The sequence below is a fragment of the Pseudoalteromonas sp. HF66 genome (assembly GCF_011806445.1).
Taxonomy (GTDB): Bacteria; Pseudomonadota; Gammaproteobacteria; order Enterobacterales; family Alteromonadaceae; genus Pseudoalteromonas; species Pseudoalteromonas apostichopi.
Map to the genome: position 1 here is coordinate 115343 of NZ_JAATOU010000003.1, position 57671 is coordinate 173013.

The following is a 57671-nucleotide window of genomic DNA, read 5'->3' on the forward strand; positions in this document are numbered from 1 at the left end:
GTTTTGCAGCTTCAGACAGTGGAGGGTACTCTATTGGCTTTTCGTAGCTTGCATAATAGAGTGCTGCACTTAACAGCATGCTGGCAAGGGCCGCATAAATTGGCAGTGGGGACTTTTTGGTTTTTTTAACATTGCTTTGGCGATGTTTACGCTCAATAGATTTTGCCCATTGGGCGTGCTTTAATGACTCTGACATGGTTCCATTCCACAGTAGTTTATAGTGCTATTTAAGCAATAAAATGTGGTGGAAAAATGGAGAGGCTTATTTATTACCTAAAGGCAGTAAGATTCTAATACATAAGCCACCTGACTTACCCGGTAATGCGTTAATAGTACCTGACATCAATTCGACAAAACTCTGACAAATTGATAACCCTAAACCTGAGCCTCCTGATGCGCGGCTACGAGACTCTTCAACACGATATAAACGGTCAAAGAGCTTGCCTATATGAGCTTTACCTACACCCGGAGAAGTATCATCGACTTGTATAAACAGCTCTTGTTTATTCGCTCTCACCTTTAGGCGAACATGGCCTGGGGTGTCTGTATATAGACACGCATTAGTAAAAATATTGTTGAGGATTTGGTCGAGTTTTTGTTTATCTACCGTGATCTCAACATCATTAGCAATAACAATGTCAGCCAAAAAAGTTAGCTGATGGCTGCAAACATAACGGCGCATGTCTTGCTCGTATTCAGCAAAAATTTGTGCGGCATTATATTGTTGAAGGTTCAATGTAAGGGTTTTATTTTCAGCTTGCGATAACTGATATACATCTGAAATTAAGTTATTAAGTTGTGCTATCTTGCCATTAATTTTGCTGTAGGCGAGATCGCGGTTTTCTTGTATGTCGAGCTCGAGTGCTTCTATATGCAGTTTCAATACGCTCAATGGGGTGCGTAATTCATGAGAGATATCAGCGAGCATTTTGTCTTTTTCAATTAAGTTATATTGATAAAGCTTGGCTTTAAATAACGCTTTTCTATGCTTGAAGTAATAGAGTACTAACGCAAGGATACTAAACAACAAAACAATACCAGCAGACAACAACCAAATCTGTTTTTCTAGTCGCTGGTTATTCATTTGTGCAGTTGCGAGTTTGTTTTTTTGTATTTCATCATCAATTCGTTGCTGTTGTTCGATTGCTGTTAATTGCTTTTTATTCTTTTCGACAGCTTGATTTAGATGTTCTTCAAACAAAGACTCGGCCAGTTCATTTTCAAGCTTTAGCTGCTCAGCTGCTAGCTTGTAATCACCTATCAATTCAGCATAAATTGCGGTATAGCCGTGCTGCTTTTGATTCAATAATCGGTTATTGATACCTAGTAACAACTCTTTTGTTCGACTTAAATAAAGACCAATTAGCTCAGGGTTTTTAAGGACTAAATGCAATTCAATTAAATTAAAGTAAGAGTAGATCTTACTTAACGCCGAGCCAGATTTAAGTGCTGCATTGAGCCCAGACTCAGCACTACTGAGAGCCATATGCTGGTTGCCTATTTTCAAATACAATTGCATTAACGTATGCTTCGCCGTCGCCATATTTTCATAGGCTTTGACGTCGGCTAAACGGGTAAAGGCGTTATTTAATAAGGGAAGAGCCTGCTCTAAATCGCCTCGTTTATACACCAGCTTGGCAAGTTGTAAACTGGTATCAGCAATATTCATTTGGTTTTTGGTTTTAATATCAAACTCGAGTGCTTTTTTATAGAAGTACTCAGATTGCGTGAGGTCATCAAGCCTGTGAGCAAGGTTTGCTAAGTTATAAAAGTTAGTGGCAACAAGTTCATAATTATCGCTGTTTTCTAATAACGCTTGTGCTTTTACCTGATGATGCATTGATTGTTCAAGATCATTTAGTGTGTCGTATAGTGAACCCAAATTGCTATGGCTTTGTGCTTGTAGGTTTTTGTCTTCAAGCTCGTTTGCAAGCGCTAAGGCTGCCATATAGTGTTTTTTTGCTTCTATTGTTTTTAATTGGCGACGATAGTTGATCCCCAACTCTTTTTGGATGTGGTATTGGTCCTTTTTGCTTAAACTAGCAAGCTTTTGTAATGGCGATAATAGTTCAATCGCTTTATTGTAATGACCTTGTTTACGTAACAGAGGCGCTTGTGCCATCACAATTACAGGGCTCGATGTAGCGCTATTTTTATCTTTGTATTGCTCTAGAATAGTGAGCGCTTCAATGAGCTTGCCTTGGTTCTCAAGGTCAGTGACTTGATTTAATAGAGAGCTTGGTAGTGAGGTTGCTACACAGGAAAAAGACAGTAAACATGTAGCGATAAGTAAAGAGTATTTCATTTGCAGTTAGAATAAGCTTAAAGTGTGCTTATACTAACCAGCAAATGTGTGCAAATTATGGAGTTATTAGTTAGCGTTTATCACAACAAAACTTCAATTAATGATAAAGTTTTATCCTTAATTCAGTAACACCTGAGATGTTATGGTTTTTCATCTTTTTGTCTCAGTATCAAAAATTTCTGATTGTATTCAACCTACGGAATCCTAAAATCTAGATTTGGATAATTTATGCTCCATTAAATTAATAGTAAATAATTTATTTGCTATTTCTGTTAATGATAAAGTTTTAGTTAATTCTTCAGGTGAAATACAATGAAAAAATCTATCCTGTCAATATTGATGGTATGCGGAGCCGTGGCTGCAGATGCTTCGGCAAATAGCTGCACAGGCGAGCTGTATGGTATTAACTCTGGTCGAGGCCATTTAGGTTTCGTTTTTTCTATTGATGAACATACGCAAAGTGCAGCGATTCATTCAAAAGCTGCTTTCTCGTCAGCAGCTATAGCATTTGATAGTACAAGAAACCGACTTTATTACGTTTCAGCTCCACGACCGCTTTCGTATAAGCTTGATGTAACTGAATTTAATCTAGCAAGTCATGAACTAGCTGACCTGCCAATTAAAAGTGAAAAGTATAAGTATACTCGTCTCGCTTACGTTGATATGGATACAAATGAGCACACAGTGTTTAGTCGCTCTAATTCGATGACTCGATTAGCTTATGATCCAAATCGTGATGTTATCTACGGCTCTAAAGGCAGTAAGTTTTATATTATTTCCCCAGATTCTGGTGAAACCCAGTTTGTAGGTAATATGACTGGCTATGGGAATAGTTCAGATATTCTTCGTGGTGATATGGTTGTTAAAAACGGAGAAGTTTATTTAGTTTCTGCAACAAGCATTTTCTCTTTGAACCTTTCTACACTTGAGTTAACGAAAAAATCTGAACATGGTTTAACGACAGTGACCGGTGCTGCGCTTGATCAAAATGGTGAGCTGATTATTGCTCGAGAAGTTATTAACGATCAAGGTAATTACAATATAACTAAGCTGTATAAAGCATCAATTGAAACGGGTAAAACATGTGCAATGGGTACGTATCCTATGCGTATTAATGATTTAGCGTTAAACACACTTAAACCAGTTGCTTGTTATACCAAACCAACCTGTAGTACCGGTGCAGAGTCAGTTGTTATCACGAGTATTGATAAGCAACGAAAAGCGACTTGGCAAAATTACACATTGAATGCTTATTTATTTGATAAACCTGTCGCAAAACTTAAGAGTGCAGCAAATTTTGGTGAAGGTGGAATTGTAAATAAAACACTTACAATTAATCATGACTTTGCCGCTGCAAACTCTATTACAGAAGCTGCAATCGATTCTTATGGCACAGATATCTTTTTTGTGGGGAGTTTTCATGATACAGATTTCACAGATGCTGAAGTTTCAGAGCTATACAATTGGTCAAAGAAACCAGGTAACGTAACTATTATTGCAGCTGACTCTGACTTGCCGAATGAAAAAGTGTATGCGAAGTGGGGCTATACTGTCACGCGTGATGGTTATGTCGACGGCCCAAATACGCAAAACCCTGATGGTGTGGGTACTCATGCTCAGCAGGCTATTTTTGCTGGCCCATTTGGTGGTGTAACGAGTTTTTATCAAGCGGGTGGTGCGAAAGGTTATTTCTCTGAAATGCCAGCAGGTAGTCAAGTATTAGCAGTTAATCAAGATGGTCTGCCTACAATTGTTATGGACTCAGAAACTGGCGATATTCTATTATCTGATAATGGTATTGTTAACACTCAAGATAAAGTTGAGAACTACACTCCAGGTACAGGTGTAACTAGCATGGCCGAACGGCTATTCTTAAACTTAATTAACTATGCAAGTGATATAGATTAATTATCCTTATTTAAACTATCGTGAAGTCATTTACTTCACGATGGTAATTTATATAAATCGTCTCCCATCATAAATTCATTCTAATAAATAATAGTAGTGTTTAGTTTTCTTTTTAATCTGATTTAAATTTAAATTGATGTGTACGCATATTTTATGATTTATTTACAGCGCTGCCTTGATTTTAAAGTCTTGCTTTCGAATGGTTCTTTTTTGTTACTTTATTTTTGTTTTATCATTTTTAATTATTGATTATTATGGATTGTTGTTAAAATCAAAATTTTCCTATTGTTTTGTTGTGATTTAAAAGTAAGTATTTACCTTGTGCTATATATATAAATTAATATTTGCTAACTTTTTATTTTTAATTGTTAGTAAATAAGTTTGATTTTATCTTTTTAGGTGAATATAAAATGAAAATCTCTATGTTATCGATAATGACACTTTGCACTGTACTTTCGTCGGGTGTCTATGCAAATACGTGTACCGGTGAGCTATATGGAATTAATTCTGGGCGAGGTGACTTAGGGATTGTCTTTTCCTTGAATGAACAAGATCAAAGTGCTGCGATTCATTCGAAAGCTAAGTTTTCCTCAGCAGCTATGGCGTTTGATAGTACTCGTAACCGTTTATATTATGTATCAGCCCCTAGACCACTAACATATCAGTTAGATCCTGGCTCTTTAAATTTGACCGATGAAGAACTAAAAGGGTTACCGATTAAAGGTAATAAATTTAAATATACCAAACTTGCATATGTGGATATGGCAACTGGTGAGCACGTAGAAGTTGGTCGTAGCAGCCCAATGACAAGACTTGCTTATGATCCTGAGCGAGATGTTATGTATGGCTCAAAGGGTAGCAAGTTTTACATTATCTACCCTGATTCAGGAGAGACTCAGTACGTAGGTGAAATGACGGGTTATGGTAGCAGCTCTGATATCCTTCGGGGCGACATAGTTATAAAAGATTCAAAGATTTATTTGATCTCTTCTAAAAGTATCTTCTCACTTGATTTATCAACATTACAATTAACTCGAATATCAAATCATGGGTTAGTAACTGTAACAGGCGCTGCGGTAGATCAAAACGGTGAATTATTGATTTCTCGTGAAGTAATTAATGATCAAGGACACTTCAATCTTACCAAACTTTATAAGGCATCTATCGAAACTGGTAATACTTGTGAAGTAGGTTCATTCCCAGTGCGTGTCAATGATTTAGCTATGGATACGATAAAACCAGTTGCTTGCTATAATAAAAAGTATACATGTAGCACTGAGCCAGAATCGATAGTCATCACTAGCATTGACCAAAACAGACAAGCCACTTGGCAAGGGTATACGCTTAACGGCTTGCTAATGCTTTGGGCCCTAGAAAAGTTAACTAGTACAGACAATTTCAGTGAAAATGGTGTTGTTCGTAAACCTCTATCAATAAATCATGATTTTGCAGCGGCAAATTCAATTACAGAGGAAGCGTTAAATAATTACAACACCGATATCTTTTTTATTGGTAGTTTCAGGTTAAGTAATTTTACAGATGCAGAGCTCGATGAAGCCTATAATTGGTCATTAAAGAAAGGTAATGTTGCCATTATTGCTGGTGATGCTGATTACCCAGAGGAAAAAATATACACAAGATGGGGTTATAAAGTAACAGCAGAAGGTTACATTGATGGACCAAGTATGCCTAATCCAGCAGGAGAGAGTACCAAAGCACAGCAAAGAATGTTCGCAGGACCATTTGGAGAGGTAATTGAGTTTTATCAATCAGGTACAGCAAGAGGTTATTTTTCAGAGATGCCTGCGGGGGCCCAAGTCTTAGCTGTAAACCAACAAGGCTTGCCAACTATCGTAAAAGACCCTGCTACAGGCGATATTATCTTGGCTGATAGTGGAATGCTAACAATTCAATATAAATTAGAAAATATTACACAAGGCCCAAAAGTGACAAGTATGGCGGATCGTTTATTAATGAACTTGTTTAACTATGCCAGTGAGATAGATTAATTATTGCCAAGTTATGTAAAAATCGCGAAGTGTTAAAAGCTTCGCGATTTTTTATAAAACTAACGTTGATTCTATTACCAGCAGCCTGTAAGGGTATTTTTTACTTTATTAGAATGCTGTCTAAGAAATAAATAATTAATACCAACAAGTAATGTATGACTGATTGCTAAAAAAATTAACCATGACGATAAGCCTTGTGTTAACTGAGTAACTGTTACCATGCTAAGTAGCATTAAAATCAAAGATGAATTTAACACGGCTTGTAGCAACTGTTTAAAACGCAAATGTTTCCAGCGACTCCAAACAACCAACAAAAAAGCGGTTGTAGGGAGTGCAACTAATATACATTCAAATAAAATAATGAATAATTGCGTACTTTGATAAGCTGAATTTGTAGTAGCACCCTGAGTATGGCTTGAACTTAGCGTAATCAATCCAAGTATCACAACAGTAAATATATTTTTAATATTCATTTATAAACTCTAAACTCTAAACAGACTTAACTACCAATTTATGCATGTGCGCTAATAAGCTCTTTGGCATTAGCTCTTGCCATTTTACTAATGTTATCGCCTGCGAGTAGTCGTGCAATTTCATCAATACGACCATCTTTTGAAAGTTTATTCATTTGCGTAAAGGTTTCGCCATTTGCAATTTCTTTTGCTACAAAAAATTGTTGATGCCCAGAGCTAGCAACTTGCGGAAGGTGAGTCACACAAATAACTTGAGTTGATTTACCTAGTTGGCGTAAAAGCTTGCCGACAGCAGAGGCGGTTGGGCCTGAAATCCCCACATCTACTTCATCGAAAATCAGTGTAGGCGTAGTAACACGTTGAGCAATAATAACCTGAATAGCTAAACTAATACGTGATAACTCACCCCCAGAGGCTACCTTAGAGAGGGCTTGCATTGGTTGACCTGGGTTCGTCGACACCAAAAACGAAACCGTATCAAAGCCCATTGCACTTGGTGCTTTATCGGTAGTTTGTTGAATATCAATCGCAAATTTGCCGTTTTCCATAGATAAATTCGCCATACTATCGCTGATTAGCTGATTAAGTGTCTCAGCGTAACTATGACGGCTTTCACTCAATAGTTGAGCTGCTTGTTTGTATTGCTTAAGGGCAGAACTAATTTCGCTTTCAAGAGCAACAAGGCGGTCACTGTTATAGCTGATTGATGCTAATTCTTCTGCAATCGACTGATGAAATTTAACAAGCTCTTCAGGTTTTATGTGATGTTTACGGGCAAGGTCCATAGCACCTGCTAAGCGGGTTTCTACTTCATCTAAACGGGCAGGATCTAAGTCAGTAACATCAACATAGCTGCGAATTTCACGACTTGCTTCTTCAACTTGCACTGCAGCTTCACTTAGTAGTGATGCAATACTTGATAAGCTTTCATCGTAGTTCGCAAGCTCAGCAAATTGCTGTGCGCTGTGTTGCAATAACGAACAAGCACTTTGTTCATCACTTTCGTATAAGTGTTGTAGCTCACGTTGGCATGACTCTAAGATGGTTTGACTATGGCTTAACTTGTGATGCTCAGCTTCAATCTCTTCAAACTCGCCAGGTTGCAGGGCAAATTCATCTAGCTCAGCTACTTGATATTCAAGTAATTGCTTTTGAGCGGCTTGTTGCTGTTGTTGTTGCTCAAGCTGGTTAAACTCTTTGAGTAATGCTTGGTAGGCTTTATAGCGTTCTTTAACATCAGCTAATAATTGATTGTGGCCAGCATAGGCATCAAGCAGATGTAATTGATGTTCAGCTTTTAATAAATGCTGATGGGCATGTTGTCCGTGAATAGAAATTAAATACTGACCTAACTCTTTTAACTGTGCAGCTGTAACTGAGCTGCCATTAATATAGCTCTTGCTGCGGCCATTTTTGCAAATAACACGGCGTAGTAAACATTCGCCTTCACTGTTTGAAAGTAAATGTTGCTCTAAAAAGTGTTGGGCAAGAGGGAGTTGGCTAATATCAAATTGTGCACAAATTTCTGCACGATCAGTACCTGGGCGAACAGCACCAGCATCAGCGCGTTCGCCTAAACATAAAGAGAGGGCATCAATTGCAATTGATTTCCCCGCACCTGTTTCACCTGTAATGGCTGTCATACCATTGTGCCACTCAGTACTTAAATTACTTACAATGGCAAAGTTTTTAATTTCTAACCCGATTAACATACTGTTTATCCATCCAGCTAATTAACTGTTAATTTATACAGTGTTTTCGGGTTTTGCAAATTAAATTTTTAAGCTTTGCTTAATTCTGACAGTTGATTTTGTGGTGTGGAATCATCTGGCGCTTGTGTGCTCTGGGCTGGCAGCTGATCGTCTTGTAAATCCACTGGAGGCTGATATTTAATTACTTCAATCAGTGATGGTAGGGCTTCTTGGTAAAACGATTTGTTATATTCAATGCCATTGTAAGGTAATTCAGCCATAAAATATTGTAGTCTGTCTGCAAGCTGATCAATCTGCTCAGGGCTTTGTGCTTTGCTGGCTTCCATAATGATAGTGTTGAGCAGTAAATCGCTAATGTACTCAAGGTAGGTCAGGTTTTCTTCATTATGAGCTTGAACAACAAAATAATTGCTGGTGATCATACTTAAGCGTTGAATATTCTTCGGACGAATTATCTTACTTTCGCTAAAATCAATTAATTTATCCTTAAAATCATTGTTGATTTTTTTTACTCGCTGATTAAAGTGTTTTTTTTCAGCTTCAATAGCTTTACGACGGTTGCTCTCAACCATCCAGTAGCAACCTAGTAAGGTGATCAGTAATAATAGAGCAAGAAAAACGATATAGCTCATTTTGCCTTATAATCCTTAAAAAAATACAGCATTAAGTTTGATTATTTTGCGCTAATCACTGCGCCTTGGCAATCATTTAAGATAAAAAAGCCGCTTAAAATAAGCGGCTTCCCCAGTTTAACTTTTTTCTCAGTACGTTGTAGTAAGAGTACTCTTTTGGATGTATTAAACGCAGTCTTTTATCTGCTTTTTTTATCACCACTTCATCACCAGGTAACACAGCTAAAACTACATGACTGTCGCAGCTGACTTGTAAGCTATCGGTATTTTCAAGACTAAGTTTTAAGCGCACTTCATTATCCGCATCAACCACAAGGGGACGGCTTGATAGAGTGTGCGGGAACATCGGAACAAGTGAAATTGCGTTCAGCTCTGGAGTTAAAATAGGACCGCCACCAGAAAGTGAATAAGCTGTTGAACCCGTTGGCGTTGATACAATTAATCCATCAGAGCGCTGTGAGAACACAAAATCGTTGTTTATAAAGGCTTCAAACTCAATCATATGAGCGACTTTATCGGCGTGTAATACAGCTTCATTAACCGCCAAATTCGCACTTTTTAGTTCAGCATGACGATATACTTCAACTTCAAGCAAAAAGCGCTTTTCTTCGAGGAATTGGCCACTTAGCACTTGTTCAAGGCTGGCTTCGAAACCTTCAGGGTTTAAATCGGTTAAAAAGCCTAAATTGCCACGGTTTACACCTATTACGGCTACATCAAAACGTGCTAAAACTCTTGCTGCACCAAGCATATTGCCATCGCCGCCCACTACTATGGCTAAGTCTGCACGTTCACCTAAATCTACCAATTTAACTAGGTTTTCAGCAGGTACGTCTTCAAGCTGGCGGCCAGTGCGTTGTTCTACTAGTACTTCAAATCCTAACGCACGCAAGAATGTGTGCAAGCGACCAAGTGTGGCAGCCGCGGCACTGTGATTAGGTTTGCCAATTAGACCTATGGTTTTAAACGGTGAATCCATGTTATTTGCACTTAAACTTTCATATCGCTAGATTACATTAAAAATTAATGCTTTGAAAATAACTTGAAATAAACTTGATGCGCCCAAATATCCACTGGCAAGAAGCTAAATGAATAAATTATGAAATTAAATCCGCGTGACCAACAAATTTTTTCAGCTGTAATGAGCCTTTACTGTAATGGAGAAGGTCAGCCTGTTGCCTCAACTCGTATTGCCAAACAAAAAGGTATGGCAGTATGTTCAGCTACAGTGCGTAATGCAATGGCACGGCTTGAAAAAGTGGGCTTATTATATTCGCCCCATACTTCAGCAGGCCGTGTGCCTACCAATGCTGGGTTTGATTATTGGCTCACAGAGTTTTTTGCTCTGCCTGAAATCGCAACATATTGGCAGCCTGAACAAGCACAATTAGTTGAGCTTGCCCATGGTTTAAGTCAACGCTATAAAGTGTGTTGCTGTGTGGGATTACCTCAAGTCAGCTCACAGCTGGTTTTCCGAGTAGAGGTGCTAGATTTTGATGGTAGTAATTGGCTTATTCTACTCATCGATAGAGCAGGGCAGAGCCATAATATTTGTATTACCAAACCTGAAGACTCATCTGATGCCGTTCGCTATCAGTTTGCCACTTGGCTCAATACTGTATTTAGCCAGCAAACCTTAATGGAAGGTTTATATCGTATGCAGGCAATGGCAGGCACTGCACCACATAATTGCCATGACTCACTGACACAATGGACTCGGCAATTAAGTCAAAAGCTTGGTTCAGACAATAGCATTGTAGTGGGTGAAAACTACCTTTACCGCCAAGTTGATTGCCAGACCAGTTTAAATATAGGTGTATCATTTTTAAATTTTGTTGAAGATAAACTCGCATTTAAAAATGGTTTATCGGTTTTAAATACAGAACAATTACCATTTACAGATTGTAATGAGCTGATGGTGATCAGCGTTCCATATTTTAATAACCATGAATACCAGAGTCGATTTTGTGTAATTTGTCCAAAATCAGCGCAAATAGAAGCAATCATCCAAGAATTTAAGTTAATCGGCTCATCAGCCTCTTGAATCTTTTAATTCAATCCCCATAATTACCGCAGTTGTAAAGAATTGGAGCATGTAAGCTATGTCTGAGCAGACAAAATCACCAGAGCAAGAAGTTGAACTAAACGAAGAATTTGAGCAAATGCAAGCTGAAGTAGAAGCTGCAGAAAAAGCAGCTGAGCAAGTTGATGGCGAAGAAATGAGCCCTGAAGCTGAAATTGCATTACTACACAGCGAACTAGAGGCAGCTAAACAAACGATTAACGACCAAAAAGACAGTGTTGTTCGTGCTGCAGCAGATGTTGAGAACATGCGTCGCCGTGCCGCTCAAGATGTAGAAAAAGCACATAAGTTTGCACTTGAAAAGTTTGCTAACGAATTACTACCAGTTATCGATAACCTAGAGCGTGCTATTGAGTTTTCTGATAAAGAAAATGAGCAGCTTAAGCCTGTCCTTGAAGGTATCGAGATGACAGTTAAAAGCTTTAATGATGCAGTATCAAAATTCGGTGTTGAAATTGTTAACCCTCAAGGTGAGCAATTTAATCCTGAATTCCATCAAGCAATGTCAATTCAGCCAAGCAATGATGTAGCACCTAATACTGTTCTTGCAGTAATGCAGAAAGGTTATACATTAAATGGCCGTTTATTACGTCCAGCAATGGTTATGGTATCGAAAGAAGCTGAATAAGCTTTAAAGAGATATAAAAAATGCCTGTTAATTACAGGCATTTTTTTTGATAGCAATCGTGTTAAGTTACCGACCATTTAGCTCGCTAGGATGGTTAAATATTTAAGTCGATTGGTATCGTTTTCGATGCCAAAGCTGCACTAGTAAGATAAGTATCAGTGCGCTGAACATCATCGCAGAAAATGGAATGGCACTTTGAGGGTGAACAAAGGCAAGGATAGGGCCAACTAAAGCGCCACTGCCGAATCTTAATGTACCAATAACGGCTGTTGCAGTACCTGACTTTTCCTCAAACTGCATTAGTATCAATGAGTCTGCATTACTCGCTACAATACCTAAGCTCATCATCAGTGGTGCGATGCTTGCAACGATAAAATACAATGATAAATGCATCACACTGAATAACAGTAATGCCCCACCAGAAACGAAGCCAATGGCAAGGCCAATAAATAAAAGCTTACGAGAACCCAAGCGCGGCACTAAACGTGTATTCATAAAGTTACCGAACATTAAAGCCAACACGTTAAAGGCGAATAACACCCCGAACAATTGCTCATCTACTTTAAAAAAATCGAGATATACATAAGGTACCGATGTTAAAAAGCAAAAGAATGCAAATGAGGCAAACATTGAGCTGGCAATATCGGCAAGGGCGCTACGACGGGAAAATACCGTTTTATAACTATTAAAGAACAGTGCCAAGCCACGTTGCTGACTCTTAAAGATTGGAATATCGATTAAATGAATTTGCACTAAAGCTAAAATTGCAAAGCTATAGACAGCTAAGGTAATAAAAATGACCTGCCAGGTTGAAATACCCATGATCAATGAGCCAAGAGTAGGAGCAATGAGCGGGGCAACCATCATGATCATTGATACGTAAGACATACCCTTGGCGGTGTTTTCTCGATAAATGTGGCGAATAATACCCGGCACAACGACCGTTGCAGCGGCGCCAGTGAATGCTTGTACCGCCCTGAGAGATAAAAATAATTCGATATTAGAACAAAACGCCAGTGCTAATGAGCTTATACCAAATAGTGCTAAGCCAACCTTAGCGAGTAATCGCCTGCCAAGTTCATCGGCTATCGGGCCAAAAAACAGCATACCAAGGGCATAACCCGCTAAATAAATACTGAGTGATATTTGCACATTTGGCATGGTTGTTTGTAGGTCGTTAGCGATTACCAACATTGCCGGTAAATATAAATCAATTGCCAAAGGCGTAATCGCGACAATACTTGCCAGTAAAGGCAATAAAATGCGTTTATTTAAAGTCTCAGGGGAAGGCATTGTTTACTCATTCATCAAACATTAGGTCACTATTGTAGCAGTGTGAATCACTGTGGTGAACTTAGTTTGCCTGCTAAGTAAAAGAATTAACTAAATAATAACAACTGAGTGGGTGATTGTTCATTTTCATATAAAATTAAGCAATGCTTTGCTATATTGATCAAAATTACACTAAGTATTTGAAGGACTAGTATGAAAAAGTTAATCATGGCAGTGTTAGCCACCGCTGTTTTAGCTGGCTGTAAAACCTCTCCAACAGGGCGCACACAAATCGCGCTATATTCAGACCAACAGATGAGTCAAATGGGTCAAGCAAGTTTTGCTGAAATGAAAAAAACGCAACCTGTTAATACTGATCCAAGTGTCAATGCTTATGTGAAGTGTATTGCTGATGATGTTATTGCAGTTTTACCTAACGAGTATGCAAAGCAGTCTTGGGAAGTCGTTGTGTTTGAAGAAGATTCAGCGAATGCATTTGCATTACCAGGTGGTTATATTGGCGTTCATACAGGTTTATTAAAAGTTGCTGTAAACCAAGACCAACTTGCAACAGTACTAGGTCACGAAGTAGCACACGTTATTGCTGAGCACTCTAATGAACGTGTATCACAAAATGCACTGTTACAAACAGGCCTGCAAGTTGGTGGTGCAGCACTTGATATGGGTAATGTGCAATATCGCGGCGAAATTATGCAAGCTTTGGGGTTAGGTGCCCAATTTGGTGTAGTGCTGCCGTTTAGCCGCTCACATGAATCAGAAGCAGATATTGTCGGCCTAGATTTAATGGCAAAAGCAGGGTTTAACCCAGAGCAATCAGTATCGCTTTGGCAAAATATGAGTGCAGCAGGCAGTAGCGGCACCCCAGAGTTTATGTCGACTCACCCAGCACCGGGTAACCGAATTAAAGAGCTACAAAAGCATATGTCGGATGCATTAAAAGCCCAAAAAGCAGCTAAAGCAAAAGGCAAAAACCCACAGTGTAAACTGTAATTAAATCTTCCCAGAGCTGCTTACGCAGCTCTTTTTGTTTCATTTTTCATCGATGTCTATTATCATAAAATAACTATCTGATTTAATAATAAAAACAATTAAATGGAATTAATATGAAGTATTCTATCCCTACTTTTTTGCTATGTACTTTAGTGTCTTTAACCGCCTGTAAAAGCACCAAACAGCAGCAAAGTCAAGCAATTGCCTTAAAGCCTACACCTCCTATAGCGTTAAATGCAGTGCATTTTGCCCTTGGAGTTGAAGCAGATAAAGTTCAACGTGATTGTGTCATGCTTGATAAGTTAGCTAATTCGATTACTGATTCAGCAAAAAATTATTTAGTAACATTAGTTGAACAACAAGAAAAATCCAAAGCAGAGTATGTCGTTGAAGCGAAATATATTGAAATTAACTCGCATAGATGGGTTTTTCCATCGGTGAGACCAAGCTCATCAGCAACATTACATGTGCAACTTAAAAAAGGTGATGAGATTATAGCTAAAACAACGAAGGAAATTGGTTCAGGAGTTGCTTTTGGTGCCTGCGACCGTTTAGAGAAAATAGCTGTTGCAGGTGGTCGCTATGTGTCTAAATGGACTTCTAATCAATTTAATTAAAACAAAGCCTGTATTCTAGCTGACTACAGGCTTTAATTCTTATAACTCGTAACTCGTAACTCGTAACTCGTTAGAACGTCCACTCAACGTGAAGTTGTGGTACTGATTCAGTTGTGTCTGTACCTAGTTTGTTGTGCCAGTATTGCCACTCAAGGCCTAGCAGTAAGGTGTTTTCCTTCATGCTCATTGCGTGACCTAAATCCCACGTGATGATTGGCTGCGCTAAAATCCACGCTTTAACATCTTCGCCAAATTCGTTTTCACGCTCAGCAATGTATTCAACATGGCCCGTTACGTTGAACTTTTGTGAGCCGATAGTGAATGGGTAGCCCCATGCAACATCAATCATCCAGCTATTTGTTTCAGTGGGGGCACCACCGCGTGCTACGCCTTCACTGTCATCGATATAAGCGGTAAATAAAGTAGATAAAAAGCTAAAGCCAGGTGCCTGCCAGCTAAGTTTTACACCTGGTAAATACTTAAGAACTTTAGAATCGCCTGCAGCATTAAAACCTGCAGTTAAACCTACATCAGCAATTGCGCCGTATGAGAAGTCACTGTCAGAGATTTTTGATAAGCTGAATGTTGAGTACCACTCGCCGTAAAAGTCTTTATCTTGATAGCCATCCTGACGGTCGTCATTGCTGTAATCAATAAAAAAGAAGTTATCGCCATAGTCGTAACCAGAAGCGTGTTGCAATGAAACAACCGTGGTATTTGACTTAGTTAATGAAAACGGATTTTTGTGTTCACCGTTATTAACGTGTAATTGCGTAGAGCTCCAATTAGCGGCATAGCCTGAAGTACTTACTGCACATAGCGCAGCAACAGAAAAGATCTTTTTCAAGTTCATATCTCAATATTGATGGTGTAAAGGGGATACAAAGGGAGGATTATAGCAGATACGCCCTAAATTGGGCGTATCTTGGCAAAAATTATTTAACTTAAGCTTTATTCCGACGTAAGCAAATTACAGCCACAGCTGTAAAGGCAAGAATAAAGCAATAGTAAGATGAAGTAGACACCTGCCAAGGGCTAATTTTGAAAGTCGCACCGAGAAGTAACGCTTGTGCGCCATAAGGTAGTGAGCCTTGTGTTACACAAGCAAAAATATCAAGTAAGCTTGCTGAACGCTTACCAGTAATTTCGCCATCATCCGCTAATTTTTTAGCAATTGGGCCAGCAACAATGATTGATACCGTATTATTAGCAATACATAAGTTACTGGTCATCACCAGTGCCGCAATACCTAATTGATCCGCGACCTTACGGTGCCATTTTGCAATGATTTTCGTAATTGCTTGAATTTTGTTAGCAATATAATCAAGTCCACCATTAATACGGATAAACTCTGAAAGGCCACCAATAAACATCGATAGCAAGAAAATTTCCTGCATATCAGTAAAACCTTTATAGACATCCTTAACAAAACTGGCACCTTCATAGCTGCCAGTAAAGCCCATTAGTGCAGCGAAGATAATACCGCTAAACAGCACCACAAAGACGTTAAAGCCCATTACTGCGAGTACTAAGATAAAGGCATAAGGTAACACTAATAAAATATCGAAATCTTGTGTTTCTACAGCTTCAGCTGCAGGCGTTAAGAAGAATAACAAACCGATAGTTAATGCTGCAGCGGGTAAGGCAATTTTTAAGTTCTCACGGAATTTATCTTTCATTTCACAGCCTTGCGTACGGGTTGCAGCAATAGTTGTGTCAGAAATGATTGATAAGTTATCACCAAACATTGCACCCGATACAATCGTGCCTGCCATCAATGATGGATCAATGCCTGTTTTTTGGGCGACTGCATAAGCAATCGGGCCAATAGCACCGATAGTCCCCATTGAAGTACCCATTGCAGTCGACACAACCGCAGCGATTAAAAATAATCCAGGTAGTAATAAAGCTGGCGGAATGAGTGATAAACCCGCATTAACAACGGCATCGACACCACCCGTTGCACCTGCAACGGCAGAAAACGCACCGGCAAGCAGATAAATCAAACACATAGTGATGATGTTGCTATGGCCCGCACCTTTAATAAAGGTTTCAACACTGTGGTTGATGGTATTTCTATTTAAGATAAAAGCCAGCATGATGGCAGGTAAAATTGCCACAGGGGCAGGCAATTGATAGAAGGCGTAATCGACACCTTGAGACTGTAAGTATAAGCCAGCGCCTAAAAATAAGCCGACAAACACCAAAAGCGGCAGCAAAGAAAGTTTTGCTTTTGTTTTATTAAATGATGGCTGCATCATATTCCTCGTTAGATAACCAATAACACAGCCAAATACTTCTTTTAGCTGTATTTAGTTGCCTGCATTCTCAAAAGACAATGCTGTTGCAACAGCGCCCGCAAGCCAAAGACCAAATCGGCGCAAAGGAAGAAGTTTAAATGTATAGATGGCTAAATGCAAAGACTATCTGTTATTATTGTTGTTCTATTAATAAATCTAAAATTAGCTCTGTATTTTTTATAAGCTAACCTGACTATTACATGAGTTTTCGATAAAATCCAGCCAGCTAAGAAGAATAGATAAGGTAACTATATGAACCGCATAGGTGTATTTGGCGCAAACGGCCGCATGGGACTTGCACTTTTAGAAGCAGTCTCAAAAAAAAATGACGCAACATTAACGGGCGCGTACGTGCGTGATAACTCGCCACTTTTAGATATAGCGGTTAATCAATTAAACAGTGCTGCATCAGCGGATGTATCATTTAGTAAAGAAACAGAAGTAAAAGATGCTGATGTATTAATTGATTTCACCTTACCGGCAGGAATGCGCAACCACTTGCAAACAGCGGTCGAAAAAAATATCGCAATGGTAATTGGTACCACGGGCCTCAACCAAGATGATATTGATGCCCTCAATGAAGCAGCGAAACACATTCCGATTGTTTTTGCTCGCAACTATAGCGTAGGTGTGAATTTACTGCTTAACTTAGTGCAGACTGCGGCTGTGAAGTTTGGTGATGACATGGACATTGAAATATTTGAAGCCCATCATCGTCATAAAATTGATGCGCCATCAGGGACTGCATTGGCAATTGGTGAAGCTATTGCCGAGGCAAAAGGCTGGCAGCATGATGAAGTCGCGCGTTTTGATAGAAGCAATGACGAACACGCAAAATCGCAAAATGAAATCGGTTATTCGGTCATGAGAGGCGGAGATATAGTAGGTGAACACACCGCATATTTCGCAACTTCTGGCGAAAGGCTAGAATTAACTCATAAAGCAAGTTCAAGAATGACCTTCGCGTTAGGTGCTGTAAGAGCTGCGGGCTGGTTGAAAAACAAACCAGCTGGACTTTATGACATGCAAGATGTGCTTGACTTGAAGTAGTTTAGTTTCTTTTTTGGCAGTTTCAGTGAATTTTTAGTTAATAACGCTTATTTTTACTATTTTATTAATTAAGATTAGATCTGAAAGCTAATTTACTGTAGAATAGTGCCAATTTGCCAAAAATTCATAAATGCGTGTTTCCAATCGCTTTAAACGGGCAGTAGAGCAAATGACTTTACTCCCGTTTTTTACTGTTAGGAGGTTAACTTGACTAAATCCGCTCTGTTAGTCCTAGAAGACGGCACAGTGTTTCGCGGTACTGCAATCGGCGCTGACGGCATGTCAGTCGGTGAAGTAGTATTCAATACGTCTATGACTGGTTATCAAGAAATTTTGACTGACCCTTCATACGCGGAACAAATCGTAACTTTGACGTACCCACATATCGGTAATACGGGTACTAACAGCGAAGACGAAGAAGCGGGTCAAATCTGGGCTAAAGGCCTAGTGATCCGTGATTTGCCACTGCTAGCAAGTAATTTCCGTAACGAGCAATCGTTAAGTGATTACTTAAAAGAACGCAATATCTTAGGTATTGCAGACATCGACACTCGTAAATTAACACGTATCTTACGTGATAAAGGCGCTCAAAATGGTTGTATCATTGCAGGCGACGAGTTAGATGAGAATAAAGCGCTTGAAGCTGCGCAAGCCTTCCCAGGCTTAAAAGGCATGGATTTAGCAAAAGTTGTCTCAACCAAGGAAAATTTTGAGTGGCGCGAATCAAGCTGGACTTTAGGTTCAGGCTTTAAAACGCTAGAAGCAGCAGACGAGAAGTTCCACGTTGTTGCTTATGACTTCGGTGTTAAACGTAATATCTTACGTATGTTAGTTGACCGCGGTTGTAAATTAACTGTCGTTCCTGCACAAACATCTGCAGAAGATGTACTGGCATTAAACCCAGACGGTATCTTCTTATCAAATGGCCCTGGTGATCCTGAGCCGTGTACTTACGCGATTGAAGCCATTAAAACTTTCCTAGAAACAGACACGCCAATTTTTGGTATCTGTTTAGGTCACCAATTACTTGCACTTGCTTCAGGTGCACAAACGGTGAAAATGAAGTTTGGTCACCACGGTGGTAACCACCCAGTTAAAGACCTTGACCGAAATGTTGTAATGATCACAGCGCAAAACCACGGTTTCGCAGCTGACGAAGCAACATTACCAGCGAATTTACGTGCAACTCACGTTTCATTATTCGATGGCACCCTACAAGGTATTCACCGCACAGATAAGCCTGCATTTAGCTTCCAAGGTCACCCAGAAGCAAGCCCAGGTCCACATGATGCGGCGCCATTATTTGACCACTTCATCGACTTGATGCAAGCACGTTCTAACTAATTTAACCGGAGTAACAATGCCAAAACGTACCGACATAAAAAGCATTCTTATCTTAGGCGCAGGCCCGATCGTAATCGGTCAAGCTTGTGAATTTGACTACTCTGGTGCACAAGCGTGTAAAGCACTACGAGAAGAAGGCTTTCGAGTAATTCTTGTAAACTCGAACCCTGCAACTATCATGACTGACCCTGAAATGGCGGATGCGACGTACATCGAACCAATTCACTGGGAAGTGGTAGAGAAAATCATTGAAAAAGAAAAGCCAGATGCAGTACTACCTACTATGGGTGGTCAAACAGCATTAAACTGTGCGCTTGACTTAGATAAGCACGGCGTACTGGCAAAACACGGTGTTGAGCTAATCGGTGCAACTGCTGATGCAATCGATAAAGCTGAAAACCGTGAGCGTTTTGACGTAGCAATGAAGAACATTGGCCTTGAGTGTCCGCGTGCAGAAATCGCTCACTCAATGGAAGAAGCACACGATGTTCTTAGTCGCATCGGTTTCCCATGTATCATTCGTCCATCATTCACGATGGGTGGTACTGGTGGTGGTGTTGCATACAACCAAGAAGAATTTGATGAAATTTGTGAGCGTGGTTTAGATTTATCACCAACAAATGAACTTTTAATCGATGAATCATTAATCGGTTGGAAAGAGTACGAAATGGAAGTTGTTCGTGACAAAAACGACAACTGTATCATCGTATGTTCTATCGAAAACTTTGACCCTATGGGTGTTCACACTGGTGACTCAATCACGGTTGCTCCAGCGCAAACACTGACTGATAAAGAATACCAAATCATGCGTAATGCATCGATGGCGGTACTTCGTGAAATCGGTGTTGAAACAGGTGGTTCAAACGTACAGTTTGGTGTGAATCCAGTTGATGGCCGTATGGTTATCATCGAGATGAATCCACGTGTATCGCGTTCGTCTGCACTAGCATCAAAAGCAACAGGTTTCCCAATTGCAAAAATCGCAGCGAAACTAGCTGTTGGTTACACGCTTGATGAGCTACAAAATGACATCACTGGCGGTAAAACACCAGCGTCTTTCGAGCCGTCGATCGACTACGTTGTTACTAAGATCCCACGTTTTAACTTCGAAAAATTCGCAGGTTCAAACGACCGTTTAACAACACAGATGAAATCTGTGGGTGAAGTTATGGCGATTGGTCGTAATCAACAAGAGTCACTGCATAAAGCATTACGTGGCCTAGAAGTAGGCGCAACAGGCTTCAACCCAGTTGTAGCCCTGGATGATCCGAAAGCGAAAGAAAAAATCATCCGTGAATTACGCGAGCCAGGTGCTGAGCGTATTTGGTACGTAGCAGATGCAATGCGTCACGGTATGAGCGTTGAAGAAGTTTTCGAACTAACTAAGATTGACCCTTGGTACCTAGTGCAAATCGAAGACATCTTAAAAGACGAAGCAACAATCAGCGAAGTAGGTATGGCTGGTTTAAATGCTGAGTTCTTACGTAAGCTTAAGCGTAAAGGCTTTGCTGATGCGCGTATCGCTGAAATTGCAGGTGTTTCTGAAGCAGAAATTCGCAAGAAGCGTCACCAGTTAGATATCGTGCCTGTATATAAGCGCGTTGATACCTGTGCTGCAGAGTTCAGTTCTGACACAGCTTATATGTACTCATCTTATGATGAAGAGTGTGAAGCGAATCCATCTGACAAAGATAAAATCATGGTAATCGGTGGTGGCCCTAACCGTATCGGTCAAGGTATCGAATTCGATTACTGTTGTGTTCACGCTGCATTAGCTTTACGTGAAGATGGTTACGAAACAATTATGGTTAACTGTAACCCTGAAACTGTTTCAACTGACTACGATACATCTGATCGTCTATTCTTCGAGCCAATCACGCTAGAAGATGTATTAGAAATCGTACGTGTTGAAAAGCCAAAAGGTGTTATCGTTCAGTACGGTGGTCAAACTCCACTGAAACTTGCTCGTGAACTTGAAGCGAATGGTGTGCCAGTAATTGGTACTTCACCAGATGCAATCGACCGTGCAGAAGACCGTGAGCGTTTCCAACAGCTTGTTGAGCGTCTAAACCTTCTTCAACCAGAGAATGCAACGGTTACTTCTTTAGAAGAAGCGATTGTTAAGTCTGCTGAAATTGGCTTCCCACTCGTAGTACGTCCTTCGTACGTACTAGGTGGTCGTGCGATGGAAGTAGTTTATGATGAAGACGATTTACGTCGTTACATGACTGAAGCGGTATCTGCATCAAATGAAGCGCCAGTACTACTTGACCATTTCTTAGATAACGCAATCGAAGTTGACGTTGACGCTATCTGTGACGGTGAGCAAGTAATCATCGGTGGTATCATGGAGCATATCGAGCAAGCAGGTGTTCACTCAGGTGACTCAGCGTGTTCATTACCAGCTCACTCATTAACAGCCGAAGTGCAAGACGTGATGCGTAAGCAAGTGACTGATATGGCTCTAGAGCTTGGCGTAGTAGGTCTAATGAATACTCAGTTTGCTGTGAAAGACGGTAAAGTTTACTTAATCGAAGTAAACCCACGTGCTGCGCGTACAGTACCGTTTGTTTCAAAAGCGACAGGTGTTGCACTTGCTAAAGTAGCGGCACGTTGTATGGCAGGTCAGTCGCTGGCAAGTCAAGGTATTACAAAAGAAGTAATCCCACCTTACTACAGCGTAAAAGAAGTGGTACTGCCATTTGCTAAGTTCCAAGGTGTTGACCCAATCCGTGGCCCTGAAATGCGCTCAACGGGTGAGGTAATGGGTGTTGGTGAAACTTTCGCCGAAGCATTCGCTAAAGCACAATTAGGTGCAAGCAACACTTTACCACGCGGTGGTCGCGCGTTACTATCGGTACGCAACAGTGACAAACCACGTATTGTTGAACTAGCTAAAACCATGACTGAACTTGGTTTCGAGCTAGATGCGACAGGTGGCACTGCAAAAGCACTTGAAGAAGCAGGCATTGCAGTTCGTCGCGTGAACAAGGTATACGAAGGTCGTCCTCATATTCTTGATAGAATTAAAAATGGTGAATACAGCTACATTGTAAACACTACTGAAGGCCGCCAAGCGATTGAAGATTCGAAGGTGTTACGTCGTGGTGCGTTACAGCATAAGACTAACTACACAACGACTCTGAACGCGGCATTTGCTAACTGTACTGCAAACCAAGCAGACGACCGTAGCAAGGTGACGTCAGTTCAGGAACTACACCAGCGAATGAACTAAGGAAATGTGCCAAGGGCGAGGCAATCGCCCTTGGGATTAAGTGAGAATAATATGCAATCAATTCCGATGACAGTTCGTGGTGCAGCATTACTGCGCGAAGAACTTAACGAATTAAAAACAGTTACCCGTCCAAAAATCGTTGCTGATATTGCTGAAGCACGTGAGCACGGTGATTTGAAAGAAAACGCTGAATACCATGCTGCTCGTGAGCAACAAGGTTTCTGCGAAGGCCGTATTCAAGAAATTGAAGCGAAGCTTTCAAATGTGCAAATCATTGATGTAACTAAAATGCCTAACACAGGTAAAGTTATTTTTGGCACAACGGTCACTATCGTTAATGTTGAAACCGATGCTGAAGTAAAATACCAAATCGTAGGCGATGACGAAGCAGATATCAAAAACAACCTGATTTCTGTTAACTCACCAATCGCGCGTGGTTTAATTGGTAAAGAGGTAGATGATGCCGTTATCATTAAAACGCCAAACGGTGAAGTAGAGTACGAAATCATTGAAGTTGAGTATATTTAGTAGCTTAACCAAGCATTGATAAAAACCGCAGTTATATACTGCGGTTTTTTTATACCTGTTTACATGCGTGGATTTATTCGGTACGTTGACTACAAGACAGTCGTAATGAAGGAGTAATAATGGCGAAAATTCAGTATCCTAAACCGCTTGTTCAAGGCGATAAAATAGCCATATGTGCTTTTTCATCAGGTGTAGATACAGCGTTTCATACGCGTTTAGACTTAGTACTTAATGGCTTAACAGCCAAAGGTTTTACTGTCATTGAGGGTGCCTGCTTGCGTCAGTCACACAATAGTGCAAAGCAACGTGCTGATGAGCTAATGGAGTATTTAACTGATGATTCAATAGCAGCCATCATGCCACCTTGGGGGGGCGATCTCACCATGGAGATTTTACCGCTTCTCGACTTTAATGCGATAAGTAAAGCAAGGCCTAAATGGTTGGTTGGCTTTTCAGATATAAGCACTTTTGCATGTGCATTAACAACTCGTTGTGGCTGGGCAACCTTGCACGCTGCGAATTTAATGCAAATTCACCCTGACGATTCAGATGTTTATTTAGCAAATATATTCAGTGCAATGTCACTTGAAGAAAAACAGCAACTGCACCAAGTAGCGTCTCCTTATTATCAGCAAAAACCAATTGATTATAAAGCCGATCCGCAAGCTCAATTTGACTATACAGCCCCGAGCCAATGGCGTTGTATTAACTATAAAGATAAACGCCAGATTGAAGTTTCAGGGCGTTTAATCGGCGGTTGCTTAGATACTCTTGGCTTGTTGCTACCCTCAAATTACTATGCATTGCATGAATTTAAAAAGCAGTATGCACCAGAGGGCTTAATTTTATATTTAGAAAATGCAGAGCTCAGCCCGATGGCATTAGCACGTTGTTTGTTATCGTTAAAGTTGAATGATGTATTCACCGATGTAAATGCGGTGGTATTTGGTCGCAGTCCAGCAATTAATAACGACTGCTATTTTGATGAATACCAAGCAATCGAACTCGCATTTAAAGGTAATTTGTTCCCAGTTATTGTTGATGCGGACATTGGTCACGTTGCCCCTAATTTAGCATTAATAAATGGAGCAGTTGCCACAATAACTGCAGACTTATGTGAAGGTATGGCGAGTAATATCATTGTAAAGACAGACTTAAAATAACAATTATGCAGGCAAAGCCTGCATAATTTATAGGTTTTATACTACAGTAATTACCGCGTCTTTATCTAAACGAGATTTTGGTAATGTAGCATTATAATCTTGCTCTGGTTCGTGATAACCAATAGCGAGTGCCACTTCACATACATAACCATCTAACTCATCAGCAAATAGTTCACCGAGTAAGTCTTTATCGACGCCTTCCATCGGTGTTGAATCTAAACCTAAACGAGCCACAGTATGCATAGTATTACCTAATGCAATGTAGGTTTGAGATTTAGTCCAAGCAGCGTTATCGCCATGGTCATCAGTATTTAAATCAACAAATGCGAACGCACCAAACGCCTGCTCTTTGTTTTCAGCTTTTGTGCGACCATTAGCAATATCTGCATCGATGACTTTTTCATAGTCATCACGTTTATAACTTGGGTTATAAGCAAATAAAATAGTATGTGATGCAGTTTTTGCATGTACCTGATTAAACTGAAACTTATTTGCAAAACTATCGTGGAAACGTTGTTTTGCTTGCTCTGATTCGATGACTATAAACTTCCATGGTTGAGAATTAATAGACGATGGCGATAAGCGTAAAGCTTCTAAAATTACAGCTAAGTCTGCTTGGTTAATTTGCTTTGATGCGTCGTAGCGCTTACTTGTGTATCGCCGTTGTAAGTCAGAAATAATAGGGTGTGTCATGATTTGCTCCCGCATGTATAACAATTAGGCGCAGTTTACGCTTTGCATACTTTACGATAAAGCGCATAATCGAATAAACATTATCAAAAATTTTTAGTTAATATGCTGGTTGAAGATCTCAAATTAATCCTCAAGGTTGCAGAGTTTCGCAGTATTACAACCGCTGCGGCAAAATTAGACATGCGTGCTGCAACCGCTAGTGCAGCAATTAAGCGCGTTGAAGCAGCTCTTGGTACTGAATTGTTTGTTCGTACTACTCGCCATTTACGTTTATCGGCGTCAGGGGAGCGTTTTTTACCTCAGTGTCAGCAAGCGGTGCTCATGCTAGAGCAAGCGACACTTGCCTTAAAAGGCGAGCATGATGAAATAGAAGGTGAACTAAGAGTTGCATTATCTTCAGATTTAGGCCGCAACATTATTATTCCTTGGTTAGATGAGTTACTTGATGAATATCCAAAGCTGAGTATGCGTCCTCATATTAGCGATAGTAATGTCGACTTTTACCGAGACTCTGTTGATTTTGCGCTCAGATATGGCTCGCCATCAGACTCAAACTTATATGGCTTTAAAATTTGTAATGTTCCTCGGTTGTTATGTGCAACCCCAGAGTACCTTGCCGAATATGGAGCGCCGACACATCCTGATGAATTAAACCAGCATCAAGGTTTATTTTATCAACTTCAAGATATCATCAACAATGTCTGGGAATTTACCGATGGAACAGAGCGTTTTAAAGTGAAAATGCAAGGCCGCCGAGCGTCTAATGATGGAGATTTAGTAAGACGTTGGTGTGTGGCTGGTAAAGGTCTAGCTGTTAAATCATGCATTGATATCAGTGATGATTTACTTAAAGGTCGGGTCGTGCCGGTTATGCAAAATTACCCTCACTTATGTGCCGAGCTTTGGTTAATCTGTCCAAGTCGACAATCCATAACACCTGCGGTTCGTTTAGTTCGTGATATATGTCGAGCAAAAACCAAGGCGATTCTCACTCAACTGATTGAAAAAGACATTTTAGATAAGCGGGTACTCGATAACTAATTATTTTAGGTATTGAGTTACAAGGCTTATTTATTGTAATTTCTCAATTGCTTGTTTAGCGCTTTCACTGTCAGGATTCAAGTTAAGAGCATTTTTGTAACTTGCCAATGCTTTTTGTTTATCGCCGACTGCTAAATATGCTTCACCTAAACTGTCATAAGTGTTTGCTGATTCTGGATAAGATTGATTGTTGAGTTCAAATACAGTAACTGCGGCATCTAGTTCTTTCATCTGCATTAATTCATAACCCAAGTAGTTTAACGACCTTTCTCTTGGCGTATTCCCATCATTCACCATTTGCTTATAGGTTTTCTTGAGCCCTTTAATACCTTCACTTTTAAATGCTTTATAAAGCTTGCTATCTACATGTTCTGTCGCTTTTTCATAAGGTTTGTCATAGTAGATTGCCAAGAGACCGTTAGTCATGGGGGTGAGAGGTGCACCACCCGTGTTATTTAGAATGACAATAAGTAATTTGTCTTCGATAATTCTACTTATAAACGCATTGAAACCATTGATACCACCGCCATGTTGAATACGTGTTAGGGGTTTTCCGTAAATGTTTTTATCGAGCTTTGTTACTTCCCAACCAAGCGCATAATTTCTTTGCCCAGAAACTTGATACATCTGCTTTTTATATGCGTCGTTTAATAACTTATCTGAGTAAAGGGCCTGATCCCATTTTAGTAAATCCCGCGCTGTTGAATACATTGACCCAGCTGCATACGGGATAGACATATCTAAATAATCGGTGTTGCTATAACCAGCTAGCCCGTTGTCGTATCCAGAGGCGCGAAATTTAATGATTTTATTGTGGGAATCATAGCCTGTATCCTTCATTTTAAGTGGGTCTAAAATATTCTGCTGTAATACCTCTTTATATTTTTGGCCAGTTACCTTTTCAATTACCGCACCCAAAATAAAATAGCCAGAATTGCTATAACGAAATTCAGTGCCAGGTTCGAACACTAGATCATCACTACATAGCAAGCGAATAAATTCATCAACACTGTAGGGGTTTCGGCTGTACTCATCACGAAACGATTTTGCTTGGGTATAATTACCAAGACCAGAGGTATGATTAAGTATTTGGCGAAGAGTAATTTTATTGGCAATATCTTGTCTGTATTCAGGAAGGTATGTTGCAAGATGATCATCGAGTTTAAGCTTATTATTTTGTGCCAATTGCAGGATTAACATGGCGGTAAACTGTTTGGTTATTGAGCCAATTCTAAACTTACTTTTATCACTATGCTTTATATCCCACTCAAAGTTGGCATAGCCAAAGCTTTTTTCAAACAGTACTTTTCCATCCTTTGCAACTAATACATTGCCGTTAAACTGCTTGTATTCATGAAAGCCTTGAATAAAGTCGGCCATCTCTGTTTGCATATTTTGGCTATGGGCAAGGCTTGAAATTGCGAGTAAATAAAAAACTACAAGCAACCTTAATTTCTTAAAGTGTATGTTCATTGCTATCCTTGTTATTTGTTGGTTACATTAATCTATGTAAAACCTCATTGCGCATGGCTTGATTGATAAGGCTTACCATTCTTGTGTGGTCTAAATCACTGTAATGCACAACAGAGACGCTCTCATTTTGAAGTGCTTGCCAATAATCAGCGGGGCTTATTAGATCACCGTTACTGACATAGAGAGTTGTACTAACTGATGGTTGTCTGTCATTGAGTAGAGCGATTAAATCAAGTTGTGTTTCATCAATACCACTGTTTTGAATTACATTTTTTTGCTGCGATTTTCCCTTGTTCACAATAACTTAGCAATCAAGCAAAAATAATGCAATCGGATGATCTTTAAACAAGGATTATATGAAGGTTGTATTACCACCTCGCGGTAAATCCTCGGTTATCTATATGTACAAAACCACCGTGATGGGAGGCGGGTCTATAGCGCCCTATACCACCATTATAACGGCTTTGTTTTTGAAATTTTTCGAACACTTTATAAAGTACATCTACATCAGCAACTGTCAGTTTGCCGTCGCCATTTAAATCGTCCATTCGGCCATTACTATCTTCGTCTATGTATAAATCGAAAGCATCGCCATATTGGTGTCGACTATGTTTGCCATTACCAATTGAGCGATTGTAGTGGGGTGTTCTATAGCCGCTGATAAAGGCAAACTTGTTGACTTTAATCCCTTCACTTTGTACAAACTTGAGTAGTTCTTCGAGCATCATCAAGCCACCGTTGTTGACATAAAGATATTTTGGAAAGCCACTCACTTGCTTACAAATTATATTTTTAACTTGCACATGAGGAGTCAGCTGGCGTGATAAGTCTTTCTCAAAAATTTCAATAAACCCGTTTGGAGCACTGTATTGTGTGTAGCCTTTATAGGGCGTAGGGTAGAGGCCTATTTGGTAATTATTTAACTGTTTATTGTTTGCATTGAATGGTTTTTTAACAATCACAAGTAGGTGTTTACTGGTTTCATCGTTACTCAATACTAGGTTATAAAACCCTGCATTTTCTGGGGCGTAAATTGCAATGCTATTTGGCCCTAATCGCTCAGTCTCAACGTCTGATACTGCAGTTGGAGCAAAATCAGCCGTGTTATCAAGTGTTAGAACCTGTTTTGCATCAAGAACAATGCTGTGCAGCGAGTCGCTTAATTCAATGGCAGCAACAGAGCATGTAGTTAACGCTAAGAACACACTTAAAATAATACGGCTGAAATACATAGTGACCTCTAAATTGTATTGTTTGCTAATGGCGTGGTGAGTGCTTTTAATAACGCGCCATCGCGATTATAGACATCGGTATAAAATTGTAAGCTCTCGTCGTCACCTGCGACTGTCCAGTACATTAAAAGTACATCTAGCGGTTTTGATAAGCTGATTTTTGTAGTCTCTTTTGCAGCAATGGCGTCATCAATGTCGCTACGACTCCAATTATCTGACGTTTCTAATATTTTCTCAGCTAAGGTGAATGGGTCATCAACTCTTACACAGCCGTGGCTAAATGCACGTTGGTCTTGCTGGAATAATGTTTTTGCAGGGGTGTCGTGCAAATAAATTGAGTATTTATTAGGAAACATAAATTTAATTTGTCCCAATGAATTATTCTCTGAAGGTTGTTGTACAAACCAGTACGGAAAGTTCTTACGACTAGCATTTGCCCAATCAATACTCTTGCTATCCACTGGGTTACGGCGACTATCAACCACAACAAAATCTTTCTCGTTTAAGTAGTTTGGGTTTTCTTTCATTTTTTTGATAATGCCACCTGAAATACTCCGCGGTACTGTCCATGTTGGATTCATCACGATATAGCTCATTTGCCCTTTAAATATTGGGGTTTTGGTGTAGTTTCTGCCAACGACCACATTGGTTTGCCATTTTAATTTGTTGTCTTCAAATAAAAATAGTTTAAAACCAGCGATATTTACCACTAAGAAGCGCTCTGTGAGAGTATTATCAACCCAACGAATACGCTCTAGGTTTACTAAAATATCATCAATGTATTCACTGTAATCTTTGTTGAGTAATTTTAACGTTGCGTTACCAATCACACCGTCGTCAGTAACTTGATGAGCACTCTGAAAATTCTTAACTGCTGCAACTAGCTCGTTGTCATAATCAGTATCATCATTACCACTGCCTTGAAAATAATTTAAGCGCTTTAACTTTTGTCTTAACAGCGGTACTGCTGCGTCTGATTGACCCGGTTTTAATATATTGTTTTGCAATGTGATGGCAGGTAACTCGCCAGTTGCATCAAGTTCTCGGTAAAACACTAAAGCATCTTTTAAGCGTTTGTAATGAGGTAATACGGGCTTAAGGTTTTCAAGGCCTTTATCAAGGCTTTTAGACTTAACGTGTTTAAGTAAAGAGGCAGCTGCAGCATCCGGACTGACGTCAAACTGTCCATAATTCCATGTTGCAGTAAGTTGTTTTGGGTTTATTTTCCCGCGTATTAAGTGTTTTGCATACGTCATGACAGCATCTGTCATAAGTACATCAAACTGAGCTTCGACAGCCTCTGTTCCGCGTTTATCTATTTCGTTGGCCAGCGCCATTAATGTATCAAAGTGATAGTCATTGGGTGAGAGGCCTTCAAGCTCTGATTGAGCAATTAACTTGAGAGCTTGTTTTGCATATTTGGTGTCATTCCAAACACGTTCAAAACCATTTGCTTTATAGGTGGCAACGGTCATGTCAGGAGAATGGATGTGTTCTCTTTCAATACTGTGAGATTCACCAATCAGGATAGGTTCTAACTGTTGTTGTAAATATTGGTTTTCAGCCAATACAGGCATGCAAATGGATAAACAACTGACCAAAACGGTGTAGCGCAGAATCTTCATAGCTATGTCCCTATAACAAGTTTGTAATTTGCTTGAATTGTTTCTTTTTTGCTCATTTAAGCTTAGCAAAGCAATACAATTTATAGGAACATATTTTTTAAATAAAAACGCTTGGCAAATGAGTTTGCCAAGCGTTCGGTTGGGATTTTGAGAGGGGTTTAATTACTGGTTGTTTGTAATTTTGCTTCTGGCTCTACTTTTTTACCTCTAAACTTGCCAATTAAACGTTTAAAGTCTTCTAACGCTACATACTGACAAGGGATTAAAATAAGTGTAATGACAGTCGCAAATAACACCCCGAATGCTAGAGATACAGCCATTGGGATAACTATTTTTGCTTGTAAGCTTGTTTCCATAATGATTGGTAATACACCAATAAAGGTCGTAATTGAGGTTAGTAATATTGCTCTAAAACGACGAGCACCGGCTTGCATCACAGCCTCTTTGATTGCAACACCTTCAGCGCGGGCCTTATTGACAAAGTCGACCATTACTAGCGAATCGTTTACTACTACACCAGCAACAGCGATGATACCGAATACTGATAAGCTACTCATTGTCATACCTAAGATCATGTGACCGAACATCGCGCCAATTACACCAAATGGAATAACCGACATAATAATGAATGGCTGCGAGTATGAGCGCAGTGGAATAGCAAGTAACGCAAATATAATCATCATAGACAAAGCAAAATCACGTACTTGTTCTGCCACACTATCCATTTCTTCTTGAATACGACCAGCCACATTACTTTCTACACCTGGGTAGCTTTTCAATAGGCTAGGTAAGTACTCGTCACGAATTTCTTTTGCAATGGCAAATGGTTCTGCTTGATCAGTGTTAACCGCAGCCCAAACGTTGACAGTGCGTTTTGCGTTTTCACGACGAATACGGTTCACACCATCAACGATGTTGACCTTCGCTACTTCTGCAAGAGGCACTTCAACGCCTGTTGGCGTAATGATACGCGCATCAGTGATGTCACTTACCGCATTTCGCGATTCACGAGGGTAGCGGATCATTACTTTAATCTCTTCACCGTCACGTAAAATACGTTGTGCTTCTAAACCGTAGTAGCTAAAGCTAACTTGTGATGCCACATCCGATAAGGTTAAGCCTAAGCTGTAAGCAAGTGGTTTAAGTTCAAGTTGAACTTCGTCAGTTGCAGATTGTAGTGAGTCATTTACATCACCTACACCTTGCATGCTATTTAGCTTTTCTTTTAACTTAGCTGCAACTTCTTTTAGTTTATTGATATCTTTACCTTCTAAGCGGAAGCTCACATCACCGTCATCACGACCACCGTTCATGATACTGTCTTCAATATTAAGCGTTTTCACACCTGGCAGTGGTGGCATTTGTTCGCGCCACATTGCACTTAATTGGAAAGTATCAATAGGGCGTAAGTCTGGTTCGACTAAAATCGCCATAATGCGTGCACTTGTACGACCGCGTAAGCTAACAGATAAGTCACGGATCATCGCTTGACCATATTGCTCTTCAAGTTGCTTATCGACATCTAAAATCAGTTTTTCAATTGTTTGTGCTGTTTCAAGGGTCGCTTGTTCAGAAGAAGATAAGTTCATTTCAACTGAGATACGTGGGAAATCATGTGGAATTTTAGGATTCGCAACAAATTTCACTAAACCACCAGCGAACATACCGCCACTGACAATAAGTACACAGATAAAGCCAACAATCACGGTATAACGGTAATGAATACAGCGACCTATAAATGGTGTGTAGTAATTATCGACAAAGTTCTTCAGGCCATTATCCATACCTAAACGCAAGCGGTGTAATGGATTTTTAGGGTTCGCAGGTTTATTTTTCATGGCCGCTAAGTGAGCCGGTAGAATCAGTTTTGATTCAATCAATGAGAAAATTAAGCATAGGATAATTACGCCACCAATGGCTTTAGAAAAGGCAGAACCAGGCCCTGATGCCAGTGTTTGCGGTAAGAATGCGGCGATAGTAGTCAATACACCAAAGGTTGCAGGAATTGCAACGCGTTTTACACCACGCACTACATTATCTAGGCTATGACCGTGCTTTTCAATTTCAGCACTGGCTGATTCACCTACGACGATAGCATCATCAACGACTATCCCTAGCACCAGTATAAATGCGAATAAAGAAGCTAAGTTAACAGTGATGTCTATAAAGCCAAGTGGCATCATTAAAAATGCACCTAGGAATGATACAGGTAAACCCATCATGACCCAAAACGCTAAGCGCAGTGGCAAGAATAGGGCAAGTACCACCATAACTAAAATACCACCCCAAATCATGTTGTCGATCATCATGTTTAGACGACCTTCAAGGTAATAAGTTAAATCAACAATTGGCGATAGCTTTACACCTGCTGGTAACTGTGGCGCTTTATCTGCTAGGTATTTTTTTAATACTGCAGCAACCTTAGTGATGTCTTGATCTTTCGAAGCATTTACTTCAAAAGTCAGTGAATTTTTACCATTGTACTTAGAATATTGCAGGCCTTCTTCAAAGCCATCGTTAATTGTTGCCACATCACCCAAGAAAACTTGGGCGCCATCAGGTAAGTGTAATAAAGGCAGCTTTTCGAACTCTTTACCACGATACGCTTGGTTTTCCACACGCATTGAAATGTAGCCATTTTCAGAGCGAATTTGACCTGCTGACATATTGGCAGAGAAGCTGCGCACAGCTGTGGCAATATCACGGAAAGTTAAACCATACTCACGTAGTTTATCTGGGCTGATTTCAATGCCAATTTCGTAGTTTAAGCCACTGTAAAAGTTGACCAAGTTAATTTGTGGTAAAGCTTGTAGTTCATCTTTTATGTCGTTACCAAGTTCTTTGAGCTGGTAGTTACTCATATCGCCATACAGCGCGAGTATCATAACTTCTTGCTCAAACTTTTCACGGCGAACAATTGGGCGTTCCATCTCAGCAGGGAAGGTATTGATTGAATCAACCTGCATCTTGATTTCATCGAGTACTTCTTGCGGGTCGTACTTTTCTTCGATTTCTATCCAAGCTTGTGAAAAACCACGGTTCGAATAAGTAATTAAACGTTTAATGCCTTCGAGGCCCTCTAAAGACTCTTCGACCTTTATGGTTATGCCTTCTTCTACCTCTTGTGGTGCAGCCCCTGGGTAGACAGCTTGAATACTGATCCAGTTACTTTCAAACTGTGGGAACATTTGCTTACGCACTGACATTGCAGTCAATAAGCCGCCCACTAAAATAAAGATCATAAGTAAGTTTGCAGCAACTGGGTTGCGTGCAAACCAGGCAATAAGCCCTTTTTCTCTGTGCGTGGTCATGGCTTATTCCTCTTTTAACGCTAATTGTGTTGTTGGCACACTTAGTTTTGCGTCATCTAGCTTGACTGCCATGCCTTCAGTTGGGTATTCAAGTGCTGAGGTAATAAGTTGCTCACCGTTAGCAAGGCCATTATCGGCGATCACCATGCCATTTTGTTCGCGCACAATGTTAAGTGTTTTAAAAGTAAGTGTTTCGCCATCTTGTAAAACAGCTACCTTGTTGTCTTTAACTAAATGGTGCGGAACAACAATCGCATTGTCCAGCGCTCGACCTTCGATAGTGGCATTAATGTATGAGCCAAAACGCAGTGGTTGTTTTTGCTCATAAGGCGTTGCTACTTGTGCTACTAGGTAATTCATGCGGCTGCGTTGGTCAACGACCCCTTCGCTGCGTACAATAGTCGCTTGCCACGTTGTTTGTTTACCTGCAAATTCAGCATTAATTGATACGCTTGCACCAATTCCTTGGTTATTTAGGTATTGCAGATCTTTATCAGCAACAGGTAAACGAATTTCAGCCAGTGATGTTGAGCTTAGGCTACCAAAGCTATTACCCGGGTTTACCACACTACCTAAACTAATCAGGCGCTCGTCGATAATGGCATCGTATGGCGCTTTAATGTATGTGCGCTCAAGATTACGTTTTGCGCGTTTTACACTGGCTTGAGCAGCACGGTAGTTTGCAAGCTTTTCAGCGAGTTGCGGTTTACGTAAATACAGCTCAGATGGAATAACTTGGTTTGAGTCACCTTTGATGCGGTCCCACTCAGCTTGTGCAACAGATACTTGCGCGCGTTCAATTTCAAGAGCAGAGCTTGCTTGCGCCAGACCTGCTTCTGCTTCAATGAGTGCAGCTTCGTAATCATTTGGGTCAATACGTGCTAGAATATCGCCTTGCTTAACAAATCCGCCTTGTACAAATTGATCTGACAGCGATACAACCTGACCACTCACTTGCGCAACAAGTTCAGTTTGGTTTTTAGGTTTAACGATACCGTATGATTTTACATCAAGGGTAATGGCGTCAAAGCTTAACGGTTTAATTGATACAAGCGGTCGCAAATCTTGTTCTGGTTTTTCGACCGGCGCTTGCTTCATAGAGGCAAATGCGAATGCCATTCCAAGTCCGCCGACTAATACGGCGATAGGGAGAATGATTTGTTTTTTACTAGCCACGGGATAGTCCCTCACGGTTGACGGTAATTAAAAATAAATTTGATAGGCTAAGCATACGCAATAAAGTGTTTACAAGGCGTTCGAAGATGTAACAAACCATTACACATATTACAAAGGCGCTACAAAGGTTCTATAAGAGGTACTCAATGACAGATAAAATGGCATGTAGATTAGGCTGTGGCGCCTGTTGTATTGCACCCAGTATTAGCTCACCGATCCCAGGAATGCCCAACGGGAAAGCGGCGGGAGAGCGCTGTATTCAACTGGATAATAATAACCTGTGTAAATTATTTGGTGATGAATCAAGGCCCAAGGTGTGTAGTGATTTTTCTGCCACTATTGATGTGTGTGGCACGACAAATGAACAAGCATTGTATTTAATTACCGAACTTGAGCAGATGACTTAAAAAAATTAAACCCTTAACATTTTTTAACAGTTACTGGGATAAATTAGGTTATTTTTTAAAGTCACAGTTTTCGCTATGGCATTTTAAATAAATTTGACTGTGGTGTTCTAAAGATCTTAGAAGAAAACGTGTCACAACAATGCCAGTCAATTGACTGGCATTGTTGTTTTTACTTACCACGTATAGGTAGCGCTTAAAGTATATTGTTCGCCGCGGCCAGGGGTACCCGGGACTTCTTCGAATGATTCATCCCAAATGTTGTCAGCTGCAAAGGTAACAAACACATTATCAAGCTGGGCTGGCGTGAACTTTACTGTTAACTGCGTGAAGAAGGCTTCATCATCAGAGCTACGTAGGCGGTTACTATGTTGTTTACGCCATTCGTTATCGATTCGAAACTCAAGCACATCCATTGGTTGCCATACTGCACCCAGTGTTACACGGTGATCAGGGTAGTTAAGCGCATAAAAGCTCGCATCAATATCTGCCGTGCCATAGTCTTCTGACTTTTCTAAATAGGTGTAGCTGGCAATCAACTCAGCGCTTTCAAACGATTTATTCGCTAAAAACTCAACGCCTAAGGTGTCTATATCAACCGGGTTTGCAAAACGTGCTGAAGTTGTATCAAAGCGATATGTCCAATCCGTAAGGTTTTTATCTTTGCGGTAGAAAATAGCTGAATCTAAACGCCACGAAGATTGTTCTATTAGTAAACCTAATTCAAGGTTATCGGTGGTTTCGCGCTCAAGGCTGTAATTACTTCTGAATAACCCGCCCGTTTCACTGCCGCCGATTGCGGTGTAACCGGGAACTTGTGTTGCTTCGGCGTATGATGCGTACCAAGTATGTTCACTGCCATTTTGATTAGCTACTTTAAGACTTGCATCTGCAATAAAGGAGGTATCTGAACTATCACGGTTAGTATCATCAAAAGCAGCACCAACACGAACCATAAGCTCTTTGTTAGCTGTAAGGGCCGTCTTGTATTCAGGCAAGATACTTAGCTTAGTGTAATTGCGTGACGTAAAGTTGTTTTCAAGAGATGTTGATTCAATCTCATCAGCAATAAATTGCCCAGCATAATTAATTGCATAGTGGTCATTTAAACGGTGACGTCCAGAGAGTGCCAATGACTTAACGGTGGTTTCGTGAAACGCTTCAAAAATAGCTGGGTTTTCACGAGACAATACATAATGGTCGTTATGTTTACGATAATAACCAGTCACTTCAAAGGTACTGCTATCACCATACATTTGCTTGTGATTGAGCATGAAAAGCTTGGTTTCAAGATCTTCGGTTTCGTTAAAGTTAAATGGCGTGTAAAGATTTGGCCAACCAAAAAATTTTTCTTGGCGTCCGAACATTAAATCAGTTTGCGAGGTATCGCTTGCAAGTTGAACGCGTGCTGAGGCACGTTCAAAGTCGTGGTCGCCATTATCAATTGAGCCATCGCTTTTTGAGTGCGAGTATTCACCCTCAAAACCTAATCGCCAATCAGGTTTGCTATCCAGCTTTTGGCTATGGGCAGCATGAATGCTTTGTAAATTAAAGCCATTCGTACCTGTGCCAAGTGAAACGCTGCCAGTGCTTGTGATAGGGCGCCAGCCAAATGAAACCGTGCCAACCGAGCTATTCATACCATAAAGGGCATTATCAGCCCCTGTAAGTACTGAAGGGCCTGTTAGCATCTGTGGGGCAATAGGAATTTCAGCAAAGTAGTGACCAGATTGAGGGTCAAATAATGTACTGCTACCGACACGAAAGCCAGTATTTTCGAAGATACCACCACGAATAGTGACATCAGCTTGTGCTTCAGCCATATTGCGTGATTGCAAATCGACACGTGGGTCATATTCTAAGTTTGATACCGGCGCATCAAAAGTACCAACCGGTTCTTTATTTGCGGTTGCTGAAACTTCAACGGTGATTTGTTCAATATTGTTGGTGTCTTCTGCTAGCACTGAGCAAGTGACGAATAAAGCGGGAAGTGTAAGCTGTACTGCGCGTACCATCTAAAACTCTCTTGATTTTGTTTAATCTGGGGTAGTGGGCTAGTTAGGCGCACTGAAAATTGCGGGTATTGTATCTGAATCACTGAGTTATACCACTCCAACCAGATTTCAGCAGGCAATAAAAAACCGCGCCAAGTGCGCGGTCTTTTTACTAAAACGGCATTTAGTTTTGATTAATTGATTGCGGTGGAAAGTTACTGAGAATGTTAGCAACAGTTTCTTTGATAACTTCAGTGCGCTTTTCAGGTGATTGGTTCTTTTGCAAACGACCTTCTTTAGCACCACGCCAAACTAATTGGTTAGAAGCACGGTCTACTACGTCTAAAATTAACGTACCGACTTCGTATTCGCGAGTTGTTGTTTGCGTGTTATAACCCATACCCCAGTAATTCCAGCGTGCACCGTAACCTACGTTGAAGGTATCTACATCAATTTTAGTATCAACTGATGCATGATAGTTAATCAGTACATCTGCTTGCGCTACATCAACAAGCTTCATGCCGCTTTGTTCAAGTTCGGCATTAACTGCTTCACGCACACGTTTTTCCATTAAAGGACTAATTTGGTAGTTCGCTACGTTTTTAGTCAAGCTGGCATTAGGTACCCAAGAGAAGGTTTTATAATTACTAAAATCTGCAGATTTGTCGTAATCCCAATCAGGCGTTTTAGCACAAGCCGCTAAAAATAATACAGCCGTCGCGATTAATAAGTTCTTCATATTGTTTGCTCCTTGGCAAAATTTCCACTACTTGATTGATAACATAACACAAATAATACTCAACTGAATGATTATTTAAATACTATGGCACATTTACAAATAAGTACTGTAATAGTTTGTAATTAAGCACTGTGTTCAACTTCTATCCAGTCTTTTTCATCGACCCAGTTTTGCACCCCATCTTTGACAGTACGAATAGGGACAATGTAATCACAGCTAACTTGTGGTTTAACTGAGGCAAAAATCGGCACGAAGCCAAAGCTAAGTGCTGTTTCGATAATTGCTTTTTGGTTTTGCGGGTCGATATCGGCAGCTTCATCGATATAAATCGGAATACGATACAGGTTTTGCTCTTGATCGCTTAATAAGTAACGAATAAACAGCATGCCACAAAGTAACTTAATGGTAATCCGGGTACCGTTAGAGCCGGCTGAGTCGATTTTCTCGAAGTGCTCAGTGTCACCAGCACGATTTACCACTTCAAAGCGAATATCGAACAAGTCTGTCAGTGTTAAACCTGCTTTTTCAGAAGCAAGCTTAATTAAATGATCTTTTGCTTCGTTTACCGCAGACTCGCTATAAGGCTCTTGGCTTAATAAGTCGAGGGTATCGCCTTGCTCAAACTGATTTGAGGTACTAATGATGGTATCAATGCTATCAACCAGCATCTTGCGCGGGATAACATTAATTTTGAATGCTTGAAGGTTAGAGATCCGATGTTGACTAATGCCTTTATTAAAGCTATTCATTTCACGGCGCAAGCGGTCTAAGTCTTCACGCAAGCCTTTAATGGTAGCTGCCACTTCGGTTAATGCAACTCGGCCTTGACGCTCAACAGCATCGCGCTCGTTATCAATGTTATGAAACGCGCTGATAAGCTTTTCGTATTTAGTAAACTCATCGTTTTCGTTATCAAATTTAGTAATACCCGCATTATAAATATGCATGTAGGTGTTACGTACGTTGATATCAAAGTTACGTAGCTCTTGGCAGTCTTTGTTAAAGTGATGAATGAGGTCACTTAAGTTATCAAAATCAATACTGATTTCAATCATGTATGGTGTGACTTTGCCTGAGTAAAAATCAAGTGTGTGATCGATACGTTCAGATTTAACTTGGCGTAAGCGGTCAGCTTGGCGCGCAAGCAAATCTTTTTTCGACTTGATAATTGAGCGACGATCGCTAATTGAGCCACTGTTCTTTTGAATGTCTTGCAGGTAGTCGTCAACTTGTTCGCGTTCTGCATTTAATTGCTCTTTTAGCAGAGTTTGAGCATCGACAGATTGCTGCATCACTTCAAATTGTTCAAAGCGTTTTAATGCTTCTTCAGAGGCCATTAGCTCATCATACAAGGCATCTTTTTCTTTTTGCTTTTCAGCGACATTAGCAGCTACTTCGCGCTGTTGTTTAAACTCTTTCAGGGAGTTTTCAAGTGCAGCGAGTTGCGCAGTTAATTGCTCTTTGTTTTCGCCTGTTTGCATTTGCACAGGGCTTAGCTTTTTTAGTTTAATCGTCGCACCAGGAAGAGTCAGTACACCGCCTTTTACGTTTGCCGATAACTGCTCTAAAAACTCACCGAAGGCATCTTCGTCTGTGATATCAACATCACCATTGCTGGTGGTGGCAAACGATAAGATATCTGGGTTTAAAATACGCGAAATTTCTTCAACTTCTTTTAAAGATAAATCTTCACGCATACGGGTGAATAAATTGAACTCGAGGTTTTTTAGCTGTAGTTTTAAGCTCTTAATTTGCTTTTGTGTTTCGCTAATGCGGTAATCAAGCGTATGTAAGCTTTGACCTTGGGCACTGCTTAATGAATGCGAAAGCGACTCATAATCTTGTTTAAGCTGCGTAAGGCTTACTTTTAAGGTGGCTTTGTTAACTAGTTCAAACTCAGATTTAAGTGCTCGATAGTCTAAAAACCACTGCTCAATTTGAGTTTGCTTACGCTCAATGTCACGTGATTGCTGAATATACAGCTGCTGCTTTTGGTCGAACTCATGTTTTTCGTGCTCGATATCTTCAAGGGCAATATTTAGCTCAGTGAGTTGCTCTTGTTGATAGGTTTCAAAGTCAATCAGTGCTTGGTCAATTTTTGGCGCATAGGCGGCAAGTTTGCCTTTTATAACCGTTTGATTCTCAAGCATAGATTCAAGGGCTGCGATAGGCTCTTGCATTGACTCAAGGGCTTTTAATTCACGTTTAGCGCGATTTACCTTATCGAATGAACGTCGCCATACTTCATAAAAATCGACCCGTGAATTTGACATATGACGCTCAAATACACGTAACATAAAGCGCTTAACATCACTGGCTCCTAACTTGTGCAAGTTAAGAATACGGCGGAAAATTTCTTTGTAAATTGCAGAGTCTTGCACGTTATTGAGTGGGATCATCTTTAAATTGATATCGCCATCAAACGGGGTTGCGCCGCCAGTAAGTAGGGCGTTCAGCTCTTGCGCTTTTAATTCAATTGGGTTGAAACCTTGCTCTTTTAAGTGATTGAAAAGCTTGGTGAATTTGACAATTGTCTTGCCTTGGGTGTAGTGATCTAGGTTTAACTTACCTTGATAGCAAAAAAACTGATGCGCATAACCAGCAATTTTACCAAGGCCAGCAACACCAATAACCACAGGGCCATTAGGTAGGTCAGCTTCAAGTAAAATATAGGATTGATCTGACGAAAAGTAGAACTTACGAGTTTCGTCTAAATCGTGGCCATCCCATTCTGTTAAGCGTAAATCATTAATTAACGGAAATTGCAGGGCATTAATAACCGAGCTTTTACCGGTATTATTCGGTGCACAAATTGAGCTACTTTTATCCAGTGGGATCACGCATTTTGCATAGCCTGCGGTATTTAAAAGTGCAAGTTTGCTGAGTCCGTAAAGGCTTTGGCTTTGCATTATTCGTCATCTCCTAGATAGGTTTCTTCGTTTACTTCCATTAATGCATCGATATAACGATAAATTGGCGCTTGCAGCATAAAGCCATTTTCTACTTCGCGAGCAAGGCCTAAACGCACCATACGTAGGTACACATCTTTACGTAAATCTGAGCCAGAGAATATTTCTAATTGATCAAACAAGTGCTTGTTGATTTGCACTAAGGTTTGCATCAGTTCAAGGTCGTTTACCTCGTCAAATAAGGCACGCATAGGATCTTTACCAGTATTGGCATAGTGCTCAATCAAGATGTAGATAGTCAGCGCGATGGCACGTGAAATTTTACCCATGTTTGGGGTGCTCTCGTCACTACCAAAATAGTAATAGCCACGGCTATCATGCTGTAGGTCATGGCCGAGTGCATTAAAAAGGGCACGGTAGGCATCAATGTGTTGGTCAAGCTCTTGCCACATCAGCGTGTCTTGTTCACTAATGTGGTAGCCTGACGTGAGCTTTTTATTAATAGCTTGCAGATGCGTTAAATCATCTAAATTAATATCTGTCATGGTTATTGCTCTGTTGCTTTTTTATCGTCAGCAATCGATGAGTTAAATGGGTAAAGAGAGAAGTGTTGCTGGGCAATTTTTATTTTTACTTTCTCTTGGCTTTGGCTAATTTCAAGGTCGCCATCGCTAATTAATTTTTGATACAAGAACAGCATTTCGTCAGCTTCGAGATCTGGGTAGCTTTCATCTAAGAAACTAAGCAGCGGCTGAGTTTTTTTGCTGGCTTTTTTAAAGCGTTTTCTAAATTGTGTTTTAACGTCGTTGTAATCAGGGATATGCGGGCTTTGATAGGCGGGCACATCATCATGCTCTGGTAGCTGATATTCATCGTGCTCAAAGTCGACTAGGCCTGCCATATAGGCCACGATATGACGTTGTTGACCAAGTGAAAAGCGTTGTGCATCCGAGACAAAGTTAGGTTGTACTGCACTTAGCATGTTATCGACGCCATTTTTACGCACTAAACCAAGTACTTTGGCTGCTTGGCGAGTAATTAGGTTGTTACGGCGTAATTCTTCACGTAGCGGCATTAGCATATCGGCGCTTTTACGTAAGCTTTCACGACCAACTAAATGCATTTCTAAAATACGGGTTCGCAATTGCTCAAGCATGCGTTTGTCTTGATATGACTTACCTAGGCGGTCAATTTGTTCGATTTGTGCGCTTATTTGCGTTTCGATGGTGTTAAAGCAAGCGTGGAAGTCCCCACGTATATCAACCATTTCAAGCATAGGTTCAATGTATTCATCAAACGCTTCGATCACTGCTTGATAGCGCTTTTGCAAAGATTGCACGGCGTTGTTTGCTTTAGCTTGCTCAACAATATTTAAAATCGCGTTTTCATTGTGGGCAAACAATTTCATTATTTTACGTACCCGATCATCCATAATACGGCTAAAGCGGCGTAGCTCGTCGTAATCTTCAATTTCACCTGCTTTAGCCAAGCGACTACCAAGGCGAGCTAAATCATCAACTAGTACACTAATTTCTTGGGCAAGACCTAGGTGTTCTTCTTGTAGCAAGAAAGTCGCAAAATCAGCAATCGCTCGATTGATTTCTAATTGCGATGATTTCGCTAATGGAATGATAATATCTTGATTTAATAAACGATTTGTTTCCTTATAAATGCGTTCATTTGACCATGAAGGTTGTTTTTGTTTTATCGCATTTTGTACGTCTTTCAAACTGAAATCAGCCATCTTAAAACGTTTAAATAGCAGTTCTAACACCCCCCAATGTTCAGTAAGGGTATTTAATAACTTTTTAGCTGGGATCATAAGGCTCCAGTAAATTCAGACTTAGGTGTTAGCGATTAGTAGTAAATTATGTAATTGATAATAGTTTTATGCTTTCTATGCTGCTAGAATCCGCGCCGAAACACTCGACTTACAATTTTTACATTATTATAAAGGTTGTTCAAACACCATGGTAACCCCACTTATCCTAACCCTGATAGCGGTGGCATTTTTGCTTATCGTTATAGAGGATATTATCCATGTAAACAAGGCCAAAACGACGCTTTTTTTTGGCACTTTATGCTGGATTATCTTATTTATCTCTCCAATTCATGGGCAAAGCCCAGAAACCATACAACATCAACTGGATCACAATATATTAGAGATCGCGACTTTGTGGCTGTTTTTAATGGCAGCTATGACCTTTGTTGCGTATTTAAACTCTAAAGGCTTTATCCAGAATATTGTTCATAAAATTATGCCAAATCAAATCAGTGAACGAAAGTTGATGTTTCTGATTGGTGGCTTTTCGTTCTTATTTTCATCGATATCAGACAATATAACTGCGACTTTAATCTCACTTGCGGTGGTGATGTCACTAAAATTAGATCCTAAAAAATTAATAAAATATGCAACCTTGATTGTATTTAGTGTTAACTCGGGTGGGGTGTCGTTGATCACGGGTGATGTTACAACCCTTATGATTTTCTTAGACGAAAAGGTCACCATTGCTAATTTACTATTATTAATTGCGCCTGCACTGACAAGTGTTGCACTGCTCGCGGCAATGTTATCGGTAGGTATGTCGGGTAATGTAGTATTTGAAAAGCAAACAGCTCGTCGTATTGAAAAAACAGATATTACCATTGCGGTTATCTTCTTCTCGACGATTATTGCCACGTTAACTTTGAGCGTGCTTTATAATGTGCCACCGCTTTTAACCTTTTTATTTGGTTTATCACTAATGTTTTTGGTTGCGCAATTCTTAATGCGCAAAAAAGACGTCAACAAAAAAATTATTGATTATATTCGTGAGATTGAGTACGACACCTTATTGTTCTTCGTAGGTGTGTTATTGCTGGTTGGTGCATTAAAAGAAGTAGGTATGCTTGCTAAGTTTACTCACCTATATGAGTTGATGGCGCCTGAGTATGCAAACTACATGATGGGGCTATTATCAGCAGCGGTAGATAACGTACCTTTAACTGCAGCACTTTTAAAAGCAGATATTGTGATGAGTCCACAGCAGTGGTTGTCGTTTACATACGCAACAGGGGTAGGTGGTTCAATGCTTATTATCGGCTCTGCGGCAGGTATTATCGCCATGAGTAAAGTAAAAGCACTGACCTTTATGAGCTATCTTAAAATGTCGGTTTATTTATTAATTGCTTATACCGTTGGCTATTACGGGTCGCACTTAGCAGGCAGTTTAATTTCATAAAACAACTTGACAGCTAGACGTCTAAACGTTAACTTTCAAAGCCTGCTTTTTTAGCAGGCTTTGTTATTTTAACCAGGTGTTAACTTAACATTCAGAAGAGGTGCGATACTTAGGTAGTTAATGTGAGGTGACGAACGCCGATGACCATTAATGAGGGAAGTACTCGCCGAGAAAATTAGCCGGACGTCACGGTTACTTTTCGGTTTATGGGGCTGAATCCTCAAAACTGTCACCAAACTAGGTGGAGAGCTTCTGGCATGGACTACTCTTTATTTTCAAAGCACCCCCTTGCCGAGTTCTTCTTGAATTACTGTGGATAGTTTTCCACAAAAGGAGACGACATGAATACCCAATTAGCCGCCAACACAAAATCAGATTACGTTGTTGCAAAATTTGGTGGCACCAGTGTAGCTAACTTTGATGCTATGAGCCGCTGCGCAGAAATCATTTGTGCTGATAATCAAGTTCGTATTGTTGCTGTGAGTGCCAGTGCTGGCGTGACAAATCATTTAGTTGCATTGTGTAAAGCTGATTTGAGCGCGGCTGAGCGTGACGAGCACATCACAGGTGTGATGGCCATTCAAGAAGCTATTTTAGCTGAGCTATCGCTTGATGCTGACTTAGCTCATGGCTTTAATGAAACCCTCAAAGCCTTTCAAAAACTGGCATCAGAAGGGGTTAAGTCAGTAGCGGAGCAAGATGAGCTACTTAGCTTTGGTGAGCGTTTATCATCGTATTTATTTACACAAGTATTGCGTGGGCAAGGTCTTGATGCGGTGCGTTTTGATGTACGCAAGGTGCTAAAAACAGATAGCCAATTTGCTAAAGCAACACCGAATGTTGCAGCAACCGCTGCGGCTGCTAAAGAGCATTTAGTGCCGCTACTTGATGACCACGTTGTAGTAACTCAGGGTTTTATTGGTAGCAATGAACATAATCAAACAACCACTTTAGGGCGTGGAGGTTCAGATTACAGCGCGGCATTACTTGCAGAAGCAATTAACGCAAAAAGCGTGCATATTTGGACTGATGTTGTGGGTATTTTCAGTACTGATCCGCGTTTATGCGCTAAAGCAAGCCCAATTGCACGCTTGAGTTTTGATGAAGCGGCAGAGATGGCAACGTTTGGTGCAAAAGTACTGCATCCTGCAACCATTTTACCTGCGAGCCGTAGTCATATTAGTGTGTTTGTTGGTTCAAGCCGTGAGCCACAATTAGGTGGTACATGGATTGAAAAAGAAAAATCTCAGCAACCAGGTATTCGTGCAGTAACACAGCGTAAAAACCAAATTCTATTAACAGTCAAAAGCCCAGAAATGCTCCTTGCTAGTGGTTTCTTAGCGCGTGTTTTCACCATTTTAAGTGAGTTTAATATTTCAGTTGATTTGGTTACAACCTCAGAAATTAGTGTTGCAATTACTTTGGATAACGCGCCAAATGCATCACGTCCAGAGCTTGATCAAGCTTGTTTAGATAAGCTTTCTGAGTTTTGTCATGTGTCGGTCGAGAATAACTTAACGCTGGTGGCTTTAATTGGTTCTGAAATTCAATTACGTCAGCAAGAAATGAATTTAATGCAGGTATTAAGCGACTTTAATATTCGTTTAATTTGCCACGGTGCAAGTAAACATAACCTGTGCTTTTTGGTGGAGCAAAGCGAGTCAGATGACGTTGTGCAGGCAATTCACAGCCGATTATTAGAAAGCCAAGTCGCGGCGTAAGTCGCTAAAGCTAATAAAAGAGCACTGCCAGTCAGTGCTTTTTTGTGCCACAACACTTATGTCAAAGCCTTCAATACAATTACTGCTAGCGCAGAAATTATGTTTACGTATTTCTTCAAATACATTGGGAGCGAGCAGTTTCGCAATCGGCTGAGCACTTGCCTTAGCAAGGGCTTCTTTTAATGTCCAAATTCTAAAAAAACACTGTGCCTGTTCATCGGGTGCATCAAAACTGCTGATTAAGTCAACTTCATCTTGATGATAAAAATGCTTTGCAAGCTTGATAAAAGGGCGAGGTTTGTTGCTTTGTTCAATATCAAAACCAAGCAGCTGCTGAGCTGGGTTGAGGGCAGCACCTATCAAACCATTTGAATGAGATAAGCAAGCCCAAACAGACTCTCTAACGGGTGTATGTAGTTTCAGCTTACTGTCTTTGTCATCAAATTGGCTTGATATTTCATTGAGCGCTAAATCATCATGAGGGTAAGTATGTTTGTATAAATACTTTAACGTTAAGCGAGTCGCTAAATACTCTTGTTTAGCTGCGGGCACTTTGCGTTTTTCAAGTACACATAATTCAAACTCACTGAGCAATTTTTCAATAGCTAAGCTTGAAATATCGATGTTTGATGCTTCCATAAGCATAATTTGCTGTGCCGTGTTGTTCGGCTGCAGATTAATAACTAAGGTGTTTGAAAAATAGTGGCTGCTCATGATTTAACGCTTATACGGGGGTTCGTATTTAGTTTTGTTTATTTTTACAGCAAATAAACTTGTAAGAGCACGAACAACTCAAATAGTTTACGCAGTTGGCTGTAATTATGGTTTAATGAGGAAAAATAATAACAGATTTATAGATGTATGGCACAAGTTCGTGACGGCTTTCACAGCCGACTAGGTTTCGTATTAGCCGCTTCAGGTGCGGCGGTAGGTTTAGGTAATATTTGGGGCTTTCCAACACAAGCGGCAAACCATGGCGGCGGTGCATTTTTACTTGTTTACTTCATTGTTATCTTCTTATTAGCGCTTCCAGCCCTTTATACTGAGCTGTATTTAGGCCACCAAGCGCAAGCTAATCCGGTAAAAGCATTATCCAATGCATGGCAAGATACGGCTCCTAAAGTGGGCGCTGCAGCAGGCTACATAGGTCTGTTTGGTGCAATTGTGATGTTAAGCTTTTATTCGATAGTCGCAGGTTGGATGTTAGCGTATGCACTTGAGCCAATCGCTAGCTTCTTGGGTTTTACTGAGTTAAGTAACTTTTTGCATAGTGATTCAATGGCACGCAACTTTGTGTTTACGCCGCTGATGCTTATTCTAACTGCGAGTATTATCTTAAAAGGGGTTAAATCAGGAATCGAGACTTGGTCACGCCGTTTAATGCCATTATTGCTAGTGTTATTAGTGGCGTTAATTGCTTATATCGCGACCTTAGATGGTGCGATGGATGGCTTTGCAGCCTACTTAGTGCCAGATTTTAGTCAAATTCTTGATGCAAACTTAATTATTGCGGCAATGGGACAAGCGTTCTTTTCATTGTCGTTAGGTGTAGGCTGTATGATGGTTTATGGCTCATATTTAAAGCCTGATGCGAACCTTCCTAAACTAACCGGAACAGTGGCGTTGCTAGATACGGGGGTTGCCTTTTTGGCGGGTTTGTTGATTATACCAGCTATTTTTGTTGCTCAGCATAACGGTGTAGAAGTGTTTAGCAACGGTAAATTAGTAGGTGAAGGGCAGTTAATTTTTGCAATTTTACCTGAGCTGTTTAGTACTATGGGGCAAATGGGCTTACTCGTTGGATTATTGTTTTTCGTGTTAATGTCAATAGCTTCTGTTACATCAACAATTTCATCAACTGAAATTCCAGTGGCATTTTTAGTTGAGAACCACAGTATAGAGCGTAAAAAAGCGACTTTATTTGTAACTTTAATCGTCTTTATCGCTTCATCAGTTATTATCTTAAATTTTGACTGGTTATTTGGTTTGGTGATTATGGTGCTTACGCAGTACCAACTACCTTTAATGGGACTGTTCTATTTCATTACTGTAGGCTGGTTATGGCAACGTGGTAATAAATTGCATCAAGTCTCGAGCGGCCCTCATTATTGGTTTGCTCAGTATATTCGCTTTGTGTGCCCGTTATTAATGACAGCAGTATTTGTGAACGTGGCGTTGTTGAAATAGAGTCTTGAACTGCGAGTTACAAGTTTCTAGGTAAAAGACAAAAGTAAAAAGGCGTGGGGTTTAAACCTCACGCCTTTTTAGTATAAGGTACGCACTCATTAACTAACTTCGTTAGTTAATGGTAAGCCTTGGCTTATCTCATTAGCACTTTGTAGTGTGGTGCAGGCTATTTCGCTAAGCGCTTCTTGGGTGAAGAAGCCTTGGTGGCCTGTCACTAACACATTCGGAAAACTAATAAGGCGTGAAAAAATATCGTCTTGCATGATTTCTTCGCGATGATCTTTAAAGAATAACTCTGACTCTTGCTCATACACATCAAGTCCTAAGTGTCCGAGCTTTTTAGACTTAAGCGCTTGAATACATGCTTGGCTATCGAGAAGTGCACCACGAGAGGTGTTAATTAACATAACACCGTCTTTCATTTTTTTAAATGCACTGCTATCAATTAAATGATGGGTGTGCTCGTTGAGTGGGCAATGTAAAGAGATGACATCACTTTGTGTGAGCAATGTGTCTAAATCACATAAAGTATAAGGGCCTTCACTTGCCATTGGGTCACAAACGAGTACTTTAGCCCCAAAGCCATTTAAAATATTCACTAAAGCTAAACCGATTTTGCCACAGCCTATAATCCCAATGGTTTTTTTAAACAGATTAAAGCCAAGTAAGCCGTTTAAATCAAAGTTACCTTCACGTACACGGTTAAAGGCTTTGTGGGTTTTACGGTTGAGCGTTAGCATTAGAGCAATACAATGCTCTGCGACAGCTTCGGGGCTATAAGCCGGGACGCGGCAAACCTTGATGTTATGCTCTTTGGCTGCATCAAGGTCTACATTATTAAAACCTGCACAGCGTAATAAGATTGCTTTTACGCCTACAGCTGCCATATCTGCAATGACGTGCTTGTCGACAGTATCGTTTACAAACACGCACACCGCATCGAAGCCTTTACAAAGAGGAGTTGTATTGATGTTTAAAGACTGCTCAAAATAACTGAGCGAAACAGAGTCAGCGAATTCAGTTAGATTCCTTTCAAAAAACGGTTGCTCATATTTTTGCGCACTGAATAAGGCCAGTTTCATCATTTAAATTACTCTCTATCACCATTTTGAGGGTTTCGGGTTTGGTACGCGGGGCATATCGCGCAACGAGTTGACCCTCTGAGTTTATAAGAAATTTGGTGAAATTCCATTTAATTGCGCGGTTTTGTGCAATTCCACGGGTATGACACTTTAAATGATTAAATAAAGGGTGGGCATCAGGGCCGTTAACTAATACTTTGTTAAAAATAGGAAAACTGACATCAAAGTGCTGCTGATAAAAAGCTTGTAGCTCATTGCCATCAAGGGGCTCATTGTGGCCAAATTGATTACATGCAAACCCAAGCACAGTAAATCCTTGCTGTTTATAGTCTTGATAGAGCTTTTCAAGGCTTGCCATTTGCACTGAAAAATTACATTTACTGGCAATATTGACGATAAGCGCTGTTTTTCCTTGTAGCGATTCAAGGCTAAAATTTTCACCAGATGCAAGCTGGGCGTTGAAACGATATATACTATCCATGTGTTACCTGTGTGTTTTTGACTGGTTTAAATGAACTTTTTTTCATTCGCTTTTTAGTTAATCGGTTGAGATAATGAAATTGTTACTAATTTATCACTCAAATAGGTCAGTTTTATGTCAATGAAAGTCGCCTTCATCGGATTAGGTGTAATGGGTTACCCAATGGCGGGTCACCTTGCTAACGCAGGTCACAACGTGACAGTTTACAACCGCACAACAGCTAAAGCGCAAAAGTGGGTTTCAGAATATCAAGGTAGTTATTGTGAAACGCCAAGTGAAGCAGCTAAAGGTGCTGATATCGTTTTCATGTGTGTAGGCAATGATGACGATTTACGTTCAGTTGTTTATGGTGAAAATGGTGTTCTTGTAAGTATGCATGAGGGGAGCTATTTAGTAGACCACACTACAACGTCGGCTGAAGTTGCACGTGAAGTAGGAGCTCAAGCTAAACAGCAGGGTATTGCATTTTTAGATGCGCCAGTCTCTGGTGGTCAAGCAGGTGCAGAAAATGGCGTGTTAACCGTGATGGTTGGTGGCGATGAAGCTGATTTTAATGTTGTTCAGCCTGTGATGGCTGCTTTTAGTCGCTTTAGCCAATTATTAGGCGAAGTAGGCTCTGGCCAACTTTGTAAAATGGTTAATCAGATTTGTATTGCCGGTGTGGTGCAGGGCTTAGCCGAGGGATTACACTTTGCAAAACAAGCCGGCCTTGATGGTGAAAAGGTCATTGAAACCATCTCTAAAGGTGCAGCAGGCTCATGGCAGATGGAAAACCGCTACAAAACCATGTGGGCTGGCGAATACGAATTTGGTTTTGCTGTTGATTGGATGCGTAAAGATTTAGGCATTGCTCTAGATGAGGCAAAGGCAAACGGCGCAACTTTGCCGATGACGGCAACAGTTGATCAATATTACGCTGATGTACAAGCTTTAGGTGGTGGACGCTATGACACCTCAAGTTTATTAGCGCGCATCGAAGCGTTACATAAGAAGTAATACCTATAAAAACGCGACAATGATTGTCGCGTTTTCAATTACATGCTTTGTGCGTAATTGTACAAGGCTTTTAAAATATGCAGATTTTTCTCGTTATCATCATTTTCATGAGCCAGATTCTCAAGTGTGATCATGAAATCTTGCCCACTAATTGATGGATTATCTTCGCCATGCATTAGTTTGTTTTGACAATATTGGCGCCACTTAGCCAGTTCATCTTGGCTGAGTGTTTGAGGCCAGTTTCGAGCTCGGTATCTAAATAGTAAGGTGGCAAACTTTTTATCATCAAAGTCTAGTTGCATCGAGGCTAATTGCTCAGGGCTTGCATCTCGAATAATGGCAAATTTAGCTTTATCAGCATGACTGGTGAAACCATCATAAAGTTGATAGTCAGGGTTAGTGGTTTCGCCATAATCACGTTGTTCGTTAAACACTTCGGTTACTTTGTCGCGAAGCTCAGTGTTGGCTTTTAAAATAGCGAGATTTTGTAAGCATTTTTCGCGGTCAATACCTAATCGAGCTGCGTTCTCTGGTAACAAGGTTTTTGCTGGTGCAAGAATAGGGCATTTATTTAAATGCACGAGTTTTAAGCCTACAGGTGCTTCACCTTCACCAAGGTCACTGTGTTTTGTGTAAAGACGTGTGCGCAGCTCTTCAACAGATAAATCTAATAAGACTTGCGGATCTTCAGTCAAATTAAAGCAAATAATGGCGTTTTTATTGACAGGGTGAAAGCTCATTGGGGCAATCCAGCTTGTGCAGCCTTGACTTGCCGGAATTCGTGATGAGGTGTGCACCAATGGTGTCATGTTAAATACATCAACTAAATCAGCCAGTGCTTTTTTAGAGCGTAAGCTAAAGAAAAACTGATACAACTTAGGTTGTTTTTCTTTTATTAATTTAGCCAAGGCTATAGTTGCCGTTACATCGCTTAATGCATCGTGAGCCGCAGCGTGTTCAATACCATTGGCAACAGTAAGGTGTTCAAGTTTAAAGCTAGGTGATCCATCTTCTTTAAGCGGCCATTCAATGCCTTCTGGGCGTAACGCATAACATGCTCGTACCAGATCAATGATATCCCAGCGGCTATTATTGTTTTTGTATTCGCGCTCGTAAGGGTCATAAAAGTTACGGTATAAGCTGTAACGCGTGACTTCATCATCAAAGCGAATGCTGTTATAACCCGCTACACAGGTGTTCGGTTGACTAAACTCAGCATGGATCTTTGCCATAAACTCAGCTTCAATCAAGCCTTTTTGCATCGCAACTTGCGGTGTGATGCCCGTTATTAAACACGCTTCAGGATGGGGCAAGTAATCAGCCGCTGGCTTACAATACTCAATTAACGGCTCACCAATAATATTTAAATCGAGATCGGTACGAATACCAGCAAATTGACTCGGACGATCCTTTTGTGGGCTTGCGCCAAATGTTTCGTAGTCGTGCCAGTATATCGTTGGGGGTGTGTCGTAGTATTCTCTGTTAGCCATGCAATATCCTAAGCCTTTAAATTCAATACGTTTGGGCTTGTTTTTAGTTCTTCTAGTTACTTCGTGTTTCTTGCAATGATCTCAAGGTGTGTATAGTATCGTGTATAAATTTTTTTGTAAGTGTGTATAAAAAATTAAATGCCGTTAAGCGATACCAAACTTCGAAATTTGTTAGGCAAGAACCAAGAGCCCAGCACATTATCGCACAGAGATAGCCTTAGTGTAAGGATATCAGCAAAAGGAACGATCACTTGGCAATATCGTTGCCGAGTCGACGGCAAACAAGTGATCATCACACTTGGTCGTTATCCTGGCCTTTCTATTAAAGAAGCCCAATCGTACATACCACAGTTTCAAAACTGGCTTAGTCAAAAAAAAGACCCTCGCATTGAATTAAAGCTAATGCGTAACAATGCAAAGGGCTTACCCACAATGGCTGAAGTTGCTGATGAATGGGTAGTAACTCGTGTGCCAGACCTTAAAGAAAAAACCCAAACACTTTACAAAAACCATGTAAAAAAATGGGTGACTCCTTACTTAAACGATATAGCCTTACCCGTCGACAATATGACTATTCATGACTGGGTAAAATACTTTGATATTGTTAAGCGTGATGGCAGTGCTAAAACCTCTGGCACAATATTAACGCGTATAAAGTCAATTTTAGGTTGGGCTGAAAAGCGAGGCCTAGTTAAGCCTTTTAATCCGGTCTTAAACCTAAATGTAAGTGATGTAGGTGAACAGGCAAGTGTTGGCCAACGAGTTTTACAGCTAGATGAAATCGCTAAACTTTGGTTGCACATTGAATCAACAAGAGCAACCCTTGCAACAAAGTCATGTTTACAGCTTATTTTTATAACTGGCGCTCGCCAGTCAGAGGTTCGTTTAGCTAAGTGGGAACATTTTGACTTTGAGAATGATGTTTGGACTGTACCACCAGAAAATTCAAAAACGAATAAAGCTATAAGGCGCCCAATCTCTAGTTTGATGAAAGAAATCCTGAATAAGCTTGCAACAGTTTACGGGAACTTTGAATACATAATACCAGGTAGCAACCCACGAAAACCGATGACCACACATAGCATTAACCGTTATTGTTGTCGCGTTTGGGAACAGTTATTTGAAAAATACAACATGCCTAAATTCATACCACATGATGCGCGCAGATCATTATCTACATTATTAAGTGAGCATGGTGTAGCACCTCATGTAACAGAAAAGATGCTCGGACATACAATGCGTGGTGTTATGGCGGTGTATAATAAACACGATTGGATGAAAGAGCAAAGAGAAGGTTATGAGTTATATTGCAAGTTAGTTTTAGCAAAAAAACGGTCTATCAATTCGAGTAAAAAATAAGATTTAGGGGATATAATGAGTAATATAATTGAATTTCCAAATTCTAGAACTTCAAGTGAAAAGCATTTTGAACAACTTATGTTAGATTTGCTTGTAGATGAATACAACTATGACAGGTCTCGTGCATTAGAAGCTATTCGAAGTGTTTTGCCTCAATTTAAAGAAATGAATAGTGTAGTTGGGAAAGGCTTCTCATTTTCTATCGAAACAGATTTATCTGATGAGCAAATAAACATATTAAAAGCTCCTTTCCAAAAGGAATTATTAAAATACCAAGAAGAAATTCGAAGCCTGTTTTTTAAACAATTATTAATACTAATAAGTGAAAGAGCTAAAGGGTGAGTATTTTCAATGCAAAATTATTTATGCATTTTGTTGTACAACATCGTTTCTTAAGTTATTTTGTGATCAGGTGTACCTTTTTAAGTTAAATTTATTTTTAATTTTTTATCTTTAATTCAAGAGTAAATACATTTCTAAGGACTCACCAATTAAATGACTATAGGCTACATTAAAAATGGAGAGAAGATGAAGTTTGAAGATATAGCAAATAATAAGACTCAGGAATTAGTAAAATATTTCTATGCATACCAACGTATTTTATTAACTACTCAGGTGGGCATTACAATAAATGAAGAACCACAGTATCCGGTATACTTTAATGGCTTTGTTGATAAAGTGGATAAAATTAAAGACGAATTGTTCAAATTTGGAATTAAGGCTAAAGAGGTAGTACCTCTTGAAAAAGTAAATTCATCTCCGGGAACGAGCTTTTCAGTTAGCACGCAAGCTTATAAATATCTTTTACTACAAGATAATGATGTAATCGAACCGCCTACAAATATTGATTTAGTTGTTAAGTACATCATTACTAGACTCGATACACCATATAGGTAGTTACTATGATGTAAACATCAAACTACCCATATTTAAATTAGCAAAAATCCTATGTACTAATTTGCATTGGGGTGATTTGTTAACATCCAAATTCTAAAGCATTTGTAGTTCTGTGCATCCTTATTGATTGTGTTATTACACCTTCAACATTGTATTGATCAAACCCTGTTAATTTATATGGATTATTAGCTGGGTTTGCCGACAATAAAATTCTTTCAGTAGATTTTAAGTTTCATTTCATCAGAAAGAACTAAAAGCAAAGGAATGTAGCTGCTTCTAGTTCTTTTGGAATGTTATTAAGTAATCATTCTTCTTTTAATGCTTAAACAAGAAGCTGAAGCTTAATGATGTAAAGCTGAAAGTTGTGTGTATTTAACTTGGTAAAAGTGTAAGTGTCCAACCTTCAGCTCCTTCACCGCAAGCAAAACCAGTTGCATTACCTGTTTTAGAGCTTAACGAACAATTTCCTACTAGTGAAATAGAACCACCAGTAAGTCCAAAATTGGTAACGTTTCCGTCTGCAAAATTTTCAGTCCAATTACATGTAACTCCATAAGGCTGGCTGCCTACTAGTACTGTGCAAGTGTGAACAGCATTAAACTGGATGGTAAGTGGAGCAACATCATGGTTGTTTGATCTTGCTTGCCATGTTGTTTGAAATAAATCGTTATGTGTAGCTTCAGACATAAGTTTTCCTTTTTATTGGCTTAATTAGAATTAAGTCGTTTATTCCCATACCTAGATATAACCATTAAATGAGCTAAGTAATTACTGATGGAGGCAACGAGTTGATACTTTCTTCGGTTAACTAGAATACATGTTGTTTTATAAGTAAATTAAGAACAGTAAATTCCAGCTCGAATAAAAATAGCATGTTTTTTGGACAATTCTAGGTTGATACAGAAGAAAATTTATTCATTGAAATTGGGGGGATGTAATGGAACAAAATCTATATTAGAACTAAAGAACACTAGGTGATGAAAAGCTCTTCAAGTAAAAGCTAAAGAGACTTTAAACGTTAAAGTCGATGTCTCTAACACCCAAACTCTAAAACAGTACTGCTTCTATGCATTCTGATTGATTGTGTAACTACACCCTCAACATTGTATTGGTCAAACCCTGTTAATTTATATGGCTTATTAGAAGGGTTTGCCGACAACAAAAGGTTATTAGTTAAGTCGGCTATCTTACAAACAAACTGACCGTTTAAGCATGCAACGATTACATCGTTCTGTTGCACATCTTTGGACCTATCAATAATTAACAAATCACCATCAAAGATACCCACACCTTCCATACTACGGCCACTTGCGCGGCCTATAAAAGTTGAGTCTTTCAAAAAGCTCATATCTAACGTATTAGAAAGCTCTTTAAATTTAGGGCCAACATGCACATTTTCGATAATCATAATAAGTACCCGATACAATCAATTCTTACGATTACAGTCTTTTACTGTGTTTTTATACAGTGACTGTGATTTGTTATTGAGTCTATTGGATAACGGCTGAGGTTAAACTTTAGGGTCTGCATTAAGATATTTACTTAATTGCTTTAAGGTGCAGTGCCAAAATGTAGCTTTTAATCATAGAAGGCAACCAAATGACATACAGTTTAAGAGCAAGAAGAGCAATCAGAAAGAATCTAACAGGTATTTATGAAGATAGGCCACTAACGGTTGATGAAGTAGATAATGTATGGGTTCAATTGCGAGAGGCGAGTATACCCAGATATAGGTTAATCAAGCTAATAAACCAAAACCAGCTAGATAAAGAGGGATTGCAATTAGTATTTGATGCATTGAATATTTACGATATTGCTTAAATAGAGCCCGCTAAATGCGGGCTTTTTTATGTTATTAGTCAATGATGTTGCTATCCTTGCAATATTCAAGTATCTGACTGTTTTGTCCAAAAGCAGATTTTATGACCTTACCATTCTCTTTTTTTAGATACAGACCAATTTCATTAGTATCCAAATGTAATTCGGGGTTATTGATAGTGAAACGAGCAATATTATCATTACCTAATACGTATGAAATATCTAAATGTTCCAAGAGTTCAAAATGAATGACAAGCAATCTAAATTCACCATTATCAACATGAGGGCACAAACAATTTAACAGTAGGAGAGAAAGCTCTTGATTAGACAATTGTGCTCTGAGAATGTTGCTATATTTTTTTTGAAGTGAATTTTCGTCGAATGTTCTTTGCACCAATTTTAAAATTTGATACATATTTCTAAAGTAGCTTCCAAACTCTCTATTTTCATATTTATAAAATACATTAAATGTAGAAATAATAGATTTAGGACTAGGGCTTATGATATAGGCATTATTTATACCTAGTAGTAATCTGTTTACACTAGGAAGACCAGGTTCGCATTCTTTGTTTCCGGCGGAGTAAATACTTCCTAATTCTAATTCCTTACTGATGCTAACACGATTATTTAAATAGTCGTAAAATATGTTATCTATCAATCGCCGATGTAAATCAAGCATATTAAAGAAAGTGGTCTCAAAGCTTTGTACAGCAATTAATTTTGCCTGTTCTTCTAACGCTGTAGCTGAATTGGCTAGCTCATTACGAGTCAGGGCCAGTTCTTCGTTACTTACTCTTAATGCTTTTTCATTTTGCTCTAGAGCTTTGGTTCCTTGTTGTATCGCTTTTTCACTTTGTTCTAAAGCTAGTGCACCCTGATCAAGTGCTTTTTTATTCTGCATTAATGTGTAAGCAATTAAAATTAAACTAAGCAATGCAAATGTAGGATTAAGCACGCCACCGAAGAAATCACCAACGGCACCCCAATCACTTATTTTTGAAGCAAAACCAAAACCAAATTTGTAAGCGTAAAGCCCTAGTGCAGTGATTGCTGCTAAGGCTGCTAAACCGCAAATAATTATGATCATCCTTTTCATATTTTTTATTTCCCTTTAAGTGAAGTAAGCAATTTAGTTATTTGATCCATGCCATCGAAAGTGCTGGGTAGATTTTCTGAATCGCTGATAATCCCACTAAAAATTAGATTTTCGAATTTTTCGAGAGGATGTGAGTCGGTAGTTCTGATTTCTTTCGAGTATTCAGCGTAGTTTTGAATAAATTGGCAAAGAGTTTGTCTTAATTCAATTTGTAAAATTTGACCTTTTACTGACTTGTAATTTTGAAGAATAACTCTAAAAAAATAGATTAATAAAATTTCTAAGGAGATAAATGGGATTAGCTTAAAGAGGTTGGAGGCTATATCAGGACTTAAAACACTCTGTGAATTTATGTTATACATTAGTGGGGTAATCATTATGATACCCATAGATACTAGCGCACCTAAAAGTACTCTTGATTCTAGTATCTTCTTTTTAAGTAAGTCATTAAAGCCT

50 protein-coding genes and 1 riboswitch (2 of these 51 running past the window's edge) are annotated in these 57671 nt (G+C 39.8%); of the genes, 21 read left to right on the forward strand and 29 right to left on the reverse strand.

What is annotated here, in order from left to right; genetic code table 11:
* Positions 1-196, reverse strand: partial view of a hypothetical protein gene (locus HCZ11_RS04855; protein ID WP_167657796.1) — the start only. 266 nt of this gene lie to the left of the window's left edge; only the first 196 of its 462 coding nucleotides appear in the window; it begins with the start codon at positions 194-196; the stop codon falls past the left edge of the window.
* A gap of 66 nt (positions 197-262) precedes the next feature.
* Positions 263-2305, reverse strand: a complete 2043-nt coding sequence (locus tag HCZ11_RS04860; protein ID WP_167657797.1) for an ATP-binding protein — start codon at positions 2303-2305, stop codon at positions 263-265.
* A gap of 312 nt (positions 2306-2617) precedes the next feature.
* On the opposite strand from HCZ11_RS04860, the gene HCZ11_RS04865 reads away from it, so the two are divergent.
* Both HCZ11_RS04865 and HCZ11_RS04870 read left to right on the forward strand, forming a co-directional pair.
* Positions 2618-4213 (forward strand): hypothetical protein, encoded by a 1596-nt coding sequence (locus HCZ11_RS04865; protein ID WP_167657798.1) that lies wholly within the window; start codon positions 2618-2620, stop codon positions 4211-4213.
* Positions 4214-4623: 410 nt separating this feature from the next.
* A complete protein-coding gene (locus HCZ11_RS04870; RefSeq protein WP_167657799.1) occupies positions 4624-6222 on the forward strand; it encodes a hypothetical protein in 1599 nt (532 codons plus the stop codon).
* A gap of 74 nt (positions 6223-6296) precedes the next feature.
* Here HCZ11_RS04870 and HCZ11_RS04875 read toward each other — a convergent pair whose 3' ends face one another.
* The 4 genes from HCZ11_RS04875 to nadK all read right to left on the reverse strand — a co-directional run bounded on the left by HCZ11_RS04875 (position 6297) and on the right by nadK (position 10018).
* Positions 6297-6695, reverse strand: a complete 399-nt coding sequence (locus HCZ11_RS04875) for a hypothetical protein (protein WP_167657800.1) — start codon at positions 6693-6695, stop codon at positions 6297-6299.
* 38 nt (positions 6696-6733) lie between these two features.
* Complete coding sequence (gene recN, locus HCZ11_RS04880; RefSeq protein WP_130051283.1) at positions 6734-8407, reverse strand: DNA repair protein RecN; 1674 nt, start codon at positions 8405-8407, stop codon at positions 6734-6736.
* A 68-nt stretch (positions 8408-8475) separates the two neighbouring features.
* Positions 8476-9039: a hypothetical protein gene (locus tag HCZ11_RS04885; RefSeq protein WP_175580378.1), complete on the reverse strand. Its 564-nt coding sequence runs from the start codon at positions 9037-9039 to the stop codon at positions 8476-8478.
* Positions 9040-9133: 94 nt separating this feature from the next.
* Positions 9134-10018, reverse strand: coding sequence for an NAD(+) kinase (nadK, locus tag HCZ11_RS04890; protein ID WP_130051285.1), 885 nt, complete (start codon positions 10016-10018; stop codon positions 9134-9136).
* 120 nt (positions 10019-10138) lie between these two features.
* On the opposite strand from nadK, the gene HCZ11_RS04895 reads away from it, so the two are divergent.
* Together HCZ11_RS04895 and grpE are read left to right on the forward strand one after the other, a co-directional pair.
* The gene (locus HCZ11_RS04895; protein WP_130051286.1) at positions 10139-11083 is read left to right on the forward strand and encodes an HrcA family transcriptional regulator; all 945 of its coding nucleotides are present in this window, start codon (positions 10139-10141) and stop codon (positions 11081-11083) included.
* A gap of 58 nt (positions 11084-11141) precedes the next feature.
* Complete coding sequence (gene grpE / locus HCZ11_RS04900; RefSeq protein ID WP_054551515.1) at positions 11142-11750, forward strand: nucleotide exchange factor GrpE; 609 nt, start codon at positions 11142-11144, stop codon at positions 11748-11750.
* A 102-nt stretch (positions 11751-11852) separates the two neighbouring features.
* Here the strand turns inward: grpE and HCZ11_RS04905 are convergent, their stop codons facing one another.
* The gene (locus tag HCZ11_RS04905) at positions 11853-13043 is read right to left on the reverse strand and encodes a Bcr/CflA family efflux MFS transporter (protein WP_130051287.1); all 1191 of its coding nucleotides are present in this window, start codon (positions 13041-13043) and stop codon (positions 11853-11855) included.
* Positions 13044-13235: 192 nt separating this feature from the next.
* Between HCZ11_RS04905 and HCZ11_RS04910 the strand changes: the two genes are divergently transcribed.
* Entirely contained in the window at positions 13236-14033 is a 798-nt protein-coding gene (locus HCZ11_RS04910) for a M48 family metallopeptidase (protein ID WP_130051288.1), read from the forward strand.
* A gap of 113 nt (positions 14034-14146) precedes the next feature.
* Positions 14147-14650 (forward strand): hypothetical protein, encoded by a 504-nt coding sequence (locus HCZ11_RS04915; protein WP_167657801.1) that lies wholly within the window; start codon positions 14147-14149, stop codon positions 14648-14650.
* Between the two features lie 70 nt (positions 14651-14720).
* Here HCZ11_RS04915 and HCZ11_RS04920 read toward each other — a convergent pair whose 3' ends face one another.
* Both HCZ11_RS04920 and HCZ11_RS04925 read right to left on the reverse strand, forming a co-directional pair.
* Positions 14721-15503: a nucleoside-binding protein gene (locus HCZ11_RS04920; RefSeq protein ID WP_167657802.1), complete on the reverse strand. Its 783-nt coding sequence runs from the start codon at positions 15501-15503 to the stop codon at positions 14721-14723.
* A 91-nt stretch (positions 15504-15594) separates the two neighbouring features.
* Complete coding sequence (locus tag HCZ11_RS04925) at positions 15595-16908, reverse strand: Na+/H+ antiporter NhaC family protein (protein ID WP_130052276.1); 1314 nt, start codon at positions 16906-16908, stop codon at positions 15595-15597.
* Between the two features lie 294 nt (positions 16909-17202).
* Here HCZ11_RS04925 and dapB point away from each other — a divergent pair, with 294 nt between their 5' ends.
* The 5 genes from dapB to HCZ11_RS04950 all read left to right on the forward strand — a co-directional run bounded on the left by dapB (position 17203) and on the right by HCZ11_RS04950 (position 24270).
* Positions 17203-18000 carry a 4-hydroxy-tetrahydrodipicolinate reductase gene (gene dapB / locus HCZ11_RS04930; protein WP_167657803.1) on the forward strand — a complete coding sequence of 266 codons (798 nt, stop codon included), beginning with the start codon at positions 17203-17205 and terminating at the stop codon, positions 17998-18000.
* 207 nt (positions 18001-18207) lie between these two features.
* A complete protein-coding gene (gene carA / locus HCZ11_RS04935; protein WP_055020805.1) occupies positions 18208-19344 on the forward strand; it encodes a glutamine-hydrolyzing carbamoyl-phosphate synthase small subunit in 1137 nt (378 codons plus the stop codon).
* A 16-nt stretch (positions 19345-19360) separates the two neighbouring features.
* Positions 19361-22579: a carbamoyl-phosphate synthase large subunit gene (gene carB, locus HCZ11_RS04940; protein ID WP_130051291.1), complete on the forward strand. Its 3219-nt coding sequence runs from the start codon at positions 19361-19363 to the stop codon at positions 22577-22579.
* Between the two features lie 51 nt (positions 22580-22630).
* Positions 22631-23107 (forward strand): transcription elongation factor GreA, encoded by a 477-nt coding sequence (gene greA, locus HCZ11_RS04945; protein ID WP_054551507.1) that lies wholly within the window; start codon positions 22631-22633, stop codon positions 23105-23107.
* Positions 23108-23226: 119 nt separating this feature from the next.
* Entirely contained in the window at positions 23227-24270 is a 1044-nt protein-coding gene (locus HCZ11_RS04950) for a S66 peptidase family protein (RefSeq protein ID WP_130051292.1), read from the forward strand.
* A gap of 36 nt (positions 24271-24306) precedes the next feature.
* Here the strand turns inward: HCZ11_RS04950 and HCZ11_RS04955 are convergent, their stop codons facing one another.
* Positions 24307-24963 (reverse strand): nitroreductase family protein, encoded by a 657-nt coding sequence (locus HCZ11_RS04955; protein ID WP_167657804.1) that lies wholly within the window; start codon positions 24961-24963, stop codon positions 24307-24309.
* A 102-nt stretch (positions 24964-25065) separates the two neighbouring features.
* Between HCZ11_RS04955 and HCZ11_RS04960 the strand changes: the two genes are divergently transcribed.
* Positions 25066-26004: a LysR family transcriptional regulator gene (locus tag HCZ11_RS04960; protein ID WP_130051294.1), complete on the forward strand. Its 939-nt coding sequence runs from the start codon at positions 25066-25068 to the stop codon at positions 26002-26004.
* Between the two features lie 30 nt (positions 26005-26034).
* Here HCZ11_RS04960 and HCZ11_RS04965 read toward each other — a convergent pair whose 3' ends face one another.
* The 6 genes from HCZ11_RS04965 to HCZ11_RS04990 all read right to left on the reverse strand — a co-directional run bounded on the left by HCZ11_RS04965 (position 26035) and on the right by HCZ11_RS04990 (position 34821).
* Positions 26035-27477 carry a serine hydrolase domain-containing protein gene (locus HCZ11_RS04965; RefSeq protein WP_167657805.1) on the reverse strand — a complete coding sequence of 481 codons (1443 nt, stop codon included), beginning with the start codon at positions 27475-27477 and terminating at the stop codon, positions 26035-26037.
* 22 nt (positions 27478-27499) lie between these two features.
* Positions 27500-27775, reverse strand: coding sequence for a hypothetical protein (locus HCZ11_RS04970; protein WP_130051296.1), 276 nt, complete (start codon positions 27773-27775; stop codon positions 27500-27502).
* Between the two features lie 70 nt (positions 27776-27845).
* Positions 27846-28709, reverse strand: coding sequence for a D-Ala-D-Ala carboxypeptidase family metallohydrolase (locus HCZ11_RS04975; protein ID WP_167657806.1), 864 nt, complete (start codon positions 28707-28709; stop codon positions 27846-27848).
* Positions 28710-28717: 8 nt separating this feature from the next.
* A complete protein-coding gene (locus HCZ11_RS04980; protein WP_167657807.1) occupies positions 28718-30334 on the reverse strand; it encodes a murein L,D-transpeptidase in 1617 nt (538 codons plus the stop codon).
* A 158-nt stretch (positions 30335-30492) separates the two neighbouring features.
* Positions 30493-33645 carry an efflux RND transporter permease subunit gene (locus HCZ11_RS04985; protein ID WP_130051299.1) on the reverse strand — a complete coding sequence of 1051 codons (3153 nt, stop codon included), beginning with the start codon at positions 33643-33645 and terminating at the stop codon, positions 30493-30495.
* 3 nt (positions 33646-33648) lie between these two features.
* Complete coding sequence (locus HCZ11_RS04990) at positions 33649-34821, reverse strand: efflux RND transporter periplasmic adaptor subunit (protein WP_130051300.1); 1173 nt, start codon at positions 34819-34821, stop codon at positions 33649-33651.
* 158 nt (positions 34822-34979) lie between these two features.
* Between HCZ11_RS04990 and HCZ11_RS04995 the strand changes: the two genes are divergently transcribed.
* Positions 34980-35228: a YkgJ family cysteine cluster protein gene (locus HCZ11_RS04995; RefSeq protein ID WP_130052277.1), complete on the forward strand. Its 249-nt coding sequence runs from the start codon at positions 34980-34982 to the stop codon at positions 35226-35228.
* Between the two features lie 173 nt (positions 35229-35401).
* On the opposite strand, the gene HCZ11_RS05000 is transcribed toward HCZ11_RS04995, so the two are convergent.
* The 5 genes from HCZ11_RS05000 to HCZ11_RS05020 form a co-directional block, all read right to left on the reverse strand.
* Positions 35402-37240, reverse strand: coding sequence for a TonB-dependent receptor (locus tag HCZ11_RS05000; RefSeq protein ID WP_167657808.1), 1839 nt, complete (start codon positions 37238-37240; stop codon positions 35402-35404).
* A 163-nt stretch (positions 37241-37403) separates the two neighbouring features.
* The gene (locus HCZ11_RS05005) at positions 37404-37958 is read right to left on the reverse strand and encodes a DUF4136 domain-containing protein (protein ID WP_167657809.1); all 555 of its coding nucleotides are present in this window, start codon (positions 37956-37958) and stop codon (positions 37404-37406) included.
* Positions 37959-38080: 122 nt separating this feature from the next.
* On the reverse strand, positions 38081-40867 hold the full coding sequence (locus HCZ11_RS05010) for an ATPase (protein ID WP_167657810.1): 2787 nt from the start codon (positions 40865-40867) through the stop codon (positions 38081-38083).
* Positions 40867-41412 carry a hypothetical protein gene (locus HCZ11_RS05015; RefSeq protein ID WP_062564547.1) on the reverse strand — a complete coding sequence of 182 codons (546 nt, stop codon included), beginning with the start codon at positions 41410-41412 and terminating at the stop codon, positions 40867-40869. Before HCZ11_RS05015 ends, HCZ11_RS05010 begins: the two co-directional genes overlap by 1 nt.
* A 2-nt stretch (positions 41413-41414) precedes the next feature.
* Positions 41415-42689, reverse strand: coding sequence for a hypothetical protein (locus tag HCZ11_RS05020; RefSeq protein WP_167657811.1), 1275 nt, complete (start codon positions 42687-42689; stop codon positions 41415-41417).
* A 148-nt stretch (positions 42690-42837) separates the two neighbouring features.
* Between HCZ11_RS05020 and nhaD the strand changes: the two genes are divergently transcribed.
* Together nhaD and lysC are read left to right on the forward strand one after the other, a co-directional pair.
* A complete protein-coding gene (gene nhaD, locus HCZ11_RS05025) occupies positions 42838-44088 on the forward strand; it encodes a sodium:proton antiporter NhaD (protein ID WP_130051305.1) in 1251 nt (416 codons plus the stop codon).
* Between the two features lie 87 nt (positions 44089-44175).
* Positions 44176-44348: riboswitch (Lysine riboswitch) on the forward strand.
* An 81-nt stretch (positions 44349-44429) separates the two neighbouring features.
* On the forward strand, positions 44430-45809 hold the full coding sequence (gene lysC, locus HCZ11_RS05030; RefSeq protein ID WP_167657812.1) for a lysine-sensitive aspartokinase 3: 1380 nt from the start codon (positions 44430-44432) through the stop codon (positions 45807-45809).
* On the opposite strand, the gene HCZ11_RS05035 is transcribed toward lysC, so the two are convergent.
* Complete coding sequence (locus HCZ11_RS05035; RefSeq protein WP_167657813.1) at positions 45786-46523, reverse strand: 4'-phosphopantetheinyl transferase superfamily protein; 738 nt, start codon at positions 46521-46523, stop codon at positions 45786-45788. The two genes, lysC and HCZ11_RS05035, sit on opposite strands and share 24 nt — an antisense overlap.
* 147 nt (positions 46524-46670) lie before the next feature.
* On the opposite strand from HCZ11_RS05035, the gene HCZ11_RS05040 reads away from it, so the two are divergent.
* Positions 46671-47996 carry a sodium-dependent transporter gene (locus HCZ11_RS05040; RefSeq protein WP_167657814.1) on the forward strand — a complete coding sequence of 442 codons (1326 nt, stop codon included), beginning with the start codon at positions 46671-46673 and terminating at the stop codon, positions 47994-47996.
* 98 nt (positions 47997-48094) lie between these two features.
* On the opposite strand, the gene HCZ11_RS05045 is transcribed toward HCZ11_RS05040, so the two are convergent.
* On the reverse strand, positions 48095-49078 hold the full coding sequence (locus tag HCZ11_RS05045; RefSeq protein ID WP_167657868.1) for a 2-hydroxyacid dehydrogenase: 984 nt from the start codon (positions 49076-49078) through the stop codon (positions 48095-48097).
* Positions 49044-49559 carry a glutathione peroxidase gene (locus tag HCZ11_RS05050; RefSeq protein WP_130051309.1) on the reverse strand — a complete coding sequence of 172 codons (516 nt, stop codon included), beginning with the start codon at positions 49557-49559 and terminating at the stop codon, positions 49044-49046. The genes HCZ11_RS05045 and HCZ11_RS05050 overlap by 35 nt, the downstream gene beginning before the upstream one ends.
* A 114-nt stretch (positions 49560-49673) precedes the next feature.
* On the opposite strand from HCZ11_RS05050, the gene HCZ11_RS05055 reads away from it, so the two are divergent.
* Entirely contained in the window at positions 49674-50555 is an 882-nt protein-coding gene (locus HCZ11_RS05055) for an NAD(P)-dependent oxidoreductase (protein ID WP_130051310.1), read from the forward strand.
* A 38-nt stretch (positions 50556-50593) separates the two neighbouring features.
* Here the strand turns inward: HCZ11_RS05055 and sbcB are convergent, their stop codons facing one another.
* A complete protein-coding gene (sbcB, locus tag HCZ11_RS05060; RefSeq protein WP_167657815.1) occupies positions 50594-52045 on the reverse strand; it encodes an exodeoxyribonuclease I in 1452 nt (483 codons plus the stop codon).
* A gap of 138 nt (positions 52046-52183) precedes the next feature.
* On the opposite strand from sbcB, the gene HCZ11_RS05065 reads away from it, so the two are divergent.
* The 3 genes from HCZ11_RS05065 to HCZ11_RS05075 all read left to right on the forward strand — a co-directional run bounded on the left by HCZ11_RS05065 (position 52184) and on the right by HCZ11_RS05075 (position 54301).
* Positions 52184-53404, forward strand: coding sequence for a site-specific integrase (locus tag HCZ11_RS05065; protein WP_167657816.1), 1221 nt, complete (start codon positions 52184-52186; stop codon positions 53402-53404).
* 15 nt (positions 53405-53419) lie between these two features.
* Positions 53420-53746, forward strand: a complete 327-nt coding sequence (locus tag HCZ11_RS05070; protein WP_167657817.1) for a hypothetical protein — start codon at positions 53420-53422, stop codon at positions 53744-53746.
* 186 nt (positions 53747-53932) lie between these two features.
* The gene (locus HCZ11_RS05075; protein ID WP_167657818.1) at positions 53933-54301 is read left to right on the forward strand and encodes a hypothetical protein; all 369 of its coding nucleotides are present in this window, start codon (positions 53933-53935) and stop codon (positions 54299-54301) included.
* 372 nt (positions 54302-54673) lie between these two features.
* On the opposite strand, the gene HCZ11_RS05080 is transcribed toward HCZ11_RS05075, so the two are convergent.
* On the reverse strand, positions 54674-54988 hold the full coding sequence (locus HCZ11_RS05080; RefSeq protein WP_167657819.1) for a hypothetical protein: 315 nt from the start codon (positions 54986-54988) through the stop codon (positions 54674-54676).
* A gap of 346 nt (positions 54989-55334) precedes the next feature.
* The gene (locus HCZ11_RS05085) at positions 55335-55709 is read right to left on the reverse strand and encodes a LexA family transcriptional regulator (protein WP_167657820.1); all 375 of its coding nucleotides are present in this window, start codon (positions 55707-55709) and stop codon (positions 55335-55337) included.
* A 191-nt stretch (positions 55710-55900) separates the two neighbouring features.
* On the opposite strand from HCZ11_RS05085, the gene HCZ11_RS05090 reads away from it, so the two are divergent.
* A complete protein-coding gene (locus HCZ11_RS05090; RefSeq protein WP_167657821.1) occupies positions 55901-56122 on the forward strand; it encodes a hypothetical protein in 222 nt (73 codons plus the stop codon).
* A gap of 34 nt (positions 56123-56156) precedes the next feature.
* Here HCZ11_RS05090 and HCZ11_RS05095 read toward each other — a convergent pair whose 3' ends face one another.
* Positions 56157-57215 carry a putative phage abortive infection protein gene (locus HCZ11_RS05095; RefSeq protein WP_167657822.1) on the reverse strand — a complete coding sequence of 353 codons (1059 nt, stop codon included), beginning with the start codon at positions 57213-57215 and terminating at the stop codon, positions 56157-56159.
* A 5-nt stretch (positions 57216-57220) separates the two neighbouring features.
* Positions 57221-57671, reverse strand: the 3' portion of a protein-coding gene (locus HCZ11_RS05100) for a hypothetical protein (protein ID WP_167657823.1). 740 nt of this gene lie beyond the right edge of the window; the window shows 451 of its 1191 coding nt (coding positions 741-1191); the start codon falls outside the window, past its right edge; its stop codon occupies positions 57221-57223.

What these genes read in the sequence shown, in the direction of transcription:
- HCZ11_RS04860 (WP_167657797.1), bottom strand. Translation starts at nt 2,305, where the DNA reads ATGAAATACTCTTTACTTATCGCTACATGTTTACTGTCTTTTTCCTGT.
- HCZ11_RS04865 (WP_167657798.1), top strand. Translation starts at nt 2,618, where the DNA reads ATGAAAAAATCTATCCTGTCAATATTGATGGTATGCGGAGCCGTGGCT.
- HCZ11_RS04870 (WP_167657799.1), top strand. Translation starts at nt 4,624, where the DNA reads ATGAAAATCTCTATGTTATCGATAATGACACTTTGCACTGTACTTTCG.
- HCZ11_RS04875 (WP_167657800.1), bottom strand. Translation starts at nt 6,695, where the DNA reads ATGAATATTAAAAATATATTTACTGTTGTGATACTTGGATTGATTACG.
- recN (WP_130051283.1), bottom strand. Translation starts at nt 8,407, where the DNA reads ATGTTAATCGGGTTAGAAATTAAAAACTTTGCCATTGTAAGTAATTTA.
- HCZ11_RS04885 (WP_175580378.1), bottom strand. Translation starts at nt 9,039, where the DNA reads ATGAGCTATATCGTTTTTCTTGCTCTATTATTACTGATCACCTTACTA.
- nadK (WP_130051285.1), bottom strand. Translation starts at nt 10,018, where the DNA reads ATGGATTCACCGTTTAAAACCATAGGTCTAATTGGCAAACCTAATCAC.
- HCZ11_RS04895 (WP_130051286.1), top strand. Translation starts at nt 10,139, where the DNA reads ATGAAATTAAATCCGCGTGACCAACAAATTTTTTCAGCTGTAATGAGC.
- grpE (WP_054551515.1), top strand. Translation starts at nt 11,142, where the DNA reads ATGTCTGAGCAGACAAAATCACCAGAGCAAGAAGTTGAACTAAACGAA.
- HCZ11_RS04905 (WP_130051287.1), bottom strand. Translation starts at nt 13,043, where the DNA reads ATGCCTTCCCCTGAGACTTTAAATAAACGCATTTTATTGCCTTTACTG.
- HCZ11_RS04910 (WP_130051288.1), top strand. Translation starts at nt 13,236, where the DNA reads ATGAAAAAGTTAATCATGGCAGTGTTAGCCACCGCTGTTTTAGCTGGC.
- HCZ11_RS04915 (WP_167657801.1), top strand. Translation starts at nt 14,147, where the DNA reads ATGAAGTATTCTATCCCTACTTTTTTGCTATGTACTTTAGTGTCTTTA.
- HCZ11_RS04920 (WP_167657802.1), bottom strand. Translation starts at nt 15,503, where the DNA reads ATGAACTTGAAAAAGATCTTTTCTGTTGCTGCGCTATGTGCAGTAAGT.
- HCZ11_RS04925 (WP_130052276.1), bottom strand. Translation starts at nt 16,908, where the DNA reads ATGCAGCCATCATTTAATAAAACAAAAGCAAAACTTTCTTTGCTGCCG.
- dapB (WP_167657803.1), top strand. Translation starts at nt 17,203, where the DNA reads ATGAACCGCATAGGTGTATTTGGCGCAAACGGCCGCATGGGACTTGCA.
- carB (WP_130051291.1), top strand. Translation starts at nt 19,361, where the DNA reads ATGCCAAAACGTACCGACATAAAAAGCATTCTTATCTTAGGCGCAGGC.
- greA (WP_054551507.1), top strand. Translation starts at nt 22,631, where the DNA reads ATGCAATCAATTCCGATGACAGTTCGTGGTGCAGCATTACTGCGCGAA.
- HCZ11_RS04950 (WP_130051292.1), top strand. Translation starts at nt 23,227, where the DNA reads ATGGCGAAAATTCAGTATCCTAAACCGCTTGTTCAAGGCGATAAAATA.
- HCZ11_RS04955 (WP_167657804.1), bottom strand. Translation starts at nt 24,963, where the DNA reads ATGACACACCCTATTATTTCTGACTTACAACGGCGATACACAAGTAAG.
- HCZ11_RS04960 (WP_130051294.1), top strand. Translation starts at nt 25,066, where the DNA reads ATGCTGGTTGAAGATCTCAAATTAATCCTCAAGGTTGCAGAGTTTCGC.
- HCZ11_RS04965 (WP_167657805.1), bottom strand. Translation starts at nt 27,477, where the DNA reads ATGAACATACACTTTAAGAAATTAAGGTTGCTTGTAGTTTTTTATTTA.
- HCZ11_RS04975 (WP_167657806.1), bottom strand. Translation starts at nt 28,709, where the DNA reads ATGTATTTCAGCCGTATTATTTTAAGTGTGTTCTTAGCGTTAACTACA.
- HCZ11_RS04980 (WP_167657807.1), bottom strand. Translation starts at nt 30,334, where the DNA reads ATGAAGATTCTGCGCTACACCGTTTTGGTCAGTTGTTTATCCATTTGC.
- HCZ11_RS04985 (WP_130051299.1), bottom strand. Translation starts at nt 33,645, where the DNA reads ATGACCACGCACAGAGAAAAAGGGCTTATTGCCTGGTTTGCACGCAAC.
- HCZ11_RS04995 (WP_130052277.1), top strand. Translation starts at nt 34,980, where the DNA reads ATGGCATGTAGATTAGGCTGTGGCGCCTGTTGTATTGCACCCAGTATT.
- HCZ11_RS05000 (WP_167657808.1), bottom strand. Translation starts at nt 37,240, where the DNA reads ATGGTACGCGCAGTACAGCTTACACTTCCCGCTTTATTCGTCACTTGC.
- HCZ11_RS05005 (WP_167657809.1), bottom strand. Translation starts at nt 37,958, where the DNA reads ATGAAGAACTTATTAATCGCGACGGCTGTATTATTTTTAGCGGCTTGT.
- HCZ11_RS05010 (WP_167657810.1), bottom strand. Translation starts at nt 40,867, where the DNA reads ATGCAAAGCCAAAGCCTTTACGGACTCAGCAAACTTGCACTTTTAAAT.
- HCZ11_RS05015 (WP_062564547.1), bottom strand. Translation starts at nt 41,412, where the DNA reads ATGACAGATATTAATTTAGATGATTTAACGCATCTGCAAGCTATTAAT.
- HCZ11_RS05020 (WP_167657811.1), bottom strand. Translation starts at nt 42,689, where the DNA reads ATGATCCCAGCTAAAAAGTTATTAAATACCCTTACTGAACATTGGGGG.
- nhaD (WP_130051305.1), top strand. Translation starts at nt 42,838, where the DNA reads ATGGTAACCCCACTTATCCTAACCCTGATAGCGGTGGCATTTTTGCTT.
- lysC (WP_167657812.1), top strand. Translation starts at nt 44,430, where the DNA reads ATGAATACCCAATTAGCCGCCAACACAAAATCAGATTACGTTGTTGCA.
- HCZ11_RS05035 (WP_167657813.1), bottom strand. Translation starts at nt 46,523, where the DNA reads ATGAGCAGCCACTATTTTTCAAACACCTTAGTTATTAATCTGCAGCCG.
- HCZ11_RS05040 (WP_167657814.1), top strand. Translation starts at nt 46,671, where the DNA reads ATGGCACAAGTTCGTGACGGCTTTCACAGCCGACTAGGTTTCGTATTA.
- HCZ11_RS05045 (WP_167657868.1), bottom strand. Translation starts at nt 49,078, where the DNA reads ATGAAACTGGCCTTATTCAGTGCGCAAAAATATGAGCAACCGTTTTTT.
- HCZ11_RS05050 (WP_130051309.1), bottom strand. Translation starts at nt 49,559, where the DNA reads ATGGATAGTATATATCGTTTCAACGCCCAGCTTGCATCTGGTGAAAAT.
- HCZ11_RS05055 (WP_130051310.1), top strand. Translation starts at nt 49,674, where the DNA reads ATGTCAATGAAAGTCGCCTTCATCGGATTAGGTGTAATGGGTTACCCA.
- sbcB (WP_167657815.1), bottom strand. Translation starts at nt 52,045, where the DNA reads ATGGCTAACAGAGAATACTACGACACACCCCCAACGATATACTGGCAC.
- HCZ11_RS05065 (WP_167657816.1), top strand. Translation starts at nt 52,184, where the DNA reads ATGCCGTTAAGCGATACCAAACTTCGAAATTTGTTAGGCAAGAACCAA.
- HCZ11_RS05070 (WP_167657817.1), top strand. Translation starts at nt 53,420, where the DNA reads ATGAGTAATATAATTGAATTTCCAAATTCTAGAACTTCAAGTGAAAAG.
- HCZ11_RS05075 (WP_167657818.1), top strand. Translation starts at nt 53,933, where the DNA reads ATGAAGTTTGAAGATATAGCAAATAATAAGACTCAGGAATTAGTAAAA.
- HCZ11_RS05080 (WP_167657819.1), bottom strand. Translation starts at nt 54,988, where the DNA reads ATGTCTGAAGCTACACATAACGATTTATTTCAAACAACATGGCAAGCA.
- HCZ11_RS05085 (WP_167657820.1), bottom strand. Translation starts at nt 55,709, where the DNA reads ATGATTATCGAAAATGTGCATGTTGGCCCTAAATTTAAAGAGCTTTCT.
- HCZ11_RS05090 (WP_167657821.1), top strand. Translation starts at nt 55,901, where the DNA reads ATGACATACAGTTTAAGAGCAAGAAGAGCAATCAGAAAGAATCTAACA.
- HCZ11_RS05095 (WP_167657822.1), bottom strand. Translation starts at nt 57,215, where the DNA reads ATGAAAAGGATGATCATAATTATTTGCGGTTTAGCAGCCTTAGCAGCA.